Genomic DNA, 55,277 nt, shown 5'->3' on the forward strand with positions numbered 1-55,277 from the left:
CGTCACTGCCGGGGCGAGGAGTATGTGGTCGCGCTGGTGGACCTGACCTTGCCGGATGCGCCCCGTGGCGAAGCGGTCAACGAGCTGCTGGCTCGAGGTTTGCCGGTAGTGATCCTCACTGCCGACATCAGCGAGGATAAACGTGCCGCCTGGCTGGAAACCGGCGTGCTGGACTATGTGATGAAGGATTCGCGCCACTCGCTGCAATATGCCGTTAGTCTGGTGCACCGCCTCTATCTCAACCAGTCGATCGAAGTGCTGGTGGTCGACGACTCACGCACCTCCCGTCACCGCACCATGGCCCAGTTGCGCAAGCAGTTGTTGCAGGTGCATGAGGCCAGTCATGCCCGTGAAGCGATGGCGATGCTGGAGCAACACCCGGACATCCGGCTGGCACTGGTCGACTACTATATGCCGGATATCGATGGCATCAGTCTGGTGCGGATGCTGAGAGAGCGATACAGCAAGCAGCAGCTCGCGATTATCGGGATCTCGGTCTCGGACAAACGCGGTCTCTCTGCTCGCTACCTCAAGCAAGGCGCCAACGACTTTCTCAACCAGCCGTTCGAGCCGGAAGAGCTGCAGTGTCGGGTCAGCCACAATCTGGAAGCGCTCGAGCAGTTCAACAGCATTCAGGAGTCAGCCAATCGTGACTACCTGACCGGTCTCTACAACCGGCGCTACTGGTTCAACGAAGGGCAAAAATGGTTTGAAGAGCATCAGCGCCAGCAGACGCCTCTCGCACTCTGTGTGCTCGATGTGGATCACTTCAAGCAGGTCAACGATCACTGGGGCCATGCCATCGGCGATCAACTGCTTTGCCATCTGACCCGGCTACTGACCCAGTTCTTCCCCGATGCCATGATCGCCCGGTTTGGTGGAGAGGAGTTTGCCATGATGGTGCCTCACTGTACCGTCCCCGTGTTGATCAAGCGTCTTGAAGGGCTGCGTCAGCAGCTGCGCCAGCAACCCTTGTCACCGGAAACCCCGCTCTTTGTTCGCGCCAGTTACGGCGTGATCAGCGTCGGGCGGATATCCATGGACGAGGCGCTGAGCGTAGCGGATCGGCTGCTCTATCAGGCAAAGAACACCGGTCGCGACAAGATAGTCTCTCAAGAGATAACTATCTGAATCCTCAGGGCATCAGTCCCGTGTATTACCGCCCGACAGACTTTCCAGCAGGAGAGTCTGCGGGTTCCTTTCCCGCCACAGTCTCCCCATCACCATGACTATCGAAAGTCAGTAAGTCTTGTCGACCCGCACCCCATCATCGAAGTAGAGAATGCGCACCTTGTCTCCATTGGCAAAGACCATGGCGGGATCATAATCCTGGATCACGTTGATAAGGGCATTTTGCTCGTTGCGGATCAGCAGCTCCACCAACTTGTTTTCCACCACGGTTCCCCCGGACTGGTATTGTTGCGCAGCTGCAGCTCCCGCCAGCGCCCCGACGGCGGTGGCGATCTCACGACCATGACCGCCGCCAAACTGGTTGCCCAGCAGACCGCCCAACACGGCACCACCCAGCGTCTTCCAGCCAGAGTGCTCGGACTCCAGGATCTGGCGCTGGGTAATATTGCGCACCGTTTCGACCTGACCAAACACCACCTGATTGACGGGCCGCGCGGTATTGCGCTGGTAGACCTCCGCCCCGGCAGGCGCCGTGACAAAGCAGAGCAAGCTGGATACTATCAGGATAATGGCCTTCATCTATAAACCTCGTTGCCTTATGTCTCGCTATCTTACCCAACTGGATGATGAGCTTTGCTGGTTTCCCGACCCCAGCCATGCGCTGGAAGAGCCCAACGGCTTGCTGGCGATCGGCGGGGATCTCTCCCCTGCCAGATTGCTGGCAGCTTATCACAAGGGGATCTTCCCGTGGAATGAACCCCACCAGCCGACCCTGTGGTGGTCACCGGATCCCCGCGGAGTGATCCGCCCAGACCAACTCCATGTGGGACGGACACTGCAGAAGATTATCCGCCGTACCCCATTCGATATTTCCGTCAATCGCGCCTTTAATGAAGTCATTACCGCCTGCGCCGCCCCTCGTCGCACTGCCGATGGCACCTGGATCAGCCAACCCATGATCGAGGCCTACCAGCAGTTGCACCGGCTGGGTCATGCCCACTCTATCGAGATCTGGCAGGAGGGAGAGCTGCAAGCGGGGCTGTATGGCCTATCTATCGGCCGACTGTTTTGCGGTGAATCCATGTTCAGCCGGATTGATAACGGCGCCAAACTTGCCATGGTGGCACTCTGTCGCCACTTCGCCCGCCATCGCGGCGCTCTCATCGATTGCCAGATGCAGAACCCGTTTCTGGCGACCCTGGGTATCGAGGAGTGGCCAAGGGCCCGTTTTCTGGCCGAGCTGGCGCGCCTTGGCCATCAACCACTGTTGGCTTCCTGCTGGCAAGAGGGGGAGATCAGCCTATGACTGAAGAAGTGATCCTTAAAGTAGGGCTGACTCCCAAGCATCCCTGCAGTTATCTGGACCATGAACAGGAGCAGTTGCTGGTGCTGATGGATCACAATCTGCTCAACGCCAACGGTTACGAGCGATTGTTGACTGCCGGTTTTCGCCGCAGTGGCAACGACATCTATCGTCCCCACTGCCCGGCGTGCCATGCCTGCCAATCCCTTCGTATTCACAGCGAGCACTTTCGCCCAAGCCGCGGCCAGAAGCGGATCCGCCAACTCAACCGGGATATCGAGATCGTCCTCAGTTACGATGACAAGCCCGAGTATTACCTGCTCTACGAACGCTACATTCGTGAGCGCCACCACGATGGCAGCATGTACCCGCCCAACCGCAACCAGTATCGTGGTTTTCTCCATTGTGACTGGATGCCGCCGCTCTACCTGGAGATGCGCAAAGAGGGCCGTCTTATTGGCGTGGCTACCACAGACCTGCTCCCCCACTCCTTGAGCGCCATGTACACCTTCTTCGATCCGGACTATGCCGATCGCTCCCTGGGCACCTTTGCCATCCTCTGCCAGCTCGATCTGGCCAAGCGAACAGGGCGAAGCTGGCTCTATCTTGGCTATCTGGTAGAGGCGTGCCGCAAGATGAATTACAAACGCAATTACCTCCCTCATGAGCTGTTAATTCAGGGGGAATGGAAAAATATCGACACCAAGCCCGAGTAAACTTTACACATAGCCTTAAATCCGGCATGATCCAGCGGTTTTTTGTTGTGGCTTATCAAGAGGATTCAATGGCTAAAGAAGACAGTATTGAGATGCAGGGCACTATTCTCGAAACCCTGCCCAATACCATGTTCCGTGTGGAACTGGAGAATGGTCACGTGGTTATCGCTCATATTTCAGGCAAGATGCGCAAAAACTACATTCGTATCCTGACTGGAGACAAAGTAACGGTAGCACTGACTCCCTACGATCTCTCCAAGGGACGTATTGTTTTCCGCTCTCGCTAAGCCAGGAATTCAGCAAAAAACCCCAACCTTTCGGTTGGGGTTTTTTGTCGTTTTCTGATCGCTGACGCTTAGTGGGAAACAGCTTCAACATTGACCTGAAAATCAAAGCTGAGGCTGTCATTTACCAACTCAACCTTCACAATTCCCCCGTCAACCAGTGAACCGAACAGGATCTCGTTGGCCAGGGGTTTCTTGAGGTGCTCCTGGATCACCCGACCCATCGGTCTGGCGCCCATGGCTCTGTCATACCCCTTCTCCGCCAACCAGTGGCGGGCACGCTCGGACACCTCGAGAGAAACTCCCTTCGCATCCAGTTGAACCTGCAATTCGACAATGAACTTGTCGACTACCTGATGGATCACCGTCATATCCAGATGGTTGAACCAGATGGTGTGATCAAGCCGGTTACGGAACTCCGGACTGAAGGTCTTGTTGATCACCGCCATGGCATCGTGGCTCAAATCCTGTTGCTGGAAGCCAATCGATTTGCGTTGGGTCTCCTGCACACCGGCGTTGGTAGTCATGACCAAAATGACGTTACGGAAATCCGCCTTGCGCCCGTTGTTGTCGGTCAGGGTTCCGTTGTCCATCACCTGCAACAACAGGTTGAACACATCTGGGTGAGCCTTCTCAATCTCGTCGAGCAACACGACGGAATGAGGATGCTTGATCACCGCATCAGTCAGCAGACCACCCTGCTCAAAACCAACATAGCCGGGAGGCGCACCAATCAGACGTGAGACGGTGTGACGCTCCATGTACTCGGACATATCAAAGCGCAGCATCTCCACCCCCAGCGCCTTGCCCAACTGCTGGGTAACCTCGGTCTTGCCCACCCCGGTCGGGCCAGCGAAGAGGAAGCAACCTACCGGGCGACGCTCGTTACCCAAACCTGAACGAGAGAGGCGAATCGCATCGGTCAGCACCTCGATGGCTTTATCCTGACCAAAGACCACCATCTTCAGATTGCGCTCCAGGTTCTTCAGCACCTCTTTATCCGAGGAAGAAACAGATTTCTCCGGAATGCGGGCGATCTTGGCCACTATGGACTCAATCTCCTGCACATTGATAACTTTCTTGCGCTTGCTCGCAGGCAGCAACCGTTGACCAGCACCCGCCTCGTCGATCACGTCGATCGCCTTGTCGGGTAAGTGACGATCATTGATGTACTTGGCAGAGAGCTCGGCAGCTGCACGGATCGCCTTGGCGGTGTAGCGCACGCCGTGGTGGGCTTCATAGCGACTCTTGAGCCCCATCAGGATGCGCGTGGTGTCATCGATAGTCGGCTCGACAATATCGATCTTCTGGAAGCGACGGGCCAGCGCACGGTCTTTCTCGAAGATCTGGGCGTACTCCTGATAAGTGGTGGATCCCACACAGCGGAGCAAACCATTGGAGAGCAGCGGCTTGATCAGGTTGGCAGCATCCAGCTGACCACCGGATGCCGCACCGGCACCAATGATGGTATGGATCTCGTCGATAAAGAGGATGGCCCCTTCCTGACGCTCAATCTGCTTGAGCAGTACCTTGAGGCGCTTCTCGAAATCACCACGGTACTTGGTGCCCGCCAGCAGAGAGCCCATATCGAGCGAATAGATGGTACTGCCCGCAATCACCTCGGGCACATCGCCTTTAACGATACGGTAAGCCAACCCTTCGGCAATGGCGGTTTTACCCACGCCCGCTTCACCCACCAGCAGCGGGTTGTTCTTGCGACGACGGCAGAGCACCTGAATGGTACGGTTGAGCTCCTGATCACGGCCAATCAGCGGGTCGATGCGCCCTTCCAGCACCAGCTGGTTCAGGTTGGTTGCAAAGCTCTCGATCTGTGCGGCCGAGACATCATCATCAGACTCGGGATTGTTATTGCTGCCGAGATCCGGCTTGCTGTCCTTGCGCACCCCGTGGGAGAGGAAATTGACGACGTCGAGACGGCTGATCTCGGCTTTTTTCAGGAAATAGGCAGCTTGTGACTCCTGCTCACTGAAGATAGCGACCAGCACGTTGGCGCCGCTGACTTCGGTATTGCCGGAGGATTGCACATGGAAGACGGCACGCTGCAACACGCGCTGGAAGCCCAGTGTCGGCTGGGTTTCACGATCTTCATCGTCGCGCGGTATGAGCGGAGTAGTTTGGGTGATGAATGCGCGGATCTCCTTGCGCATCTGCTCGACATCGGCACCACAGGAGCTCAGCGCCTCATGAGCTGAACTGTTATCCAGAAGGGCTAACAACAGGTGCTCGACGGTCATGAATTCGTGGCGCTCGTCACGGGCCAGTTTGAAAGCCTCGTTCAGCGTCTTTTCTAGATCTTTATTCAACATAGGCACCTCCCCTAGTACAGCTACAATGTGGTGTCACACTCGCCATCAAGTCATCAGATTCAAGCCTTTTCCATAGTACAGAGCAGTGGATGTTCGTTGTTACGTGCATAGGTGTTGACTTGGACAACCTTGGTTTCGGCGATCTCTGCGGTAAACATGCCGCAGACACCCTTACCACTATAATGCACACTCAGCATGACCTGAGTCGCCTTGTCCAAATCCATACCAAAGAACTTTTGCAGCACCTCCACCACAAACTCCATGGGCGTGTAGTCATCGTTGTTCAACACAACCTTATACATGGGTGGCGGCTGCAGTTTTGTTTTCTCTGCTTCTGCAATCTCTTCATTAGCAAAGAGTTCTTTCTGCTTGCTCATAATCGCGCTTTGGTACCTCTAGATTACTACCGTCTAACACAAGGTTGTCAATAGACTTGTTAACCAGATCACATCAGCTGTTAACAACTTCTTGACTCGCTCAAAAGTTAGACTAGATTGGTTACTTGCTAATCTGTGCCCGTCTGCTATGGGCCCATGTCCCTAGTTATAAAGGGCTGGCGCAGGTTACTCAACGACTTCTGGGTAATCAATAAAAGGATGTAGAAGTATGGCAACCGGCACAGTTAAGTGGTTTAACAACGCAAAAGGATTTGGGTTTATCTGTCCGGAAGGGGGCGGTGAGGATATCTTCGCTCACTACTCCACGATTCAAATGGAGGGCTACAAGACCCTGAAAGCGGGTCAGGCTGTCAATTTTGAACTGCAACAGGGGCCGAAAGGAAATCACGCCTCTGTGATTGTGCCAAACGAAGCACAAAATATGTAAATAACACCCGTTGGATAAATAAAAAACCGGTTCCTCTCTGAGCAACCGGTTTTTTATTGTCAGATTTCTGGCGAATCCTGCCTCCTCACGGGATCACAGGGTTATCACCAGCCATGATCAGTCGTGATATTCGCTGCAGGCGATCAGGGTATTTTCCATCAAGCTGGCGACCGTCATCGGGCCCACGCCACCGGGTACCGGAGTAATGAAGGAGGCATGGCTGCGCGCCGTCTCAAACTCTACATCCCCGACCAGCGAGCCATCAGCCAAGCGATTGATGCCCACATCGATTACCAGTGCCCCCGGTTTGATCCACTCCCCAGGGATGAAGTTGGGCTTGCCGACTGCGACAACCAGCAGATCGGCACGGCGTACCTGCTCTTCCAGATCCCGCGTAAAACGGTGACAGGTCGTGGTTGTGCAGCCCGCCAGCAACAATTCGAGGGTCATGGGACGCCCCACTATGTTGGACGCTCCCACCACGACCGCATGCAGACCATGTGTCTTCACGCCGGTGGTCTCGATCAGTGTCATGATCCCTTTCGGAGTGCAGGGGCGCAGCGCCGGAATACGTTGGGCCAGACGACCGACGTTATACGGGTGAAATCCATCTACATCCTTGTCAGGCTGGATCCGCTCCAGCACCTGAGTGGTATCAAAGTGATCCGGCAACGGCAGCTGAACCAGAATGCCATCTACGTGGCTATCCGCATTCAACTGGTCGATCAGCGCCAGCAGCTCTTCCTGACTGGCAGTTGCACTCAGATCATAGGAGCGGGAGAGAAAACCCACCTCCTCGCACGCCCGACGTTTGCTGCCGACATAGACCTGAGAGGCGGGATCCGCCCCCACCAGAATGACTGCCAGCCCTGGAGCCCGTTTCCCTGCCGCCAACCGCTGTTGGACTTGCGCCGCGACCTGGCTGCGAATCGTTTGCGCAACCTGTTTTCCATCTATGATTTTGGCAGACATCGTTCTCCACTCACCATGTGTTCAACTGCCGCGCATTGTCGCATTTTTTTAGCCGGGATGTTAGCGGCAGACGCACGCCATACCTGTAGCGGGCAATAAGTAGGCACTTGAATTTACTGGGGGAAAAAGTCGTTGACGCTGGCCCTTACGCTTGGCTATGATGCCCGCCCGTTGCCCAGTACGACTCATGTCGATATGCTGGTCAGGGATTTTCGGTGATTAGCGCAGTCCGGTAGCGCATCTGGTTTGGGACCAGAGGGTCAAAGGTTCGAATCCTTTATCACCGACCATGTTCATCGACTCGTCCTTAAGACGTGTTGATACAAAGCGCCCTTAGCTCAGTTGGATAGAGCAACGGCCTTCTAAGCCGTGGGTCGCAGGTTCGAATCCTGCAGGGCGCGCCATTGATGTTCCCCAATCCTTCTGGATTGGCGAGCGTTGATGAAAATTTCAGTGGTGGCTGTAGCTCAGTTGGTAGAGTCCCGGATTGTGATTCCGGTTGTCGTGGGTTCGAGCCCCATCAGCCACCCCATTATTCTGTCGATAATCGCCGCAACGTGATGTCCATCGACTTGGTGCAGTGACCTTCTGGTCTGCTCCGCGAAAAACCGGCCTTGGCCGGTTTTTTGTTTTGTGCCAGGCAGCGCCTTGCCTTGTCTACAAGGCCATCATCCTCTAGATCGATAAACGCGGCTCCGTCCATGTGTCACGATTCGCGCCTCACCATCGATGACACAACCACGCTCCCCCGCACACCAGCCTGCCCGGTTCTTTTTCTGTATTTCCCAAGCGCCATTGATATGCTGATCGCTCTTCTTCTCTCCTGCTTTCCGTTGGAGCTTTTCTATGCAACGCATTCTTTTTGTCGAAGATGATCCCGAGATTGGCCAGCTCATCAGCAGTTGGCTCGGTCGCCACGATATGGACGTGCTCCTCGAGCCCAGAGGGGATATGGCGCTGGCCCGGGTCGAGACCGAACAGCCCGATCTGGTGCTGCTCGATATCATGTTGCCGGGGCAAGATGGCATGTCCCTCTGTCGGGATCTGCGGCCGCGCTTCGACGGCCCCATCGTAATGCTCACCTCGCTGGATAGCGACATGAACCAGATCCTGAGTCTGGAGCTGGGCGCCAACGACTACATCCTTAAAACCACCCCGCCCCCCGTGCTACTGGCCAGACTGAGGGTGCAGTTTCGCCAGCACCAACAAGCATCAACCCAACCGGCCGCCACCAGCAGCGTTCCCCAGCAGCTGCAATTTGGTCGGCTTCGGGTGGATGGCCCGGGGCGAGATGTGCGGCTCGATGGTGAGAGCATTGCCCTCTCGACCGCCGACTTTGACCTGCTGTGGGAGCTCGCCTGCCACGCGGGCCAAATCTTGAGTCGGGAAGCCCTCTTTCGCAGCTTGCGCGGCCGGGAGTACGACGGTCAGGATCGCAGCATGGATGTGGCCATCTCCCGCCTGCGCCGCAAACTGGGTGATAACCCCGACAACCCGACCCGGATCAAGACGGTGCGCCAGAAAGGCTACCTCTTCGTCCCCCACGCCTGGGAATAACCCTCTTTCGGGAGCACCGCCATGCGCCGTCTCTTTATCCAGTTCTATCTGTTGCTGATCGGCTGCTTCACCTTGGCCATCCTGCTGGTTGGTGTGGTCTATCAGGTGACCGCCGAACGGGCGGGTGATCGCTATCTCGAACGCATGATGCAGGGCTCTCTTGGCCTGTTGACCGGCGAGTTGGCAAGAACCCCGCCAGAGCGCTGGCCCGATCGACTGGCCGAGCAGAGCAGTCAGTTTACCCTCCCCCTCAAGATCGGCGAGCTGGTGCGCCAGCCCCTGACCAGCGAGGATCAGGCCTTTCTGGCTGCCGGCAACATTGTCATCGTCGAGGAGGATGACACCTTCCTGCAGCGCATCCCCGATACCGATCGGGTGCTGATTGTCGGCCCTGTACCCTACCTCTCCTACCTGCACGAGCTGCACTGGGTCGATGTGGGGCTGCTGCTGCTGATCGGCCTCTCTCTCGGCCTGCCCATCCTTCTGTGGTTGCGTCCCCACTGGCGCGGCTTGCAGCAGTTAGAGCAGACCGCACGTCGCGTGGGCGATGGGGATCTCTCCTGCCGAACCAATCTGCCACCGGGCAGCAGTCTGGCCCGGGTGGGACGCACCTTCGATCAAATGGCGACCCAATTGCAGGCCATGATTGCCAGCCGCAAACAACTGACCGATGCCATCGCCCACGAGTTGCGCACCCCGCTGGTCCGGTTGCGCTATCGGCTTGCCATGCTCGATCCTGCCCCTGCCGAGCAGGAGCAGCAGGCGCTGGAGCGAGATCTGGGAGCGCTGGACGCCCTGATCGAAGAGATGCTCACTTACGCCAAGCTGGATAGACCCGAGCTGCCGTTGCAACGGGACGAGCTGGAGCTCAGTCACTGGGCACAAGCGCATCTTGGCGACTGGCAGGCGCTGGCACCCGAGAAGAGGCTCACCCTCGATTTGCCGCCACGCCACATGCCCTGGTGCGGCGATCAGCGTCTGCTGACCCGCGCGGTGGAGAACCTGATCGGCAATGCCCTGCGCTACGCCGAGAGCGAGGTTACCCTCTCCATCTCGCGGCTGCAGGAGAACTATCTGCTGGAGGTTAGCGATGATGGGCCGGGGATCGATCCCGCGCTGGCGCCCCAGATCTTCGAGCCGTTCGTACGCCTTGATCAGAGCCGGGATCGTCGCACCGGCGGCACCGGGTTGGGGCTGGCCATCGTGCGCAGCATTGCCCGTCATCACAGGGGGGATGTGGCGCTGCTTGCCAGTGACCACGGCGCCCGCTTCTGCCTCACCCTGCCTGTACATTTGGATACAAACCGTCACCAACCGCTCACTGAAGGGCCGCTGCAACCGTCATAGGATGACTGTCATGGAGAACGCTCCATAACATCAACCCGAATAAGGAAATTGAACATGAAAAAGATCATTCCTCTGACCCTGGCAGCCGTCTTCGCCCTCACTTCCGGTTTCACCATGGCGGCCACCCCGACCAAGACAGCCACACCGCAGGCTACCCAGACCAAGGTGGTGAAAAAACACCATAAAGCCACCCACGCCAAGACCCCTGCCGTCAAAGTCGCGCCGAAAACCAAGTGATCCAACCGGTCACTGGATAGCACAGAGGGAGGCTGACGCCTCCCTTTCCATCTCTTCCCGAAATTTTCCTGACGAGCGCCTCCCTCGTCCAAACCGGATCCACGACCCGGCTCCCCCTTTGCGGGAAACGGTCAATGACCACAGGAACATGGCATGTGGCGTCATCTGCTTAAATGGCTCGGCCCCTTGTGCAGCTTGCTGCTGCTCGGCACCGCACAGACCGTGCTGTATCACCTGACTCAGGCATGGCACTGGCACGATATTCGTGTGGCCATCTGGTCCCAACCCCTGCCGCGACTGGCGGGCGCCCTGTTGCTGACCTTGCTCAGTTATGGTTACCTCTGCAGCTATGACATGCTGGCGCTCCATGCGCTGGGCAAGCGCCTTCCCTGGCAACAGGTCAGCATCACCTCCTTTATCGCCTACACCTTCTCCAATACCCTGGGATTTGCCCTGCTGACCGGCACCTCGGTACGCTATCGGCTCTACTCAGCTCTCGGTCTGGCGACCGGTGAGGTAGCCCGAGTGGTGCTGTTCTGCTCCATCACCTTTTTCCTCGGCCTGCTGGCGTGGGGAGGTGGCGCCCTACTGACCTGCGATGTATCACAGCTGCTGCCTGACTGGCCGCAGTGGGCAGATACCCTGCTCAGGCTGGCGGGCGTCATGGCTCTGCTGTTGGTGGCCAGCTACCTCTGCTGGCCCACACACCGTCTCTCCTGGCGGAAACACACCCTGACCCTGCCGGGCTTTCGGATACGTCTGTTGCAACTGTTGGTCGCGCTGGCCGACTGGATGGCCGCCGCCGCAGTGCTGTTTGTGCTGTTGCCTGCAGATAGCGTCCCCTACCCCGTGCTGCTCAGTGCCTTCGTGCTGGCCAGCTTCCTCGGGGTGCTGGCCCACGTGCCGGGCGGGATTGGGGTGTTCGAAGCGAGCATGAGCCTGTTGCTGGCTAACTATCTGCCAACCGACAAGCTGCTCGCCTCGCTGCTGCTCTATCGCTGCATCTATTACCTGCTTCCCTTTCTCTGTGCCCTGCTGCTCTTTACCAGTCAGGAGATGCTGCAACAAAAAGCGCGCTGGCAGCGGCTACAGGGGCTGATGAGCGCAGTACGCGAATTTCTGCCCGCCCTTATCAGCATGGGCACCTTCGCCGCCGGCAGCCTGCTGCTCTGCTCGGGGATGATCCCGACCATGCGCAGCCACATCGAAGTGTGGCTGCAGGTGTTACCGCTCCATCTGCTGGAGCTCTCCCACGTGCTCGGCAGCGTGAGCGGTATCCTCCTGATCCTGCTGGCGCGCAGCCTCTATCGCCGTCACGACGCCGCGTTTCGCATCACCCAGCTGCTGCTGGCTCTGGGTATCGCCTTCTCCCTGCTCAAGGGGGGCGACTGGGAGTCAGCCCTGCTGCTTGGCAGCTTCCTGCTCATCATGACACCCTGCCGCGCCCTCTTCTATCGCAAGGGGTCGCTGCTCTATCCCCAGTACACCCCGGGCTGGCTCATCTCGGTCGGCGCCGTGCTGCTGGGGGCGCTGTGGCTGCTGCTCTTCTCCTATCGTCAGGTGGAGTATGACCACGCCCTCTGGTTCCACTTCTCGCCCCATGGCGGGGCGGCCCGCGGCCTGCGCGCCATGGGGAGCGTGGTGGCCGTGCTGACCGTGGCCGGGGTCGCCCAGCTGCTTGCGCCGCTGCGCATGGTCGGTGAAAAGCCGGACAAGGAGACGCTTGCTCGCGCCCACGAGCTGGTGGTGCGCGAAGGGGGGAGCCACGGCTATCTGGCCCAGTTGCAGGACAAGTCCCTGCTGTTCCATCCCGCCGGCGACGCCTTCCTGATGTATGGCATCGAGGGCAGCAGCTGGATTGTGATGGGGGATCCTGTCGGTCGCCCCGAGCAGATCGAAGAGCTGCTCTGGCAATTTCGCGAGCGGTGCGACGAGCACGACGCCAACCCGGTCTTTTATCAGGTCTCGGCCCGCTATCTTCCGCTCTATCTGGAGCTGGGGCTGATCCCCTTCAAGCTCGGTGAAGAGGCGATGGTCGATCTGGCTACTTTCGATCTGGCGGGCAGCCGGCTGCGCAACCTGCGCCAGAGCCACGCCAAGGGCAAACGGGAAGGGTTGACCTTCGAGGTGGTCGAGGCAAGTGCCGTGGCCCCCCTGCTGCCCAGATTACAGACCGTCTCCGATACCTGGCTGCAGAGCAAGATGGGCAAGGAGAAGGGCTTCTCGGTCGGCCGCTTCGAGCCTGACTACCTGACCTTGAGCCCGGCTGCACTGGTGTGGAATGAGGGGCAGATCGTCGGCTTTGCCAACCTCTGGGTGAGCGACAACAAGGAGATGCTCTCCATCGATCTGATGCGCTACAGCCTGGATACCGGCACCGCTCCCATCATGGATTTTCTCTTTGTCGAGCTGCTGCTGTGGGGCAAGGCGCAAGGGTACGCCAGCTTCAATCTGGGGATGGCCCCCATGTCCGGCTTCAACGATCACCCGCTCGGCAGCTACTGGGCCCGCCTTGGCAATACCCTGTTCGTCCGTGGTAGCCGTTTTTACAACTTCCAGGGGCTCAGACGCTACAAGGAGAAATTTTCGCCCCGCTGGGAACCCCGCTACCTGCTCTGCAGCAGCAAGCTGGTACTGCCCAGAACCCTGACTCACCTGATCACCCTGATTAGCCGCGGCCCGCTGGGGCTGATCAAGAAATAGGAGCATGGCCAATGAGAGCCTTGATATTGCTGTTACTCAGTCTCGTACTGCCCGTTTCATCTTTTGCGGCGCACGCCGCCCCGGTCAAGGATGACCTGAGCCTGATTGAGCTGCCGGTCAAGCAGCCATCCGACGCCCCCATGGTGATCTTTCTCAGCGGCGATGGTGGCTGGGCGGCCCTCGACAAGGGGCTGAGCGCCCAGTTTCAGCTGAACGGCATGCCGGTCGTGGGCTGGAGCTCCCTGACCTACTACTGGAAGAAGAAAACCCCGGAGCAGGTGACCGCCGATCTGGAGCGGATCCTCGATGATTACCAGACTCGCTGGCAGCGCCCCCGCTGGCTGCTGGTCGGCTTCTCGTTTGGTGCCGAGATTGTCCCCTTCGTCATCAACCGGTTGCCGGAGCACTATCGTCAGGGGCTGGTCGGGGCCGTGATGCTCTCCCCCTCCACCAGCTCGGATTTCGAGATCCACGTCAGCGACATGCTGACCCACAAGGCGCGGAGCTACCCGACCGAGCCGCAGGTGAAGACCATCCGCGACCTGCCGATGCTCTGCCTGCAAGGAGCCGATGACGATGACGACGACCGCCTCTGCCCCCGTCTCAACCAACCCAACGTCACCAGCATCACCCTGCCGGGAGGACATCATTTTGACGATAACTACCCCCAGCTCTATCAGGCCATCACCAAGCATCTGAACCTGCCCCCGGATCCGCTGACAGTGGAGCATTAACCGGTATCACCACGGAATGCCTTTTAAGTAACGAGCAGGGCAAATCAGCGAGCAATGAAAAGGGCCTCTCTTGCGAGAGGCCCTTGTACTGAATTGGGCGGAAACTTTAAAAGGATCGACCAATGGATTGGCCGTGGCGTCAAGGTCACCGAGACATTTCACTGCGATTGCCCAAGCGGCTCAACCAGATGCTGGGCTATCAACAATGAGGATTTGCAGTCCTATGCCGGCAACCACTCGGGATTGCGCCATAAAACAAAAGCCCTGATGTTTCCATCAGGGCTTTGCAATTTGGCGGTGAGGGAGGGATTCGAACCCTCGATACGTTGCCGTATACACACTTTCCAGGCGTGCTCCTTCAGCCACTCGGACACCTCACCAAATTTTGGTCTGTGGTTTAACGTGTTCAGCCAACACGGTGCTCGCTACGCTGTTGCGCTGGAACGGGGCGTAATTTAGGGGAAAGCCCCGCCCGCGTCAACGGCTTTTTTCACCTGGCGAACCGTTCGAACACTTAATGCACAGATTCCGGTGCAACCTGAATTTCCGGCAGGTTGAGGAAGCCGGAACGTTCGCATTCGGCAACCAATTCGTGGGTGGCGGCGATGGTGCTTTGCACGAACAGCAGGAACTGCTCGACGCTGAGTCCGGCCTTGGTAAAGACGGTGTGGCCGACCACCAGCCGCGGCAGGTTGTCATCGATGATATCGAGGAACACCTTGAGGGAGGGGTACTGCATATTGAGTCGGCCCAGTTCGGCAACCAGCGGCAGCATTGCGGAGGGGCGCACTTCCAGCTCGGAGGAGAACAGCAGGCCTTCCTCTTCCACGAAGATCCGGCTCTCCTGAATACCATCGACCGACTGCAAAGAGACAATGTGGATACCGTGACACTGGTCGCAGACATAGTGCTCGATACGAGCCTGTTGCAACCAACGCATTATCATTTCGGAGCTGGGGATATTCATCATTTCCACGACAAGATTGGGATCAAGGGGCGCAGTCTAAACCAATTTGCTATCAACAAAAAGCACGCCAACCCGATAACCCTGCGGGTCGCTTCTTTTTGGCAAGCGCTATGCATATACTCAGCCAAATCCACGATGACGCTTGCCCCACAGGGGGCCCCATGACTATCCAAGAAAAGTATCGCCTTCATCTGAAATCACTCTCGGATGAGCTACTCACCCTGCAAAAACCCATCCGCATTCTGGATGCCATCAAATGGCCACGCCATCTGCAGGATCGCTTTCTGGCAAGCGGTGGCAGAGCGCTGCCCGCTATCGACAGGCACTTCTATGATGCCCTCCCCCTCGGCTTCGATCCGCGCAACAAGTATCTGGAGCTCAAGGAGCTGCGGGACAGGATCCGCAGAAAGTTGGGGCCAGAGGACGATCTTGGCCGGATCCTGCAAGAGACGGTCGACCAGTACATGGTGGTGATCGAGATGCTGCGCCAGCGCGGCCAACCCGATTTTCAGCGTTACAGCCAGCTGCTTTATGGCTCTGCCAGCGATCACCTGCGTGGGGATCGCAAGACTCTCAAGGAGCTGGGCGCCCGCCTGTGCGATATATTCTCCCTGCCCGGCGCGCGCCATCTGGTGCGCCCCTACCCCAAGGAGTACGAAGGAGAGGCCGCGGTCGCCAAACTACAGGGCAAGCTGTCGAGCTACTTCAGTGACGGCACTGTGCAGGTGAAGCTGAGCGATGGGATTGTCTCCGATGCCGCTGCCGGTAGCGACTACATCAAGCTCAACTCCCACGCCCGTTTCTCCGAGCTGGACTTGCAGGTGCTGGAGGTACACGAGGGGTGGGTCCATGTCGGCACCACCCTCAACGGTCGCCAGCAGCCCTATGCCACTTGGCTGAGCGCCGGTTCACCGCGGATCACCGCCTGTCAGGAGGGGCTGGCCGTCCTGATAGAGACCCTCACCTTCAGCTCCTTTCCGGATCGGGCCAAGCGTGTATCTCCGATCGGGTGATGGCCATCGACATGGCCGAGCGTGGCGCCGATTTTATCGAGGTGTTTCAGCACTTCGTGCAGCAGGGCACCAGCGAGCACGACGCCTACAAGATCACCCAGCGGGTCTTTCGTGGCGGCATGGTGGGCGGCGGCGCCTGCTTTACCAAGGATCTCTCCTACGTGCGTGGCTATGTGGAGACGGTCAACTTTATCCGCAGCGCCGTGCTGGAAGGGGTGCCCGAGATCCTGCCGATGCTGTTTGTCGGCAAGGTGACACTGGATGACATTCCGGTGCTCTATCAGCACTATCTGGAGGGGCTGATTGCCGCCCCCCGCTATTTGCCGCCGATGTTTCGCGATCTCACCGGCCTCTATGTCTGGTTCGGTTTTGCCTCCGGCATGTCACTGGTCGATATCGGCCGGGTACAGCACCATTTTCGCCAGCTGTTTCAACGCCTGCCGGTGGCCGACCCCATCATTGCGCCGGTGGATATCGAGATCGACTGAACCACAGCGATACAAGTTGGGGAAAATAAAAAGGGCGCCAGATTGGCGCCCTTCTCGACGATTCAATTATCGCAGCCGACTTACTTGTAGGCCCGACCTTCGAGATAGTGTTTGCGACAGAGTGACACATAGCGATCGTTGCCGCCGATCTCCACCTGTTCGCCATCACGCATCACCTGCCCCGCTTCGTTGACCCGGGAGTTCATGTGAGCCTTGTTGCCACACCAGCAGATGCTCTTCAGCTCTTCAAACTTGTCGGCCAGACAGAGCAGATGGTAGGAACCGGGGAACAGCTCGCCGCGAAAATCGGTCTTGAGGCCATAGGCCATCACCGGAATATCCTGCTCATCGACGATGCGGGCCAGCTGGTAGACCTGCTCACGGGTCAGGAACTGGGCCTCGTCCACGATAAAGACATCGATATGTTTCTTCGCATGGCGCTCTTTCACCATTTCAAACAGATCGCAGCTGTCGCTGAACACGTCCACCTTCAGTTCAAGGCCAACCCGGGCACTGATCACCCCTACCCCGAAACGATCATCAATGGCTGGCGTCATCGCCAGAGGATGCATGCCCCGCTCCAGATAGTTGAAGTGCGCCTGAATGAGCTGGGTGGATTTGCCTGAATTCATGGTGGCAAATTTGTAGTGCAGTGAAGCCATGATACTGTTCCGAAACTGAATTTATGGGGCGCATGCTAACCAAAGCCCCTGACAAAACCAAGGGGCCCGCGGGCCCCTTGCTCTATAAATGTTATGCGGCTGCCAGCACTGGCCGCGCTTTGGCCTTTTTCAGGTGATAGCTGGTAAAGAGCACGAACCAGAGGGCACTGACACTGAAACCGGCCAGGCTGGAGTGCATCAAGCCCATCGCCAGGTAACCGATGGCCGCGCCGAAGGCGATGGCCAGTGCATAGGGCAGCTGGGTCATCACGTGATCGATGTGATGACAGCCGGCACCGGTGGCAGAGAGGATGCTGGTGCTGGAGATGGGTGAGCTGTGATCCCCGAACACCGAGCCAGCCAGTACCGCCGCCAGCATCGGCAGCATCAGGCTGATGTCACTGGCGGCGGCCATGTCACCGGCCAGCGGCAGCATGATGCCGAAGGTACCCCAGCTGGTACCGGTGGCAAACGCCATGGCACAGGAGAGGATAAAGACCACAGCAGGCAGCACTTCGATCGGCAGGTTGCCGTTAGCCAGCGAAGCCAGGTACTTGCCGGTCTCCACGTCGCGCACCACGGCACCTATGGTCCAGGCAAACAGCAGGATGTTGATGGCTGGCAGCATGGCCATGACGCCCTGCGGAGCGGCCTTGATCCAGTTCTTGGCACCCAGCTTCAGGCGCATCGCCAGACCGATGGAGACCACCAGACTGCACAGGGCACCGTAGACCAGCGAAGAGCCGACGTTGGTATTTTCGAACGAACCGAGCACGCTGAACGGCAGCCCTTTCTCGCTCAGCACCGCAGCACCGGAATCAATCATGAAATAGATGGTGGCGGCGGTCAGGGTCAGGATCGGCAGTACCATGTCGATCATGCCGCCGTTGCTCTCCTCCGGGCTCTCCATATCCAGACCGATGGGGCGGCCCTTGGACTCATCCCACAGCTTGCCTTCCAGCGCCCACGCTTCGTGTTGACGCATCGGGCCGATGTCGAGTTGGAATGCAATCACCACCAGCACCATGATCAGGGTGAAGACGGCGTAGAGGTTCATCGGGATCATCTCGACAAACGCCGCGATGGGGCTCTGCTCGGTCAGACCGTGGGCCGCCATGATGCCGCCCACCAGGGCGATGATATAGGCGCCCCAGGAGGAGATGGGCATCAGCACGCAGACCGGCGCCGCGGTGGAGTCCAGCAGATAGGCCAGTTTGGCACGGGAGATCTGGAAGCGGTCGGTCACCGGACGGCAGATGGCCCCCACCGACAGACTGTGGAAGAAGTCATCGATAAAGAAAGCAAACACCATCATACCGGTCAGCGCTTTGGCGCCCTTGCGGGTCTTGGCACGACGCTCGGCCCACTCGGCAAAGGCACGGGTCGCCCCTGAGACACTCATCAGGCTGATGAGGCCACCCAGCAGCAGCATAAACAGGATCATGTTGACGTTGTCACGATTGAGTGCGCCATCGACCCAGAAGATCTTGAGCACGGTATTCAACATGTAATGCAGGGATTCGAGGGGCGAAAACTGATTGAGCAGCAGACTGCCGGTAACGATGCCCACACCAAGGGACAACAGCACGCGGCGGGTCAGGATCGCCAACGCGACAGCCAACAGGGGGGGAAGAACAGACCAACCGGAGTCGGCGAAATGACTAATGTCCATGATCTCTTTGCACCTAAAGATTACAGGTGGAGATCTACCGAGAGGATCTAAAGAAACAAAACCTATGGGGAGGTCATACTCCTCAGCCCCTTCAGGTAGCGCTCCATAGTGGATGACTATGGCAGTCCTGCACCTATTAGATGCAGAACCAGCAGCCCGGTATGATGGCCTGGCCACTTCGGCGCTGACTCCTTTCCTTGTGCATCACAGGCATCACCCTCCGCACAAATACTCATAGGCAGCGCGCCTCTACTTAAAGGTATTCGCCGCACATTTTATCGAGATGGCAGCTTATAGCAAGTTTTTTGATTAAATAGTCATGATAAACAGATCAAGGTCGGAAAATGGTAGTCAAATGATGCAACAACGCCAGCTTTGACGCTATTTTCACCTACTGCGGTTTCATTGGCATCCAATCACCAAGCCTATTGCTGGCCATATTAAATATCTGTATTGATGTTCCCCACGGATATAATATTTAACCCGGCTTGACTTATTTAAATCGCCAAGCAAGAATCAGCTAGAACATAATATTTTTCTCTGACTCGACGTGGTAACTCCTATGAATGAATTTTTAAAGGTACTGCTTAATATCCGCAGTCTGCGTGCGACCTGCCGCGAACTTTCTCTGGAACAACTGGAAGAGGCACTGGAAAAACTCTCTGCGATCGTTGCTGAGCGTCAGCAGGATGAAGCTGCCGAGCGTCAGGCCCGTGAAGAGCATCTGCGGAAAATTAACGAATATAGCGAAATGCTGAAAGCCGCCGGTATTGACCCGGCAGAATTGGTAAGCGCTGTCGCTACCAACCCCGGCAAATCAGAAAAAGCCAAGCGGGCGCCACGTCCGGCCAAATATCGCTATCAGGATAATGGCGTAGAGAAAACCTGGACCGGCCAGGGCCGTATGCCTTCGGCTATTGCCAGCGCAGTGGCAGCAGGCAAATCACTGGAAGACTTTGCTATCTGATCTCAATCTCGTTGCTAATAAAAAACCTCGCCAAGGCGAGGTTTTTTATTGCCGCTTAAATGTGACATATCAGATAGCCGATTGCGGGCGATCTGCTGCCTTGACCCACAGCACTTCACGATCCCCTGCTACGCAGATGAGATAGCGGGCAACGGTAAAGAACCAGTCACTCATCCGGTTCAGATAGGGCAGCACCTCGGGATTGACCCGCTCTTCCCGGCTCAATGTCAGCAGCAAGCGCTCGCAATGACGCACCAGAGTACGCACCACATGCGCTTGCGCCGCGGCACGGGAACCACCGGGCAATATAAATTGGCGCAGCGGCGGCAATGGCTCACTATAACGATCTATCTGCTGTTCAAGGCGAGTGGTCCAGGCGGCATTAACTTGCCAAATTGATTCATTCTGGGCGTCGCTGGAGAATGCCAACTCCCCCCCAGATCAAACAACTCCTGTTGCAACAGCTGTAAATCAGCCAATAAACCGATCTCTTGCGACGGCACGTCACAAATCAGCAAGCCAATATGGGAGTTAAGCTCATCGATATAACCGTAGGTCTCGACCCGCAAATGATCCTTGGGCAATGGGATACCATCGGCCAGCCGGGTCATGCCCTTGTCGCCCTGCCTTGTATATATTCTCATACCGACATCCTGTTAATAATGGGAATAATCATGGATTCGAGTCCATTGAGTTTGATTTCGTAAGCCAACACCAGCGTCTGGCCCAATTTACCCGCAGGAAAACCGCTGCGCGCCATCCACACCAGATAGGGCTCGGGAATATCGATGATACGCCGCCCCTGATATTTACCGTAAGGCATCTTGTTGGTCAGAGTCAGCAGCACCTGTTCGTCGGATAGCCAATCCATATTAATCGATATCCAGATATTTATGAGTCTGGATTGAGAGTCGCCAGTTACGCGCAATACAGGTATCCATCGCCAATTGGGTGGCCCGTGGTTTCTGGCTGATCGGCTGCAAGGCAATGACCACATCAGGGCGCAGGGTAGCGGTAGCGAGCAGCGTATCCAGCTCTTCAATATGGTGCTCGGTGGCCACCGGATGCTTGATCTCGTTGGCCCGCTCCAGCGCCGAGACCAGCACAGGCAGCCCCCCTTTCATGCCAATTTTGGGGGAGACGGTCACCCAGGTCTGCTCATGGGTCTTGATCTCGCTGGTGCCACTGGTTTCAATCTGCACCTGATAGCCCGCCGCCAGCAGGGCTGACGAGAGTTCGTGCAGATCGTAGAGGCAGGGCTCGCCACCGGTGATCACCACATGGCGCGCCTGATAACCCAGGTCGGTAAAGCTCTTGATAATCTGCGCGGTGCTAAGTTGGCTCCAACAATCGGATTCGTTGGAGCGATCCAGCACCGCCGCCTTGCCCACTTCACGAGCCGGATCAACAACCCAGGTATGACGGGTATCGCACCAGGGGCAGCCCACCGGGCAACCCTGCAGGCGAACAAAGATGGCGGGCAGGCCGGTAAAGATGCCCTCCCCCTGGATGGTCTGGAAAATCTCGTTGATTGGGTAGTGCATCTCGATCACGGCTTGTTGCAAAAGTCGCGAATTATACCCCAAGCCACGGCAAGACGCAGGCTCACTCTGCGCTTTTCTCGCCCAGCCCGGTTTTCTCAAACAGTCTGGCCATGATGCCCGCCTTGTCGGCCAGATAGTTGTTCAGGCCGCGACGGCGCAGTTCACACGCAGGACACGTGCCGCAACCGTCACCGGCAATGCCGTTGTAGCAGGTCAGGGTCTGCTGGCGCACCGTGTCGAGGTGACCATAGTGATCAGCCAGTGCCCAGGTCTCGGCCTTGTCGAGCCACATCAGGGGAGTTTCAAAACGGATCCCGCGATCCAGCCCCAGCGACACCGCCTGATTGAGGGCCTTGACGAACTCGTCACGGCAATCGGGATAGCCGGAGAAGTCGGTCTCGCATACACCGGTGATCACCGCTTCGGCGCCCACCTGATAGGCATAGATAGAGGCCAGGGTCAGGAACAGGATATTGCGGCCCGGCACGAAGGTGTTGGGCAGCCCGTTATCCTGCAGCTCGCAGCTGACAGGAATGTCGTCACGGGTCAGGGCAGAGACCGCCAGCTCATTGAGCAGCGTTACATCCATCACCTTGTGGGCGGCAATCCCCAATGCACTGCCCAGGCGGCGCGCGGTGTCGATCTCTTCCCGATGGCGCTGGCCATAGTCAAAGGTGATGGCGTGCACTTCATCATACCGGGCCAATGCCTGCACCAGACAAGTAGTGCTGTCCTGACCACCGCTGAAAACCACGACTGCTTTTTTCATCTTGATAACTCCTTCAAATGTCACGCGCGGCGGCCTTCGGCAAAGTCCTGCCACTGGGTATTCAACCGATTGAACAGGGTCAGCAAGGGCGCATAGCGCTCCGGCCTCCCCTCCCACCGGGACAAGAGGTGATAGCCCGCCTCTATGGTAGAGAGGGCATCGGGAAAGGGTTTCTTTCGAATGGCATATTGACCGGCAATGGCACCAATGCCGATGCGGGGCAAGCGGGCCAGTGCCGGGTTGCTCTGCAACATGCGATAGGCTTTGCGCCAGGTGCCGTCAAGCAAGATAAAGGCGACTGATGCGGAGCCAGAGGATTCACTCTCCCACTGCTGGCGAAGATCGGTCAGCGAAATGGCATCCTCATCCGGCCAGAGCAAATAATAACGACGGGATTGGTCAGCCAGCAGCACATTGAGCCACTCATCGCGGGAAAAGTCCTCCCCCACATGGATCTCGCACTGTTGCAAAGAGGCCACCAGCAGCGCCGCAGTCCCCTTGGGATGTGCCACCTCGTTGGGGTGCTGCAAGATGTAGAGGGGCGTGTGATTGTCAACCGGCACAATATAATCGCACAGGCAGGCTTTGAGGGCTCGGGTGCAACGTGTACAGTATCGACTGTTCTTGTCGTTGGACTGTTTCATGTTGTCAGACAAATCTGGATTGCTCTGGGTTATCACGCTCTCTCTCACCAGCTTGCTACTCTTCTTTACCGTTCCCAATCTTCAGCTCTCCTTCGATCGGCCCTTGATCGCCGGGGGCGAAGGGTGGCGGATCATAACAGGCAATCTGGCTCATACCAATCTGTGGCACCTGCTGCTCAATCTGGGCGGCCTCGCCATCCTCTATAGCCTGTTTCGCGACTATCTGGGTGGGGCTCGCCTGCCGCTGCTGATGTTGCTGCTCTGGCTGGCAGTGGGCTTGGGGATCTGGTGGTGGTGCCCGCAGACCCAGTGGTACATGGGACTATCCGGCTCGCTGCATGGTCTGTTTGTCTGGGGGGCAATGCAGGATATCCGCCACGGACGCCTCACGTCGGGCTGGCTACTGTTGGCAGGGATGGGGCTCAAGCTGGCGATGGACTTCTACAACGCGGGAGAGAGTCCGATCTCCACCCTGATCAATGCCAGGGTACACATCGGCTCTCATCTTATCGGGGCCGGTGCAGGCCTGTTGCTCGGCCTGCACCGCGTATCACTGAGTGAGCCTGTTACGCACCAACCAGCTCGGCATTGATGCTGGCCAGCATGGCGGCCGGATCGGCAGCCTGCGTAATGGGGCGACCGATAACCAGATAATCGGACCCCGCCTCGACCGCCGCTTTCGGTGTCATCACCCGGCGCTGATCCCCGGCTGCTGAACCGGTCGGGCGAATACCCGGGGTCACCAGCTTGAAATCGGCGCCCAACAAGGCTTTCAGCTCATGGGCCTCGTTGGCGGAGCAGACCACCCCATCCAGACCGGATGCTTTGGTCAAGGTAGCTAGTCGGATCACCTGCTCGGCAGGGCTCACATCCAGACCAAGAGGGATCATGTCGGACTGCTCCATGCTGGTCAGCACGGTCACGCCGATAAGCAGGGGGGCCTTGTCGCCATAAGGCAGTAGCGCCTCTTTGGCGGCACGCATCATCCGCTCACCACCACTGGCATGCACGTTTACCATCCAGACACCGAGCTCGGCACTGGCTGCCACGGCTTTGGCAACAGTATTGGGAATATCGTGAAACTTCAGATCCAGAAAGACATCGAATCCCTTGGCCACCAGCTGACGTACAAACTGCGGGCCAAACAGGGTAAACATCTCCTTGCCTACCTTGAGACGGCACTGGGCCGGAGAGATACGTTCAACGAACGCTAAGGCATCTGCCTCGTGCTGATAATCCAGCGCTACCAGTACTTTGGGATCTTGCATCTCACATCCTATTGCTTGTTATTCACCGTCCAGACCGCGGATCGGCTTGATGGAACCCCACTGGCGACAAGACGGGCACTGCCAGAACAACGAGTGAGTGGCAAAGCCGCACTGCCGACACTTGTGGGTTGACTTGATTTTTATCTGCTCGCCGACCAGCTGTTGCAGAAGCTCGAGGCTCTCCTTGGCAGGCCCCTCCTCCGCACTGGCCAGTTGAAAACCCACCAACTGGTAAAAACCTTTCATCGAGGGATGACGACGCAGCTGACGCAGCACCAGCGAACGGGCCTGACTCAGGCCATCACGCTCTTCAACCAGCTTGGCAAGGGCCAGGGTCACGCTGACACCGGCGTGATCTTCCACTGCCTTCTCAAGCAGCGGGATCAACGCAGGCGTGCGCCCCAACTGCTGATAGCACTCGAGCAATTTGGGCATCGCCTCGGAGGCAAAGTCGATATCCTGCTCGAACACCCGCAGCAGCTCCTTGCTGGCCTGCTCATACTCCCCCTCTGCCATGGCGAGCTCAGCGAGGCGCAAACTGGCCCGGGCACATGCCGGATTGATACTGAGCGCCCGTTTGAGCTTGGCCAGCCCCTCCCCTTTATTGCCCTCACGCAGCGCGATCTCGGCTTGCTCGCAATAGAAATGGGAGATGGGGTCGGCCAGCTTCTTGCCCTGGAATTTTTGCAGACGAACCGCCACATCGATGGCCTTATCCCAGTCCCGCAACTGCTGATGGATAATCAACAACTGTGCCAGCGCCGTCTCTTCATAGTCGCTGTCATCACACAGCTCATTCCAGAGCGCTTCCGCTCGGTCCAGCAGACCAGCAGCCAAAAAGTCGCGCGCAAGCTCCTGCAGGGCAAGCTGTCGCTGCTCCCGGGTCAGCTGGCGGGTTACCAGGTTCTGGTGGATCTTGATGGCACGATCGACCTCCCCACGCTGGCGAAACAGGTTGCCGAGGGAGAGGTGTGTTTCGATGGTTTCACTGTCCACCTCAAGCAGCTGGATAAAGAGATCCACCGCCTTGTCGGATTCATCGGACAGCAAATAGTTGAGGCCCGCCACATACTGGCGGGAAAACTGGTTACTCTGTTTTTGGGTGTCCTGGCGAACACTCCTGCGACCCATGTACCAACCATAACCGGCGGCGATGGGCAACAGCAGGAAAAGCAGTTCAAGCATTGAGGAACATTATTCCTTACCCGGTGACCGGGCCAGCTCCAACTCGCGGGATTGACGACGCATGGTGCGGTTGAGGGTGCGGTTTTGCATTTTCAGGCGCAGGAACAGCAGGCCGAATACCAGCCAGCCCAGCAAAAAACCGCCAGCGAAGAAGAAGCCCAACAGCATGGCAAGCGAAAACTCACCCTGAGCGATCAGGTAATTGAACTGAACCAGCTGGCCATTTTGTGAGCCCAGCGCCAGGGTCAGAACAAACACCAGCACCAGCGGAATGAGGGCCAAAATACGCTTCATAAGAGCTCCCTGTCAGTATCTAATGAGAGGCTGATTATCCTTAAAATAGCAGGCAGACTCTAGAGTGAATGGGAAAAGAGTTTAAGAAACAAGACGATTGGCACAGGAATCGGTGCCAAAAAGAAAAAAGGCATACCCGAGGTATGCCCATTTCTGCATTATTCAATGATGTTGACGCGCTCGCGCAACTCTTTACCTGGTTTGAAGTGCGGGACATATTTCCCGGTCAGTTCAACCTTGTCCCCAGTCTTGGGGTTGCGGCCCACACGGGGCGCACGATAGTGCAGTGAAAAACTGCCAAATCCGCGGATTTCAATCCGGTCGCCGTTTTGCAAGGTCGACGCCATCTGCTCAAGGATCTCCTTGATGGCGGCTTCGACATCCTTGGCCGGCATATGCATGCGGCTGGCTGCCAGTTGTTCGATGAGATCTGATTTGGTCATAACGTTAAATCTCCTTCCCCGATCACATGCAATATTCATTTTGCCAGGATAAAAAAGGGCGGCGCAATGCCGCCCTTTTCTTGCATCAAGGATTACTCACCCTTGGCGGCTTTGAACGCTTCCATCATAGCATTGCTGAACACAACTTCTTCTTGCTGGTTCAGGTTATCGATAGCAACACGCTCATCAGCCTCGTCCTTAGCACGGACAGACAGGCTTACGGTGCGGTTCTTACGATCAACGCCCATGAATTTAGCTTCAACTTCGTCACCAACAGACAGCACCAGAGTGGCGTCTTCTACACGGTCACGAGCAGCGTCGGAGGCACGCAGGTAGCCTTCTACGCCATCAGCCAGTTCGATAACGGCACCTTTGGCATCAACCTCGGTAACCTTACCCTTCACGATAGCACCTTTCTTGTTGTCAGCCAGGTACTTGTTGAACGGGTCTTCTTCGATCTGCTTGACACCCAGGGAGATGCGCTCACGCTCCGGATCCACTTGCAGAACAACGGCTTCGATCTCGTCGCCTTTCTTGAATTCACGCACGGCTTCTTCGCCCTGGTTGTTCCAGGAGATGTCAGACAGGTGAACCAGGCCGTCGATGCCGCCATCCAGACCGATGAAGATACCGAAGTCAGTGATGGACTTGATCTTGCCGGAAACACGGTCGCCTTTGGCGTGAGTTTCGGCAAACAGCTGCCACGGGTTGGATTTGCACTGCTTCAGACCCAGAGAGATACGACGACGCTCTTCGTCGATGTCCAGAACCATCACGTCAACCACGTCGCCAACGTTAACAACTTTGGACGGGTGGATGTTCTTGTTGGTCCAATCCATCTCGGATACGTGTACCAGGCCTTCAACGCCTTCTTCGATTTCAACGAAGCAGCCGTAGTCGGTCAGGTTGGTCACGCGGCCAGACAGACGGGTGGTCTCCGGGTAACGCTTGGCGATAGCAACCCAGGGATCTTCGCCCAGCTGCTTCAGACCCAGGGATACACGAGTACGCTCGCGGTCGAACTTCAGAACCTTGACAGCGATCTCGTCGCCAACGTTGACGATTTCGGAAGGATGCTTAACGCGCTTCCACGCCATGTCGGTGATGTGCAGCAGGCCGTCAACACCGCCCAGATCTACGAATGCACCGTAGTCGGTCAGGTTCTTGACGATACCCTTAACTTCTTGACCTTCTTGCAGGTTAGCCAGCAGGCTTTCGCGCTCGGAGGTGTTCTCGGTCTCGATCACGGCACGACGGGAAACAACAACGTTGTTGCGCTTCTGGTCCAGCTTGATGACTTTGAACTCGAGTTCTTTGTTTTCCAGGTGAGCGGTGTCACGGATCGGACGCACGTCAACCAGAGAACCCGGCAGGAAGGCACGGATGCCGTTCAGTTCAACGGTGAAACCACCCTTGACCTTGCCGTTGATGATACCGATAACGGTAGCTTGCTCTTCGTAAGCCTTCTCAAGCTGCAGCCAGGCTTCGTGGCGCTTGGCTTTTTCGCGGGACAGCTTGGTTTCGCCGAAACCATCTTCGATAGAGTCCAGAGCCACATCAACGGTGTCGCCGACGTTGATTTCCAGCTCGCCCATGGCGTTCTTGAATTCTTCAGCCGGGATAGCGGACTCGGATTTCAGACCGGCGTCAACCAGTACGAAACCGTTCTCGATAGCAACGACAGTACCCTTGACGATGGAACCTTGACGGGTTTCAACGGCGTTCAGGGACTCTTCAAAGAGTTGAGCAAAAGATTCGATCATTGTTTATGTCACAAATGAAACATCCACTTGCAATCCGGCACAAGCGGGGCTGTTTTAAATAATCTGCGCCATCCTTGGTGCAGACGACCGGATGTCAGCTTGCGCTGGCATCACCAAGTTGTTGCTCTGCATAGGCGAGTACTGTTGCCAGCACTTCATCTATGGTCATGGCGGTAGAGTCTACCACCAGAGCATCTTCTGCCGGTTTCAGGGGTGCAGTGGCGCGATTTCTGTCGCGATCGTCACGTTCCCGAATCTCGGTTAAAAGACGCTCAAAGTTAACATCAAAGCCCTTATCTTGCAACTGCTTATAGCGACGCTGGGCCCGCTCTTCGGCACTGGCGTCGAGGAAAATCTTCACCTCGGCCTCGGGGAAAACAACTGTGCCCATGTCACGACCATCGGCAATCAGACCCGGGGCCTGACGAAATGCACGCTGACGGCGCAGCAAGGCTTCGCGCACCCGGGGGAAGGCGGCGATTTTACTGGCAGCATTACCCACTTCTTCGGTGCGGATGGTGCGGGAGACATCTTCCCCTTCCAGGATCACCTTGACCAGATCGCCCTCAACCTGAAATTGCACATCCAGATTGGCGGCCAGCGGCACCAGTGAGGCTTCACTGTCCAGCTCTACATCGTGATGCAGGGCGGCCAGGGACAACACCCGATAGATGGCGCCCGAGTCCAGCAAGTGCCAACCCAGCTTCTCAGCAAGCAGCTGACACAAGGTGCCTTTACCTGCACCACTGGGGCCATCAATTGTCATTACGGGGGCCATCTGAGGCATAACTTCTCTCCTGCACTGTGTTGCTCCCATCCCGAAGGGGTGGGTTAATGGGCGCCGATTATACCCGAATGTGGTGAGCCTGGCAGTCATCAATCCGCACAAAGGGCCAAAACCCCGCCGGACAGCTGTGCTTGTATCTCATTTGGAGATTTCATTAAGCAATGCAGGGACTTGTTCTTATGGTCGTTCCTGACAAGGCGCGCTAAACTGGCCCCCTTTTTTGAGCCGTTAGTAGTAAGGAGCAACCTATGAGCAGCGTTACCCTCGTGGCCAAATCAAAATTGCCAACCCCTTGGGGCACCTTCACGCTGGTAGGTTTTCAGGAAACCGGCACAGGCAAAGATCACGCCGCACTGGTGATGGGCGACATTACCGGTGAAGAGCCCGTGCTGGGCCGGATCCACTCAGAGTGCCTGACCGGCGACGCCCTATTCAGCCTCCGTTGTGACTGCGGTTTCCAGTTGCAGGCGGCCATGGAGAATATCGCCAAAGCCGGTCGTGGCGTGTTGCTGTATGTGCGTCAAGAGGGTCGTGGCATCGGCTTGCTCAACAAGATCCGCGCCTATCACCTGCAGGATCAGGGTGCCGATACCGTGGAGGCCAACGTGGCCCTTGGTTTTGCCGCCGACATGCGCGATTACACCATCTGCGCCGATATGCTCAAGCAGCTTGAAGTCCAGTCTCTCAAACTGATGACCAACAACCCGCGCAAGATGAAAGCCATGGAATCCTTCGGTATTCCGGTGGCCGAACGGGTACCGTTGCAGGAAGGGCGCAACCCCCACAACGAGTTCTATCTGTCGACCAAGGCCAACAAGCTGGATCATATGCTGAAGAAGTGAGCCTGCATTGACGAATGACAGATAGTCAAACGCCTCCCATTGGGAGGCGTTTTTCTTGGGATGACCACACATCAACCCAAGCTATCTAAGTGGCACGGTCAAATTGGCCAGCAGAGCTTCAAGCTCTTCGCCAGTGCGGGCAGCACAGTATTGTTCGACCCGCTCGCGGGTCAATTGCGGCGCGAGACGTTCAATCAGATCGTAGAGATAGCCGCATAAAAATGCCCCTCTGCGCAACCCGATAGCGGCCACACAGCCTGGTAGCCAGGGCGCCGTTTTGAGCACCAGATCGCCATCGCGCTGGGGCTCCCAGGCAAAAGTTGCCATCACCCCGATGCCCATCCCTTGTCTGACATAGGTCTTGAGCACATCGCTGTCGCTCGCACAGCAGGCGATCCGGCTCTCGGCATGAGCGCAATCAGTGCCATGAGCGGCAGAGAGCGCCCTTCCATCGGTCACCAATGCAAACTCCACCAGCTCAGCCGGAGTCAGCGATGTTGCTTTGGCCAACGGATGATCCTTGGGTAGCACCAAGCCCCGTTGCCACTGAAAAGAGGGGAGCACAAGCAGATCGCTCCCCTCCTCCGGTTCATCCGCCAGCAGCAGATCGGCCGCGTCATCATGCACGGCTGCGCGGCACTGCGCAGCACTCCCTTGCATCACAGTTACGGCAACTTTGGGAAAGCGGGCCATGAACCCCTTGAGGATGGCGGGCAGAATATAACGGGCTTGCAGATGAGTGGCGGCAATGGTGAGGGTTCCCTGCTCCGGATGCACATGCTGCCTGGCCATGACCTTGATGGTGGCGACCTTGTCCAGCACCTCCGCGGCCACTTTGATCACATCACGACCTATGGGAGTGATCTGGGTCAGGTGTTTACCGCTGCGCTCGAAGATCTGGATCCCCAGCTCATCCTCCAGCATCCGCACCTGTTTGCTGATCCCGGGCTGGGAGGTAAAGAGGCTCTCGGCGGTGGCCGACAGATTCAGCCTGTGGTTCGCCACCTCGACGATATAGCGCAATTGCTGCAATTTCATGGTGTAGCCCTCAAGCGAACCCACCGTTAATAGTAACAAACTTTCAGCAATGGCCCGCCGCCATCAGGCCGGGCGCTCCTTGAGTAGAAAATCACGCAAGGCACGGTTGGCCATGGATAGCGGATCGCCACGCCGCCACGCCACACAGAGGTCGAGGTAGATGGGCGGGTCGAAGGGCACGCCACTCAGATCCGGCTCCTCTTCCAGCACCATCCGCAAGAAGGTGGTCACCGCAAAACCTTGCCGCACCACCGCCTTGAGCAGAGGGATAAGATTGCTCTCGAAGGCGATATCGGGTTCAACGCCCAGGCTCTGGGCTAGCGCCTCCATATGCTCCCGGTGGTAAAAACCACGGCGAAACAGCGCCAGCTCCTGAGCAAAGAACTGCGAGAGGGTGACGGCCGGTTCGCCGCGCAAGGGGTGATCGTCCCCCACCACCATCAACATCTCTTCGCTCAGCAGATGTGCCCCCTCGATGGCGGGGGGAAGATCACTGGTGATGAGAATGGCCAGATCGAGGGAGCCATCCACCATCCGGCTGAGCAGCTCACGGGTGCCGGCCTCTTCGACCCGGATCTTGAGGCCGGGATAGCGATGCTTGAAGGCCATCAGTCGAGGGGGAAAATAGTAGGAGCCCATCATATAGGGGATCCCGATCCGCACCTCCCCCCGCTCCAACCCCTTGAGCTCGGCCATCTCGGCCTCGGCCTGATGCATCTGCAGCAACAAGCGCTCGGCATGGCGACAGAGCACCTCTCCCTCCGGGGTGAGCCGTACCGCCCGGTCCTGTCGATCAAACAGCCGCAATTCGAGCTGCTGCTCCAGCTTGGCAATGGCCATGCTGATGGCCGGTTGTGCCACATGCAGGCTGTTGGCTGCCTTGGTAAATGAGCCGGCATCCCTGACCGCCAGCAGATAGGTGAGCTGTTTCAGATCCATGTATCAATTAATCTTATGAGATGGATAACTTAAATATATTATATTTATAACCGCAAGGACTCTACCCTGACCAAAAGTAGTCAGGACAATACGCAATGATTGAAATTGGAAGTCGCGAGTGGATACGTGCAACCCTGGCCCTCAGCATGGGCTCTTTTCTGGTATTTCTGAACCTCTACCAGACCCATCCCCTGTTACCCCTGATTGCCGAGGTCTTCTCGGTCAACTCCCTCTCGGCCAACTGGACCCTGGCAGGATGCACTGCTGGCCTCGCCGCCTCCCTGCTGATCTGCGCCAGACTGGCGGATCGCCATGGCCGTCGGCAGGTCATGCTGGGTACCCTCACCCTGGCGATCCTGCTCTCACTGTTGATCCCGCTGGTTGAGCAGTTTGGCTCCCTGCTGCTGCTGCGTATCCTGCAGGGCGCGCTGCTGGCCGGGTTACCAGCCACTGCGATTGCCTATATGGGGGAAGAGTTCAGCAAACGGGCGCTCCTCTCGGCGGTGGGGGTCTATATTGCCGCCAACTCCCTCGGTGGCATTGCCGGTCGGGTGGTCGGCGGTCTGTTGGCGGGCTGGTTTGGCGACTGGCAGCATACCTTTCTGGGGATCGGAGTGATCAGCCTGTTACTGCTGCCGCTGGTCTTCTGGCTGCTGCCCCACCAAACCCGCTTTGTGGCGAGCGCCCCCGTTCGCGGTCAATTTGCCCGCGCCTTGCAGCAACACTTGACCAATCCCTTGCTGGTAGGGGCTTACCTTATAGGCGGGCTCAACTTTATGGTGTTTCTGAACCAGTTCAGTTATCTCACCTTCCTGCTGGCCAAGCCCCCTTTCTCCCTGCCCACCCAGTGGCTCGGCATGCTATTTCTCACCTATCTCTCGGGAACGGTGGCTTCCTCCCTGAGCGGTCGCTTTGCCAACCGCTGGGGGGCACAACGCATGCTGCTGGTCGGGATCGCCCTGATGGCCCTCGGCAGTCTGTGGCTACTGCAAGCTAGCCTGCTCGGGATCCTGAGTGGCTTGCTGATCTCCAGCTTCGGCTTTTTCCTGGCACACGCCTGCGCCAGTGCCTGGGTCGGTCATCATGTCGAACACAACCGCGCCCTCGCCTCCTCTCTCTATCTGGTAGCCTACTATCTGGGAGCCAGTCTGGGGGGACTTTACCTGCACCCGTTCTGGGAGCTGGGCGAGCTGGGCGGTCTGGTCATGGGAATTGAACTGGTCCTCATCTTGACGGCGGGCTTGAGCCTCTGGCTCGGCCGTCTCAAGCAGCGAAGCCAATCGCCACTGCCCGCCCAGCAACCCCACCGACACGGGTAACAGGCTCAGCGCAAACAGGGTCACCCACGAGCAGATGGCGATCCGCAACCCAGCGCCACCAGATAACAAAAGGGGTCACACCGGTGACCCCTTTTGCTGCGTTATTCAAGAGCCTGTCAGGCTCGCACCGCATTTAGAGCAGGATCACTCCTGATTGAAATAATCCGCAGGCACCGCGACCACAGCACCGGTCGCCACCTCTTCGGCGATCACCTCAGCCAGCGAGCGCAGATGAAACTTGATCTGTCCGGAGGGCAACATCAGGCCAATATCGGGGTTGCGGGTATCCTGCATGTTGCCAGTTTTGAATGGCAGCTCGGGATAGCGCGCTACCAGATCTTGCAGTGAAGTGACCACCAGCTCGATATGTTCCAGCCCCGCCTGATGGGCGCGACCCGGTTTCGGTGCAGCCAGCTCGATACAGGGTACCTGTACCTCACCAGCCAACAGCGGCTGATGCAACTGATAAGTGGCGATGGGACGTCCGCCAATCATCCCCTCCACCAGCAAGGTACCTGCCTCAGCCAGCACAGCACATAGCGCGCGGTACTCCTGCAGGGTAGCCGCCCGATAACAGAGGTGATCGACCGTTGGCCGGGAAATTGTGACGCCAGTGGCGGACAGTTCGGCCAACAGCTGAGAAACAAATGGGGCCATTGGCCCCAGTGTGGAATCGAGTGGATGGGACATGCTTACCATTTCTTCTTGGGTTGAAACAGGACATCGAGCTCGTCGGCTTCCTTGTCCTTGATGTTTTGCAGATCCTGCGCGCTATTTTGCTGCTGCAGCTCTTCAAGCTCCTTGAGCCCCTGACGCATATCTTCTTCACGGGCCAGCAGATAGGGATCCTTGTCGCCCACGCTCGCCATGGCAGAGAGTCCCTTGGTATAGAGCTGGCGGCAAGTACCATATTGGCCCTGAATGCGGGCATCCATCGCCCGCTTGACCAGATTGGAGATGTTGATCTTGAGCTGCATCAGCTCGAGGCGGCGCTCTTCCTGGGCAAACCCCTGAGGGTCAATCTTGCCCTTGTTGTGCTCGACCCGCAGCACAGCCCGCATCTTCTTGACCAGCTGCAGCATCTGGATCGCCTGACGATCGGACTCCGGGGTCTTGAACTGCCCCTCATCCTGCACGCTGTAGTTCTCCTGTACATTCTTGATTTGGGTCTGCACATCAACGATGCGCTGCTTGATTTGATTATTCGGCATCACCTGGGCGATGGCGCGATAGGCATCGAGGATCCGGTGCTGCAACAGCAACACCATGTTCTTGGAGAAAGGCACCAGATTGACGTTCAGCAACACCTCTTCGGTCTCGTCAGCCACCGTCTTGTGTCTGGCAACGGCGTGACGCTTGTCCGCCTCAGCCTTCTGCTTATATTGCTGCACCACGTTATAGGCGATAACCAAAAACAGGAGTGCGCCAATAGACAGCAATACCAAAGTTAAAATCATAGGATGTCCAAACCCCTGTTCCTATCCAATTGCGTGATCCTACAACAGCTTACCCACTTAAGGTAGCCTGCAGATCCCCCCTTGCCCACGATTTGTCACCAAGCTGTGCCCCCGGTCTCAGGGAGAGATTGCAGGATCAGGGGATGATGACCATGACGGTCACCTCCTCATAGTATCGCCCATCAGCGCCATTACTTGAGGTTAAAGCCCCGTGATTGCAGGAAGCCCAACATGAAAGGACGGGACTCCTTGCCCAGAATGGCGCGGATCTGGCCACTCCAGGTCTGCTGTTTGTTGTTGCTGCTGCGGGCCTGATAGTAGTCCGCGATCTGCTGATCGTATTGAGCCAGTAGGTCACGATCCAGCTCGTGCTGGTAGCGATCCTGATGCACCACCAACCCCCTGGGCAGACGGGGTTTCTGCTCCGGCTGCTGGGCAGGATGACCGAGGCAGAGGCCAAACAGCGGGATCACCTGATGGGGCAAGCCCAGCAGCTCGCTCACCTCGGCGGGATGGTTGCGAATGCCGCCGATATAGACCCCGCCCAGCCCCAGCGACTGCGCCGCCAGCAAGGCGTTTTGCGCCATCAGGGCGCCGTCGATGGCTCCGATCAGCAACTGCTCCGCATAGCCGGTCTGGGCCTCTGGCACGATCTGGGTGTGGCGGTGGTAATCGGCGCAGAACACCAGAAACTCGGCCGCCTGCACCACATAGGGTTGATTGCCCGCCAGCATGGCCAACTGCTGACGCGCCTCGGGTTAGCAGACTCGCACAATACTGGTCACCTGCAAAAAGCTCGAGGTCGAGGCGGACTGGGCGGCGGCGAGAATGGCATCCAGCTGCTGCGGGGCGATCGGCTCGGCAGTGAACTGACGAATGGAGCGATGGGAAAGGATAAGATCGATGGTCTGATTCATGGCACCTCCAAAATGAGGTAACACCATAGCGAAAAAAACGAGGGAGCCCAAGGCTCCCTCGCACACCCAGCTTAAGGGGCCGGATAGACGTAAGGGGCTTGCAACCCGAGCGGGAAGCCGAGCGCCCAGTAGAGCAGCAGGAAAATCGTCCAGCTCACCAGGAAGGCAAGCGAGTACGGCAGCATCATGGAGACCAGGGTACCGATCCCGGTGCTCTTCACATACTGCTGGCAATAGACCACCACCAGCGGGAAGAAGACCATCAGCGGGGTGATGATATTGGAAGCAGAATCCCCAACCCGATAGGCCGCCTGGGTCAGCTCGGGGGAGATCCCCACCGCCATCAACATGGGTACCAGGATCGGGCTGATCAGCGCCCACTTGGCGGAGGCCGAGCCGACTACCAGATTGACGGTGGCGGTGAGCAGGATCATCCCGACGATGGTCACCTCACCGGGCAGCGCCAGCGCATGGAGCACTTCGGCACCGGAGAGGGCCAGCAGGGTGCCCAGATTGGAGTCACCAAACGCCTTGATAAAGAGCGCGCAGAAGAAGGCCATCACCATGTAGGAGCCCATCTTGTTCATGGTGGCCGACATGGCATCGATCACATCCTTGCCACTCTTGAAGCTGCCTGCGACAAAGCCGTAGACAATCCCGGGCAGGATAAAGAGCAGGAAGATGAGCGGCACTATGGACTTCATCACTGGCGCGGCGAAGGTGGTCAGAGAGCCATCAGCAGCACGCAGCGGTGAGTCGCTCGGGGAGAGCGCCAGCGCCAGCAGCACGATAGCCGCCAGCATGGCAAACCCGGCCCAGTTGAAAGCCCGGCTCTCTTGCGCGCTGTAGCGCCCCATCTCGTCGGCACTCTCCAGATCCTCGTTGAGCGCCACGTGCTTGAGGCGCGGCTCCACCACCTTTTCGGTGATGAACCAGCCGACGCAGATGATCAGCAACGAAGAGGCACCGGTAAAGATGATGTTGCACAGGGTGTTGACCATGTAGTCAGGATCGAGCAACTGAGCGGCGGACTGGGTAAAACCCTGCAGCAGCGCATCCCCGCCGGAGGGCAGGAAGTTGGCGGCAAAACCGCCGGAAACGCCGGCAAAGGCAGCTGAGATCCCCGCCAGCGGATGGCGTCCGGCAGCGTGGAAGATGATGCCACCGATGGGGATCACCAGCACATAACCCGCATCTGCGGCGGTGTGGCTGACGATCGCCACCAGGATCAGCATGGGAGTGAGAAAACGGGCAGGCGTCACTTTCAGCAACTTTTTCAGACCGGTATTGATAAAACCGGACTGCTCGGCCACCCCGACCCCGAGCATGGCCACCAGCACGATCCCGAGCGGGGCAAAGCCGGTAAAGGTGGTCACCATGGTGGAGAGAAACTCGGCCAGACCGGCACCGGTCAGCAGGTTGTTGACCACTACCGCCTCCCCGGTACGGGGGTTGACCAGATCAAACTGGAATTGTGACAACACCCAGGAGCCGACCCAGACGATCAGCAAGGCGTAGAGGAACAGCATGGCGGGGTCGGGTAATTTGTTCCCGGCTTTCTCGACGCCATTGAGGAAACGGTTCAGCCAACCTTTGGGAGGGCTGGCCGGACGGTCATTGACAGCAGCATGACTCATTATTGCGATACTCCTTTCCCTAGAAACGAGGTCGCATGCTAGCAACTCCAGCCAATCCGTCTCATGACCGATCGCAAAAGAATGATTAATTTTGATTAAATATTACGGAATAAAATCCCAAGTTGGGGTCTAACGCACACTTGTTACTCTGCCATTACGGCATCTAGCAGTGGATAACGCCCAACCTGGCACTCCACCACAAAGCCGCTCGCCTCGACTTGCGCCACAGTCAGCGGCTTGCTGAACAGATATCCCTGGAACACATGGCACCCCTGGGTCTGCAGGGCGGCCAGCTCGTGAGGCTCCTCCACCCCTTCCGCCATGATCCCCAATCCCAGATTGGTGGCCATGGCTGCAGTCGCCCGTATCACCGGCAAGTTGAGGCCGACCACGAAGGAGCGATCCAGCTTGATGTTGTTGATCGGCAACCGGTTGAGATAGGCCAGAGAGGAGTAGCCGGTACCGAAATCATCAATGGCAATCTTGATCCCCTGCTCGCTCAAATCGTCGAGAATGCCGAGGCACCCCTTCATATCGAGCATCAGCACGGTTTCGGTCAGCTCCAGCGTCAACAGGGAGGCATCCACCCCGTGCAGCTCCAGCTGCTGGCGAACTTGCCCGGGCAGCGCCGACGAGAGCTGGAAACCGGAGAGGTTGACGGAGACCGGCACTCGCTGATGGAAGCGCTTCTGCCAGCTGGCTACCTGTGCCAGCGCGGTAGAGAGCACCCAGCTGCCGATCTCGCGGATCAGCCCCATCTCTTCGGCCAGCGGGATAAATTCCACCGGCGACACATGGCCGAGCACCGGGTTGTACCATCGCAGCAGTGCCTCGTAACCGATCAGACGCCGTTTGGCGGCATCGACCTGCGGCTGGTAACAGAGGCTCAGCTCCTGACGGCCGATGGCCTTGGCCAGAAACTGTTTGAGATTGAGCTTGCGCTGCAGGGTCTGCTGCATGCTGGGGGTGAAACGCTGCCAGCGCAGCCGCCCCATCTGCTTTGCCTGATACATGGCCATATCGGCACGGGTGATAAGGTTGTCCCCGTCATCCGCATCATCGGGATAAATGGCGATACCGATACTGCCACCGATGGTCACCTCCGGCAGCCCGCTCAGTTGCAGCGGCTTGGTCATCTGGGAGAGCATCTGATCGGCCACCTCTTGCGCCCGATCCCCCTGATTGCCCAGCGGCACCAGTGCGGTGAATTCATCGCCACCGAGGCGAGCCAGCTCCACATCCCGCGGGCAAATCTGTTTGAGGCGACCGGCGACCCGCTCCAGCAGGCGATCTCCCGCCTTGTGGCCGTAGTTGTCGTTGACCAGCTTGAAGTTGTCCAGATCCATGAACACCAGCGCGAAACGCTCCCCCAGCCCGCAATAGGCCTCAAGGGATTTCATCAAGCCATACCGATTGAGCAGGCCGGTCAGGGAGTCGTGCCAGGCGAGGTGGCGATGCTCCAGCTCTTCGAGTTTGCGATCGGTAATATCCCGCATGGTGAGCAGAATGCGAGCACCCTGCTGGATATAGCGGAACTGATACTGGAACCAGCGCATCCCCTTGAGGGTGCGGCACTCCCCCTCGGTCACCACCTCATCGAGACGGGAGAGCTTCTGGTAGAAGCTGTCATCATTGCCGGAGAAAACCTGGGAGAGCTTGGCGATCTGGTGGCCAAAACACATTTCGAAGTGATAGTTGCCACTCTCGAACACACCATGGCTATCGAACAGGCAGGCAAGGGTATCGCCGGTTGCCAGCGAGGACTCCTGATAGAGGGTATCGGAGTCGAGCACCGCTTCGGTCATCATCATCAGCCGGCCAGCCAGTTGAATACCGGAGAGGCGCAGATAGATCTGCTTCTTGACACCCTTTGGGGAGAGGGTCCACCACTCGTTGTAACTGCGCCCCTGCTGAAAATCACCCAGATAGCGCTGCAGCAGCAGATCGATGGCGGTTGCCATATCGGCAGAGAAGTCGCGGGAGCAGAGTTCGTCGAGAGACGTCGCCTCCCACACGGAGAGCGCGGCGCTGTTTGCCCAGAAAATATGGTGATGCTCGATGTCATAAACCCAGATCGGGGTATGCAGAACATCCATCGTCTTCAGTAACCGTTCGTCAAGCGTATTCATCTGGTCAAGGTCATTCATGCTGGATGGTCACTGGTTAACCGGAAAACAGATCTGGCAAACCGCTAGCTGCAGAATGCAAGGTGCAAATACCTCTCGGCCATTATCCCTTTTCACATAGCCAAGAGCGGACAAAACTATTTCAGATATCAACAACAGGGCAGCCTGTACGGCAATACTACAAAGGACTCAGCCAAGGACCCTGTTAATCCAGGCAAATCATATAGTCGATTTTTAACTTTTTTCCCCAGTAAAAACAAGCACTAAGAGCTATCCACTCGAGACCTTGAAAGAGCAATTGCATATTTGCTGCGACAAATTTGTTATTAACATTTAAATCAATGGTGGAAATAGTCATCACTCTCTGTCACAAAGCTTCCATTAATTAACCAAGCGGATGGATAAACAGCCAAAAAAACGCCAAAACGGACAAAAATAGTTCACTAAGGCGGAATTGATATACCCCAAATTCATTTTTCAACAGGCAATGAGCAAAACCCGAATATATGATCTGCATCACATTGGTTGTAGATGGCAAACCACCCCGGCTGAGTACGCAGAGCAACCCGGCGTCCTTCCATCAGGTTGCAATATCGGCCTTCGCCTGCGGTTATAGCGGAACAAATCAGGGTATATGGCAAACATCACTGCCGCAGTACCATTTGGCATCGTGCCGGAATAATCACCAGCTCGGGGAAGCTGAGATGACGGGCGGGTGGAGAACTGGTATCAACAGAAATCGAATCCAGATCAATTAAACGCTGAATTACCCTTGCCAACCCGGAACGCTCTTTTTATGGTTGCCCCCTTGTTACACCCAGAACAGCGTTTATGAAGCACATCGAAGAGTTCTACCTGTTCGTCAAGGTGGTGCAAGAGGGAGGATTCTCCCACGCTGCAGCCGCACTGGGCATGCCAACAGGCACCATCAGTCGACGCATTTCCCAGCTGGAAGAGCAACTAGGTTGCTCCCTGCTACATCGCTCTACCCGCAAGCTCCGCCTTACCGATGATGGCCTCAGATACTACGAACGTCTCTGCACGCCACTCGCACAAATCGAGCAGGCCACCAGCGAGATCCAGGGTCAAGAGGCCGATATCACCGGGCTTATCCGGATAGCTGCGCCGATCGCGCTCTCCAACACCATCCTCATCGATATGCTGGCCGAATTCGGACTGCACTATCCCGAGGTACAGTTCGATATCACCCAGACCAATGATCACCAGCACCTGTTCGACAATGATCGGGATCTGGTGTTCTTCAACGGTGAGCTGCCCCAGTCGCTGCCCAATGCGATCTGTCTCGGCCATATCGAGTACGGCCTGTTTGCCTCACCACTCTATTTGACCAAGAAGGGCACTCCCTCCCATCCCAACCAGCTGGAAGAGCATGATCTCATCTACTGCTGGCCTCACCAGCACTGGCAGCTGACCGACAAGGATGGCCAGAGCGTCTGCATCAAACGCAGCGCCAAACTGACCGTCAACCAGACCCAGGCCGCGGTACGCGCAGCCCGGCGTCATCTGGGGATCGTCAACGCCCCGCTGCACTATCTGAGCAGCTTCCTCCATGACGAGCAACTGGTGCCGGTACTGACCGACTGGCAAACCGGCAATCGCCCCTTCTACATGTTGTGTTGCCAGCACCAGTTCGCTCCGTTGCGTGTTAAGATGTTCGTTGAATTTGTTGAAAAATACTCAGCACGCTATCGCAATCGGCAGTGGGACAACCAATTTTCACAAGGTGATAGCCTCACCCATTGCATCTGACCGTTAGCGGGCCACACTTATAGCATCCCTTGCCAACAGAGCCTGCCTAACGCCATGAATGTATTGATATGTGATGACTCCGGGTTCGCCCGCAAACAGCTGGCGCGGGCGCTCCCGGCCGACTGGAAAGTCGATTTGCACTACGCAGCCAATGGTCTCGAAGGGATCGAACAGGTGCTGATGGGTCATGGCGATCTCATCTTCCTCGATCTGACCATGCCGGAAATGGACGGTTACGGCGTGCTGGAGACCCTCCAACGGGAGGGTTTGCGCAACAAGGTGATCGTGGTCTCCGGGGATATCCAGCCAGAGGCCTATCAACGGGTCATGGGGCTGGGTGCGCTCGATTTCATCAAGAAACCCGCGGCCCCCGAGACCCTGCTAGCCCTGCTCAAAAAGCATGGTTTCTGGAGTGCCGCCCCGAGCGGTCAACCAAGCGCCCCCGAGCAGCTGACAAGCGGTGTAGTAGCCGATGCAGGCGTCAAGATCACCCCCGAAATCCGCGATGTCTATCAGGAGCTGGCCAACGTCTCCATGGGTCAGGCAGCCGACTTGCTGGCTCGTCTGCTCAACGCCTTCGTGGTACTGCCTATCCCCAACGTCAACGTGCTGGAGGTCTCCGAGCTGCACATGGCCCTCTCGGCGGCTGCGGATTCGGATACCCTCTCCGCCGTCTGTCAGGGGTTTATCGGAGCGGGGATCGCCGGTGAAGCGTTGATCCTGTTCCATGACTCCAGCTTCAAAGATTTGGCCAAGCTGATGAACCATCAGGGGACGCTGGATCGCACCGCCGAACTGGAGCTGCTGATGGATACCGCCAACGTGCTGATCGGCGCCTTCCTGCGCGGCTACGCCAACCAGCTCGACACCCCCTTCAGTCAGGGGCACCCGGTGGTGCTCGGCCAGCACAGACCCATCAACGAGCTGATCAACACTAACAAGAGTCGCTGGCGCCGCACGCTCGCCATCGAGATCAACTACCGGATCCAGGATTACGCGGTGCAGTGTGATCTGCTGCTGCTGTTTACCGAAGATTCCATCGCCACCATGAACAACAAAATCATGCACATGCTCTAGGAGTGACTATGGAAATCCGTGAATTTCATTGGTTGATGAACATAGTCCAGAACCTGGACGTAGGCCTGGTAGTGCTCGACAAGGAGTACAAGGTACAGGTGTGGAACGGCTTTATGGAGAGCCACAGCGGCCGACTGGCCAGTGACGTGCGCGATGGCGTACTGTTCGAGCTCTTCCCCGATGTGGACAGAGCCTGGTTCGAGCGCAAGGCCAACATGGTCTTCAAGCTCAACAACCGCGCCTTCAGTACCTGGGAGCAGAAGCCCTATCTGCTGCGTTTCTCCAACTACCGCCCCATTACCGGCTCGGCCCCCCACATGTTCCAGAACCTGACGCTGGTACCACTGGCCGATTTCGGCGGTCAGGTGACCCACATCGCGGTGATGATCTACGATGCCACCGATGAGGCCATGCTGATGAGCGGCCAGCGGCAAGCTTGAGCTTGCAACAAATAACAGAGGGCGCCGCGGCGCCCTCTGTTATTTCGGTATGAACAGGTCTTGGTATAACCTCTACCTCACCAGCCGTCTCAACGCGCTCCGAGATACTCGGTGAAGGCGTCGATCACCTCTTCAATATCGTCATCGTTGATTTGCAGATGGGTCACCAGCCGCAGCTCGCCGTAACCGGAGAAGAGGATCCCCCTCTCCTTCATAAAGGCCAGCAGAGGGGCCGATTCCCCCTCATGCAGCCGCAGGAACACCATGTTGCTCTGCACGAGCGAGAGGTCGAGCTCGATGCCCGGCAGTGCAGCCAACCCTTCGGCCAGCCGTTTGGCACGGCGGTGATCATCGGCCAGGCGGGTCACATGCTGCTCGAGGGCAAACAGACCGGCTTGCGCCAGAATGCCCGCCTGGCGCATGCCACCCCCCAGCATCTTGCGTAGGCGGCGCGCACGGGCGATGAAATCGTGGCTGCCCACCAGCAGCGAGCCCACCGGTGCGCCCAACCCCTTGGAGAGACAAATCGAGATGCTGTCAAACGGCGCGGCGATCACCGCGGCCGCTGTCTCGCTGGCCACGGCGGCGTTAAAGAGCCGGGCGCCATCGAGATGAAGCCTCAAGCCGCGCTCGGCAACGAATGCCCCCATCTCCTGCAGATAGGAGAGCGGCAGCACCTTGCCGTTGTGGGTGTTCTCAAGGCAGATCAGGCGAGTCTGGACGAAGTGGGCATCATCAGGGGCCAGCGCAGCCTTGATATCATCGAATGCAAGCGTGCCATCACGCTGCATCGGCAAGGGTTGCAGGGCTACGGAGCCCAGCACTGCACTCCCCTGCGCTTCATAGCGATAGATGTGAGCGGCGTTGCCGAGGATGGCCCCCTCACCGCGCTGACAGTGGCTCATCACCGCCAACAGATTGGACATGGTGCCGGACGGCACAAACAGCGCCGCCTGTTTGCCCAGCAATCTGGCCCCAAAGGCCTCCAGCGCGTTGACGCCCGGATCTTCACCATAGACATCGTCACCGACTTCGGCGTGGAGCATGGCTTGACGCATGGCGTCAGTAGGCTGGGTGACGGTGTCACTTCGTAAATCGATATAGCGCATGAGATCCCTCCTGAAACAGGAGAGTGACGTTAGCCATGCGCCCCTCGCTTGGCAAGGGGCGCATGAGCAGAATGTGAAGCCAATAGACGTCCATAGAACCCGCAGGCGGGATTTACCAAGGCAGCGGCTGACCGTTGAGATCCAGTAGCTGACCCGATTGGGTCAACGATAACCCCTTGATGAGATTGATCAGTTTCACCGCCACCTCGGCAGGCTCCTGCAATTGCTCCGCAGGCAACTCGCTCAGAAAGGGGGTATTCATCGGGGAGTCCATCAAGCCGGGCGCAACGGCCACCACCCCTGCTTGCGGGAAACGCTGCGTCCACTCAAGGGCCAGGGTTTTCACCCCCATGTCGAGGGCCGCCTTGCTCATCCGGTAGCTGTAACGCCCCCCCTCCAGATTGGAGGTGATGGAGCCCGCCAGATCAGAGATGGCACAGAGCCACAGCGGATGGTCATTGCCCATCAACCGACTGAAACGGGCAGCCAGCGCCAGCGTTGGCCAGGCATTGGCAAGCAGGCTGTCGCACAGCCACTTGGGGTGCACCTCTTCGACCCGCCGCTCTGGCATAAAGCTGACATCGTGCAACAGGCCGATGGTGTTGATCACCACAGTGGGAAGAGGATCGGTGTCGTAGAGGGTAAACAGGGCGTCGAACGAGATGGCGTCCACCTCTTGCAGCGGGAAGAAAGCCCCCATCTCGATCCCTTTTGGATAGGTGCGCCCGGCCAGAAGGAAGGACTCCCCCCTTGCCATCAGCTCTCTTGCCAGCGCCGAGCCCAGCGCACCACTTCCGAGGATCAAGTAGCTCATCGCCCATTCCATGGAGAGTTATCTTGCTTAGAGCGTATCAGAATAATCAACCGGCCGTGACACGACCAAAGGGTAATATGCCCCTCATCACGCTTCCCCCAGATGGCGACCAAACTCCCGCGCCAGCGCCAAGTCGAGAAAACCGTCCGCTTTCTTGTGGGTGCGCAAAAACTGGTAATAGGCGAGCAGGGTGACCAGTGCCTCCTCATCGGGCAGCCCCACCCCGGGTTGCTGCTCGCCCAGCAGTAGTTGCGCCGCTGCCAGCGCCTCCCTGTCTACCACTTCCGCCTGACGGTAGAGATAACCGCATCCGGTCGCCAGCCACTCCAGCGAGCAGTTGGCCCCCATGGCGATCTGGTTGGCCCGCGCCAAGCCAGGCTCGGCCCCCTTCAAATATTTGCGGATCAGCGCTTCACTGAGCCCCACCTTGCGGGCAAACGCGCTCACGCTCATCTCCCCGATCAGGCTCTGCAAGCGCTCGGCAAATCCTTCCATCCAACTCTCTCTCCTACTCTGCGATCAGAACCAAAGTTCGAATCATGCCACTGCCCATTATTGCTTTGCCAGCCACATGAAGCCAAGATGCCCGCAGTCATCTATGTTGCACATCGTTTTCGCATCGTGTTTTTCAAGGAGTCAACCATGTCTGTATCCCGTGTCGCCCTGCATCCGCAAGGCCCCACCTTCTCTCGCCTCATCATGGGTTACTGGCGCCTGATGGAGTGGCAACTCTCCCCAGCCGCCCTGCTCGACCTGATGAAATATCATCTGGATCTGGGGGTCACCACCATCGATCACGCCGATATCTATGGCGGCTACCAGTGCGAAGAGGCCTTTGGTCACGCCCTGCGTCTCGAACCTTCCCTGCGCAGCCGGATGGAGATCGTCAGCAAGTGCGGCATCGCCCTCACCGCCAAGCCGGAGCATGCCCTCAACCACTACAACACCGGCAAGGGCCATATCATCGCCAGCGCAGAGGCCTCGCTGCGCAAGCTCGGTACCGACCATCTGGACCTGCTGCTGATCCACCGCCCGGATCCCCTGATGAACGCAGATGAAGTGGCCGACGCCTTTATCACCCTGAAGCAGGCGGGCAAGATCAAGCACGCCGGGGTATCCAACTTCACCGCCCGTCAGTTCGAGCTGCTGCAATCGCGCCTCCCCTTCCCGCTGGTCACCAACCAGCTGGAGATCTCGCCGCTTCATCAGGAAGGGACCCTCGATGGTACTCTGGATCAGTGCCAGCAGCTTGGCATCAAGCCGATGGCCTGGTCATGTCTCGGCGGCGGCCGACTGTTCAGCGATGACACCTATGCCCCGCTGCGTGCCGAACTGGAGCAGATCCGTCAGGAAGTGGGTGCCCAGACTATCGAGCAGGTGGTCTACGCCTGGGTAATGATGCTGCCAAGCCAGCCGCTGCCATTGATTGGCTCCGGCAAACGGGAGCGGATTGCTGCCGCCGTGGCCGCCGAATCCATCGCCCTCAATCGCCAGCAGTGGTTCCGCATCCGCAAGGCGGCGCTCGGTTACGACGTCCCCTGATAACAGCAAAACGTCCAGAAACAAAAGCGGCATGGGGGAAACCCATGCCGTTTTTTTATTGCCGAGGTACCTTAGCGGTGGCGCTGTTGCGGGCGACCACGGGGAGCATCTGTCTTCGGTTTGGCCTGGTTGACGGTGATTGTACGGCCACCGACTTCTGTGCCATGCAGACCAGCGATGGCCTTCTCGGCATCACCATTGACCGGCATTTCAATAAAACCAAACCCCTTTGACTGGCCGGTATCGCGGTCGATGATGATATCAACCTTGTCGACCTGTCCAAACTGGCTGAACAGGGTTTTCAGTTCGTCGGCCGTCATCCGGTACGACAGATTTCCTACGTAAATCTTCATGCCATCCACTCTCGATTCAAGGTGCCTTCTCTATGCAATTCCCAGCATAACGGTAAGGGCACAACCCCTATGCCGGACCTGCCATGGCTTCATGCCGTGGCCTTCTCCACACTGTCGTCAAGTGATTGATCTCTTGGGTTAACAGTGCAGACAAGATCAATTCGAGTCACTGGCAGTATCTGAGCTTTGCCGGGAATTGTCGAGAAAATAGTCGACTCAGGCCGATTGCAGATCTGACAACCGTTGCGCCAACATCCGGCGACCGTGCCAGGCCCGTTTAAAGCCGAAGCGATAGACCGACGGGCTCACCAGATGGAGCTCCCCCGCCTTGAGATCCAGCAAGGCCATGGCCGCCGCCAGCTCCTCTTCACTCAGTTGCAGATCGAGGCTGAAGTCGAGCCACTGGCCGTCGTGACCCACTCGCCGCTCCCGCTCGAGCGCCACCAGCTGGCTGCGGGGCAGTGCCAGCGCCTCATCCTTGTTGCCATTGAGCAGATAGATATGCTGTTCATCCCACCCCAGCTCCGCCAGTCGCCAGGGCTGCCAGCTGCGGGGCAGCGACACCATGATCCCGGTGATGCCACCAAAGACCACGCCCACCCAGCTGAGCAGCGCCATGGCGCCCCAACCATCCCACAAGGAGGCCGCCACCACGCCCCAACTCACCAGCAACAGCAGAAAAATGACGCAGCGATAGCGCACCGCTGGCGGCATCAACAGCTGCACCTGGGAACCGGCAAGCAAGGATGTAATACGCATGAAAAGCTCCTGTCATCACGAAATGGCGCCATTGTGAATAGGCATTAGGATGCTGACAAGGGGGTTTTCTTTGTCATCCCCCTATAAAATCAATACCATGGCGTAAATGATTCTCAGTGGAACCCGCTTCTTGACCAGCTCGCAACCCTGTGTGCGCTTTTGTGGCGTTGACAAATTCTATGGCGATTTTCAGGCTCTTCATCACATCGATCTCACCATTGAACGGGGAGAGAAGTGGGTTATCTGTGGCCCGTCAGGCTCGGGAAAATCGACTCTGATCCGCACCATCAACGGGCTGGAGGGGATCGACGACGGCCAGCTGTTCCTGTTTGGCGAGCCGGTGACCCCTTCCTACCTGCGCCGCCTGCAAGGTCGGGTTGGCATGGTGTTTCAGCAGTTCAACCTCTTCCCCCATATGACGGTGCTGGAAAACCTGATGGTGGCGCCGGTGCATACCCTGGGGTTGCGCCCTCAGGAGGCCAAAGCCCGGGCGCTCGGGCTGCTCGAGCGGGTGCGCATTCAGGCACAGGCCGACAAGTACCCCCACCAGCTCTCCGGCGGCCAGCAGCAGCGGGTCGCCATCGCCCGCTCCCTCTGCATGCAACCCGAGCTGATGCTGTTTGACGAGCCCACCTCCGCCCTCGACCCCGAGATGATCCGCGAAGTGCTCGATGTGATCCGCGAGCTGGCTGACGAGGGGATGACCCTGATCTGCGTTACCCACGAGATGGGCTTTGCCCGTCAGGTGGCGGATCGGGTGCTCTTTATGGATGAAGGGAAGATTATCGAGTCTGCCCCGCCCGCCCAGCTGTTCAACGCCCCCCGGCACCCGCGCACCCGGGCCTTCCTCGAACAGGTGCTCAGCTATCATGGCTAGGCTCAATCGTCCCCGCCTGCTTGGCTGGTTGTCAGGCACTGTGATGCTCTCTGTCTTGCTCGGCTGGGCGCTCTATAGCGGCGCTCGCCAGATGGGCTATGAGTGGCAGTGGCCGCGGGTGTTGCCCTTTCTCGGCGAGTGGGATGAGGGAACCTTTTATGCCGGCCCCTTGCTAAACGGCCTGCTGGTCACTTTGCAGGTGGCGCTGCTCAGCCTGTTGGGCACTCTGGCGGTCGGGGTGTGCGTGGTCAGCCTGCGGCTGCTCCCCTCCCGGCTCGGCCCATGGCTCGCCATCGCTTATCTGGCGCTGGTGCGCACCACGCCCCAGCTGGTGCAGCTCTATATTCTCTATTTCTTGCTGGGCCCCATGCTGGGATTGGCCCCCCTTGCCTGCGCCGTGTTGAGCCTCTCCCTCTATCAGGGCGCTTTCACCGCCGAAGTGCTGCGTGCAGGCGTACAGGCCATTCCCAAAGGACAGTGGGAGGCAGCCCAGTCGCTTGGCTTGTCACGGGCCATCACCCTGCGCAAGGTGATCCTGCCCCAGCTGGTGCGCATCACCTTGCCGCCGCTCACCAACGAGCTGGTCTCCCTTATCAAACATTCGGCGCTGGTGAGTGTGATCGCCATCTTCGATCTGACCAACGAAGGGCGTACTCTGGTTGCCGATACGTTTCTGACCTTTGAGGTGTGGTTTACCGTAGCTGCCCTCTATTTGCTGTTAACCCTGACGCTGTCAGCCTGTTCGCGGGCACTGGCCCGTCACCTGAATCCGGATCAACAAGGACGCTAACCATGAATCTGCCATTCAAGACCACCCTGTCGGGCGCAGCCCTGCTGCTGGCAAGCCTGCTCACTCCGGCACTGGCAGAAACTGCCCCCTCCGACACCCAGGCGCAGATCGAGCAGAGCGGTACCCTGCGGGTCGGCATGTCCACCTTCGCCCCCTGGGCGATGCGCGACAAGCAGGGGGCCCTGATCGGTTTCGAGATTGACGTGGCCCATCGCCTCGCCACAGATAACGGCTGGCAGGTAGAGTTCGTGCCTACCGCCTGGGATGGCATCATCCCCTCCCTGTTGGCGAAAAAGTATGACGTCATCATCGGCGGCCTCACCATCACCCCCGAGCGGGAGAAGAGCGTGCGCTTCACCCAGGCCTACTCCCATTCGGGGGTGCAGCTGGCCGCCTCCAGCACCCTGGCCAAAGAGAAGAAAACCGTGGCGGACTTCAACCAGCGCGGGGTGATCCTGGCGGTACGTCGTGGCGCCTCACCGGTACAGGTGGCAAAAGAACACTTCCCCAAGGCCACCCTGCGCCAGTTTGATGACGAGTCACAGGTATTTCAGGAGGTGCTGAACGGCCGCGCCCACGGCGCCCTCTCCTCTTCCCCGAAACCCGAGCAAGAGGCGCTGCGCCACCCGGATGCCCTCTTTATGCCGTTTGCCAAACCGCTGGCAGAAGGGAGTGAAGGGTTTGCCCTGCGCAAGGGGGATGACGCCCTGGCTGAGCAGTTCAACGAGTGGATCGCCGCACGTCAGGCCGATGGCTGGCTCAAGGCGCGCCATGACTACTGGTTCAAGTCGCTGGCGTGGGAAGCGCAGGTCGCCAATCCCTGATGCTGATGGCCCTCAAACAGACCATCCGGCGCATCGTCCGGAAGCCATGTCGGAACATCAACTGGCTGGATGGGGCGATCGCCCTGATCCTGCTGCTGGCTGGCCTCTGGCTGGCCAGCCGCCTGCACATCGGGGTGGCCTATCAGTGGCGCTGGCATGAAGCCTTCGACCTGCTGTTCACCCCCGGCCCTCACGGCGAGTTGCCCTACTTTTTCAGCGGTCTGCTCACCACCTTGCGCATCGCCCTGCTCGGCATGGTACTGGCGCTGCTGCTCGGCACTGCGCTGGGGGTAGCCGCCTTCAGCCGCCGACCCTGGCTGGTGATGCCCGCGACCCTGTTTATCCAGCTGATCCGCAATCTGCCGCCGCTGGTCTTTATCTTCATCTTCTACTTCTTTATCGCCAACCAGCTGCTGCCTTCGAGCGGCCTCTCCCGCTGGCTCGGCACCGTATCACTCTCCCCGTGGCAAGAGGCGCTGTTTGGCCCACCTGCCCGCTGGGAGAACCTCATCTCAGGCACCCTCTGCGTTGGCATGATCAGCGCAGCCTTCGTCGCCGAGATCGTCCGCGCCGGGCTGGCCGCCATCCCCCGTGGCCAGTGGGAGGCGGCGCAGAGCCTCGGGCTCTCTCCCTGGGTGCGGCTGCGCCATGTGATCCTGCCGCAGGCCATGCTGCTGATGCTCCCCCCCCTCACCGGCCAGCTCATTGCGCTGGTGAAGGATACCGCCATCGTTTCCCTTATCTCGGTGCAGGAGCTCACCTTCGTCGGCACCGAGATGGCCAACTCCAGCGGACTGGTCTACGAGATCTGGCTGCTGGTGGCCGCGGCCTATTTATTTATATGTTTGAGTCTGTTCGTATTGCTGAGCCGACTCGAAGCAAGACAAGGAGCACGCACATGCTGACGTCCCTGTTGCTGGCGACTGTATTGCAAGCGGAAGCCATCGGTGGTTATGCCGCCGGTTGCCTGAAAAACGGCGTATCCCTGCCCCTCGAAGGGCCGGGTTATCAGGTGATCCGCACCAAGCGGCTGCGCTACTACGGCCACCCCGACCTTATCCACTACCTGCAAGCGCTGGCCAACCAGACCCGCATGGCCGGGCTGCCGGATCTCTACATCGCTGATCTGGCGATGGCCCGTGGCGGCCCCTTTACCTCCGGCCATCGCAGCCATCAGACCGGACTTGATGCCGATATCTGGTTTCGCATGGCCAACCGCCCCATCAGCAAATGGGAGCAGGATGCCCCCAAGGAGTGGGCGCTGATCGACGAACCCAGCTACAAGATGATACCGGGCCGCTTTGGCCCCCAGCAGCTCACCCTGCTGCGGCTGGCGGCCAGCAAACCCGAGGTGGCCCGCATCTTCGTCAATCCGGTGATCAAATCCGCGGTCTGCCAACAGGCTGGTAACGAACCCTGGGTCGCCAAGCTGCGCCCCTGGGTGGGCCACTTCAGCCACTTCCACGTGCGGCTGCGCTGCCCGGTGGGCAGCCCCGATTGTGAACCTCAGGCCCCCATTCCGCCCGGCAATGGCTGTGGGGAAGAGCTGGCATCCTGGCTCAAAGACAAGCCCCAGCTGCCCAAGGTCTCCGGCATCAACAAGCGACCTGAACTACCTGCTCGTTGTGGCAACTGACCCCAAGCTGGTATGGTGGTGCACGCTTGGTCGTACACCATCCATGGCGCACTATCGACTCGAAATACCAAAGGAGAACAACAAGATGGCCACATCACTCTGGCGCAGAATCACGCAGAGCCTGTTGACCCTGACCCTGCTGCTCGGCCTGACCGGCTGCGGCATGAACAACATTCCGACCCTGGATGAGCAGGTCAAGGCGAGCTGGGGACAGGTTGAGAACCAGTATCAGCGCCGTGCCGACCTCATTCCCAATCTGGTCGCCACCGTCAAGGGCTACGCCAGCCATGAGCAGGAGACCCTAAAGGCGGTCACCGATGCCCGTGCCCGGGTCGGCAGCGTGCAGGTGAGCGATCCTGCCCAGCTCAAGGAGTTTGAAGCGGCGCAGAACCAGCTCTCCAGCGCCCTCTCCCGCCTGATGGTGGTGGTAGAGCGCTACCCCGAGCTGAAAGCGGATCAGCAGTTCCTTGCCCTGCAGGCCCAACTGGAAGGAACCGAGAACCGCATCTCGGTGGCACGCCGCGACTATATCGAGGCGGTGCGCCAGTTCAATACCGAGATCCGCACTTTCCCCGGCGTTATCTGGTCCAAGCTGCTCTACTCGGATCTGGAAGCCAAACCCAGTTTCAGTGCCAAACCCGGTGCCGATGAGGCGCCCAAGGTCAGCTTCCAATGAAGATGATGCTGCGCTGGTTTCTTCCCTGTCTGCTGCTCTGGGCCACTGCCCTGCAAGCGGCACCCGACTTCCCGACGCTGAGCGGACGGGTGGTGGATGAAGCCAGTCTGATGTCCCGCAAACAGGCCCATCAACTGACCCAGCAACTGGCGGCCTTTGAAAAACGCAGCGGCATCCAGCTGGTGGTGGTCTCTGTCGACAGCCTCGATGGGGAGACTATCGAGGAGTACGGCTACCAGCTCGGTCGCCACTGGGGGATCGGCCAGAAAGGCAAAAACAATGGCGTGCTGTTGCTGATCGCCCAGGATGAGCGCAAGGTGCGGATCGATGTAGGCTATGGATTGGAAGGCGCCCTGCCCGACGCCATCGCAGCCAACATCATCCATGGCCGCATCCTGCCCGCCTTCAAGCGCGGCGATATGGTGGCCGGGATCATGGCGGGCAGCCAGAGCATCATGAAGGCACTCGCCGGAGAATATCAGCCGGTCGAGCAGCCAAAGAGTGACAACGGTGGCGGCCCCTGGCTGTTTATTCTGGTGGTGATTGCGATGATCGTACTCCACAACCTGCGCGGGGGGGGTGGCGGTGGGCCGGGAGGACGACGTCGGTCGGCCTACATGGCCGGTGGATTGGGTGCCGGCTCCTTTGGTGGTCGCTCCGGCGGCGGATTCAGCGGTGGCGGCGGCAGTTTTGGCGGCGGCGGAGCCTCCGGTGGCTGGTAACAGGAGTAAAGAGACAAATCATGATTTCTAAACAGTTCTTCCACACGCTTCAGGCAAAGGTGCGCGAAGCGGAGCTAGAGACTGATGCTGAACTGGTCACCGTGCTGGCCCCGGCCAGCGATGGCTATCGCTACATTCCCACCCTCTGGGCGGCGCTGCTGGCGATGCTCACCCCGCTGCTGGTGTTCCAGCTCGGCTTCTGGCTAGGCTGGTACGAAATCCTGCTGGTGCAGTGGTCAGTCTGGCTGCTGCTGAGCCTGCTGTTCCACTGGACCCCCATCAAGATGCGGCTCATCCCGAAGAAGGTTCGTCAGCACCGGGCGGCCCTGATGGCCCGCCTGCAATTTGTCGAGCAGGGGCTGCACCGCACCCGCGACCGGCTTGGGGTGCTGATCTTCGTCTCTGCCGCCGAGCACTATGTAGAAATACTGGTGGATGACGGCATCGCCCAGCATATCGACAACGGCCAGTGGCAGGAGATCATCGACGACTTCGTGGCGCGAGTGCGCAACAAGGAGATCGAACAGGGTTTTCTGGAGTGCGTGGAGCGCGTTAGCGCCATTCTGACCGACGCCTTCCCGGCCACCCGGGATCAAAACGAGTTGCCGGACAGTCTGATCATCCTCGACAAGCCCTGATCCGGTTTAAAAAACCGGCATTCTGCGCAAGGGTTAGGCATTCGGAAAAGATTATGAAAAATAAGGGGAAAAGAGGTTGACCCACACAGCCCTTTCCCCTAAATTACGCCCCGTTCCAGCGCAACAGCGCAGCGAACGAAAATTTGGTGAGGTGTCCGAGTGGCTGAAGGAGCACGCCTGGAAAGTGTGTATACGGCAACGTATCGAGGGTTCGAATCCCTCCCTCACCGCCAAATCTAAAAAAACCGACCTCAGGGTCGGTTTTTTGCTTTCCGGCAAACACCTATGTCGACAAGTGAGCCAGAGCCACGCAGTGGCAGATCATCCACTCTCTCATCCCCCGGTTTGCAAAGCCCTGATGGAACATCACAGCTTTTCATATTGCCAGCACCCGCCCCCTAGCTTGCTTTTGTGATTGCCCCACCCGACAAGCGTTCCTTCCTGTCACAACAGGAACAACAGGAACAACAGGAACAACAGGAACAACAGGAACAACAGGAACAACAGGAACAACAGGAACAACAAGATGATTGCAATGCCATCTTATGGTCGCAACACGCCTTCTTTTATGGACGTTACCCAGCGCCCATTATTGCTCATCGATTGGATATCATTTTGAAAAACTGATACTTAAGTAGCTACACTAGCCATTATCAATATTCAGGGACGTAGAAAAAATGAGCTTGATAGGCCTTGTCTTTGCACTGATCTGCATTCTTGGCGGAAATATCATAGAAGGCGGCCATCCCAGTGCGCTGCTCGATTTGCCCGCATTTCTTATTGTGATCGGCGGCACCATAGGTGCCGCGTTGACCCAGTTCCCCTTCTCTGTTGTCGGTAAAACCGCCAAACGTTTCAAGTGGCTGCTCTCCCCACTCAAGCTGGACATGCTGGAGCAAGCCCAGTTGCTGGAGACCCTGGCAGGCAACGCCCGTCGCAGCGGCATGCTGGCGCTGGAAGGGATGATCGAGGAGATCAAGGATCCCTTCCTGAAGAAAGGGGTGCAGATGATGGTTGATGGTTACGAGAAAGGGAAAATCCACGAGGTGCTGGAGAACGAGATCGAATTTGAGCAAGAAGATCTCGAACAGACGGTCAAATTCTATGAAGCCATGGGCGGCTACTGCCCGACCATGGGGATCGTAGGCGCGGTGTTTGGCCTGATCCACGCCATGGGTCTGCTGGATGCGCCCGACAAGCTGGGTGGCGCTATCGCGGTGGCTTTTATCGCCACCATCTACGGGGTTGCCGCCGCCAACCTGATCTTCTTGCCATTCGGTAACCGCTACAAGGCATTTGCCCACCAGATCCGCCACTACAAGGAGATGACCCTGACCGGCATTCTCTGCATCGTGGATGGCGAATCCCAGGCGCGCCTGCAAGTATCCCTCGAACCGTTTATGGGAGGCCATGGTGGCAAAAAAGAAAAAAGCTGAAGCACCGGAGAACCACGAACGCTGGCTGGTCTCCTATGCCGACTTCATGACCCTGCTGTTCGCCCTGTTTGTGGTGCTCTACTCCTTTGCCATGGCCAAGCAGTCCGAAACCCGGGTGCTTATCCAGGGCTTTATCGAGTCGCTGGGTAAAATCGGCCTCATCTCCCCGCCTGCCGGCTCACCCTTGATGCAGGGGGGCACAGGGATTCTCGAGCCAGAATCAAAAACTACGCCGAGCAGCCCGAAAGAAGAGACTGTGCTGGAGAAAGATGCCCCCATGGCGGCATCGGACCCCTTCAACGAGACCATAGGTGCCTCGGAAAAACCGAGCGCCACCGAAGCCTGGCCCCACAAGACCAAGGAGCAGGAGTGGGTGCAGGTGACCAAGCAGAAGCTTGAGCAACAGCTCAAGGCCCAGATTGAATCGAAGGATCTCGAGGTCGAGCAGCTTGGCAGTCAGCTGGTGATCCGCATCGGCGAGAAGGCGCTGTTTCCCGCCGATTCGGCGTTCCTGCAGCCCCAGTTCATCCCGCTGGTCAACAAGATCGCCGGCATTTTGGCCAACATCCCGGGGCAGGTAGTGGTCACCGGTCATACCGACAACTCCCAAGCGCCGGTGGAGCTCTATCGCAACAACTGGGAGCTCTCGGTGCTGCGGGCCTCTTCCATCGTGCAGACCATGCTGACCAACCCCCAGCTGGATGCCAGACGAGTCATCGCTCAGGGGGTTGCCGACACCCAACCCCGCTTTGCCAATGACACCCCCGAACATCGCCAGGCGAATCGCCGGGTCGATATCACCCTCTCTCAAGGCAAGGCAGCAGAAGAGTCGCTGCAACTGCTCAAGCCCTAATCCCACCGCTCCCGCTTCGCGCGGGAGCCTCTTTTTTAAAAACAAATAACTCAATAATATCAACACCATAAGATCTTAATGATA

General features: G+C 58.1%; 57 protein-coding genes, 5 tRNA genes, 3 pseudogenes and 1 riboswitch (1 of these 66 running past the window's edge). Of the genes and pseudogenes, 34 read left to right on the plus strand and 31 right to left on the minus strand.

Features of this window, described 5'->3' with window-relative positions:
• On the plus strand, positions 1-1,131 hold the 3' portion of the coding sequence (locus tag ACTG2S_RS13420) for a diguanylate cyclase (RefSeq protein WP_019445529.1). Its footprint begins 117 nt before the window's first position; only the last 1,131 of its 1,248 coding nucleotides appear in the window; the start codon falls outside the window, past its left edge; its stop codon occupies positions 1,129-1,131.
• Positions 1,132-1,239: 108 nt separating this feature from the next.
• Here ACTG2S_RS13420 and ACTG2S_RS13425 read toward each other — a convergent pair whose 3' ends face one another.
• Complete coding sequence (locus ACTG2S_RS13425; RefSeq protein ID WP_005337104.1) at positions 1,240-1,710, minus strand: glycine zipper 2TM domain-containing protein; 471 nt, start codon at positions 1,708-1,710, stop codon at positions 1,240-1,242.
• 19 nt (positions 1,711-1,729) lie between these two features.
• Here ACTG2S_RS13425 and aat point away from each other — a divergent pair, with 19 nt between their 5' ends.
• The 3 genes from aat (at position 1,730) to infA (ending at position 3,437) form a co-directional block, all read left to right on the plus strand.
• Positions 1,730-2,437, plus strand: a complete 708-nt coding sequence (aat, locus tag ACTG2S_RS13430) for a leucyl/phenylalanyl-tRNA--protein transferase (protein ID WP_019445527.1) — start codon at positions 1,730-1,732, stop codon at positions 2,435-2,437.
• Positions 2,434-3,150 carry an arginyltransferase gene (locus ACTG2S_RS13435; RefSeq protein WP_123173239.1) on the plus strand — a complete coding sequence of 239 codons (717 nt, stop codon included), beginning with the start codon at positions 2,434-2,436 and terminating at the stop codon, positions 3,148-3,150. The genes aat and ACTG2S_RS13435 overlap by 4 nt, the downstream gene beginning before the upstream one ends.
• 68 nt (positions 3,151-3,218) lie before the next feature.
• On the plus strand, positions 3,219-3,437 hold the full coding sequence (gene infA, locus ACTG2S_RS13440) for a translation initiation factor IF-1 (protein ID WP_005300033.1): 219 nt from the start codon (positions 3,219-3,221) through the stop codon (positions 3,435-3,437).
• A 68-nt stretch (positions 3,438-3,505) separates the two neighbouring features.
• On the opposite strand, the gene clpA is transcribed toward infA, so the two are convergent.
• On the minus strand, positions 3,506-5,761 hold the full coding sequence (gene clpA, locus ACTG2S_RS13445; protein ID WP_005337110.1) for an ATP-dependent Clp protease ATP-binding subunit ClpA: 2,256 nt from the start codon (positions 5,759-5,761) through the stop codon (positions 3,506-3,508).
• Positions 5,762-5,820: 59 nt separating this feature from the next.
• Positions 5,821-6,138: an ATP-dependent Clp protease adapter ClpS gene (gene clpS / locus ACTG2S_RS13450; RefSeq protein ID WP_005337111.1), complete on the minus strand. Its 318-nt coding sequence runs from the start codon at positions 6,136-6,138 to the stop codon at positions 5,821-5,823.
• 229 nt (positions 6,139-6,367) lie between these two features.
• Between clpS and cspD the strand changes: the two genes are divergently transcribed.
• A complete protein-coding gene (cspD, locus tag ACTG2S_RS13455; RefSeq protein ID WP_005300025.1) occupies positions 6,368-6,586 on the plus strand; it encodes a cold shock-like protein CspD in 219 nt (72 codons plus the stop codon).
• 117 nt (positions 6,587-6,703) lie between these two features.
• Here cspD and folD read toward each other — a convergent pair whose 3' ends face one another.
• Positions 6,704-7,558, minus strand: coding sequence for a bifunctional methylenetetrahydrofolate dehydrogenase/methenyltetrahydrofolate cyclohydrolase FolD (gene folD, locus ACTG2S_RS13460; protein ID WP_005337113.1), 855 nt, complete (start codon positions 7,556-7,558; stop codon positions 6,704-6,706).
• Between the two features lie 213 nt (positions 7,559-7,771).
• Here folD and ACTG2S_RS13465 point away from each other — a divergent pair.
• The 8 genes from ACTG2S_RS13465 (at position 7,772) to ACTG2S_RS13500 (ending at position 14,136) form a co-directional block, all read left to right on the plus strand.
• A tRNA-Pro gene (locus tag ACTG2S_RS13465) sits at positions 7,772-7,848 on the plus strand.
• A gap of 37 nt (positions 7,849-7,885) precedes the next feature.
• Positions 7,886-7,962 (plus strand) — tRNA-Arg (locus ACTG2S_RS13470).
• A gap of 52 nt (positions 7,963-8,014) precedes the next feature.
• Positions 8,015-8,090: transfer RNA gene (locus ACTG2S_RS13475), tRNA-His, on the plus strand.
• Positions 8,091-8,404: 314 nt separating this feature from the next.
• Positions 8,405-9,115 (plus strand): two-component system response regulator RstA, encoded by a 711-nt coding sequence (gene rstA, locus ACTG2S_RS13480; RefSeq protein ID WP_376892201.1) that lies wholly within the window; start codon positions 8,405-8,407, stop codon positions 9,113-9,115.
• A gap of 21 nt (positions 9,116-9,136) precedes the next feature.
• Positions 9,137-10,462, plus strand: coding sequence for a two-component system sensor histidine kinase RstB (gene rstB / locus ACTG2S_RS13485; protein ID WP_376892199.1), 1,326 nt, complete (start codon positions 9,137-9,139; stop codon positions 10,460-10,462).
• A gap of 54 nt (positions 10,463-10,516) precedes the next feature.
• Entirely contained in the window at positions 10,517-10,699 is a 183-nt protein-coding gene (locus ACTG2S_RS13490; protein WP_005337116.1) for a hypothetical protein, read from the plus strand.
• 153 nt (positions 10,700-10,852) lie between these two features.
• Complete coding sequence (gene mprF / locus ACTG2S_RS13495; protein ID WP_439982631.1) at positions 10,853-13,402, plus strand: bifunctional lysylphosphatidylglycerol flippase/synthetase MprF; 2,550 nt, start codon at positions 10,853-10,855, stop codon at positions 13,400-13,402.
• Positions 13,403-13,413: 11 nt separating this feature from the next.
• Positions 13,414-14,136 (plus strand): AcvB/VirJ family lysyl-phosphatidylglycerol hydrolase, encoded by a 723-nt coding sequence (locus ACTG2S_RS13500; protein WP_376892197.1) that lies wholly within the window; start codon positions 13,414-13,416, stop codon positions 14,134-14,136.
• A gap of 292 nt (positions 14,137-14,428) precedes the next feature.
• Here the strand turns inward: ACTG2S_RS13500 and ACTG2S_RS13505 are convergent.
• Positions 14,429-14,516 (minus strand) — tRNA-Ser (locus tag ACTG2S_RS13505).
• Positions 14,517-14,650: 134 nt separating this feature from the next.
• The gene (locus ACTG2S_RS13510) at positions 14,651-15,106 is read right to left on the minus strand and encodes a YbjN domain-containing protein (RefSeq protein WP_005337119.1); all 456 of its coding nucleotides are present in this window, start codon (positions 15,104-15,106) and stop codon (positions 14,651-14,653) included.
• Positions 15,107-15,264: 158 nt separating this feature from the next.
• On the opposite strand from ACTG2S_RS13510, the pseudogene ACTG2S_RS13515 reads away from it, so the two are divergent.
• A pseudogene (locus tag ACTG2S_RS13515) lies at positions 15,265-16,604 on the plus strand (flavohemoglobin expression-modulating QEGLA motif protein).
• Between the two features lie 80 nt (positions 16,605-16,684).
• Here the strand turns inward: ACTG2S_RS13515 and ACTG2S_RS13520 are convergent.
• Positions 16,685-17,266 carry a thymidine kinase gene (locus ACTG2S_RS13520; protein ID WP_005337121.1) on the minus strand — a complete coding sequence of 194 codons (582 nt, stop codon included), beginning with the start codon at positions 17,264-17,266 and terminating at the stop codon, positions 16,685-16,687.
• Between the two features lie 91 nt (positions 17,267-17,357).
• Complete coding sequence (locus ACTG2S_RS13525) at positions 17,358-18,938, minus strand: Na+/H+ antiporter NhaC family protein (protein WP_274161825.1); 1,581 nt, start codon at positions 18,936-18,938, stop codon at positions 17,358-17,360.
• Between the two features lie 88 nt (positions 18,939-19,026).
• Positions 19,027-19,198, minus strand: a riboswitch (Lysine riboswitch).
• Between the two features lie 302 nt (positions 19,199-19,500).
• On the opposite strand from ACTG2S_RS13525, the gene ACTG2S_RS13530 reads away from it, so the two are divergent.
• Complete coding sequence (locus ACTG2S_RS13530; RefSeq protein ID WP_005337123.1) at positions 19,501-19,905, plus strand: H-NS family histone-like protein; 405 nt, start codon at positions 19,501-19,503, stop codon at positions 19,903-19,905.
• Between the two features lie 69 nt (positions 19,906-19,974).
• Here ACTG2S_RS13530 and ACTG2S_RS13535 read toward each other — a convergent pair.
• The 5 genes and pseudogenes from ACTG2S_RS13535 to ACTG2S_RS13555 all read right to left on the minus strand — a co-directional run bounded on the left by ACTG2S_RS13535 (position 19,975) and on the right by ACTG2S_RS13555 (position 22,862).
• Positions 19,975-20,549: pseudogene (locus tag ACTG2S_RS13535) on the minus strand (cob(I)yrinic acid a,c-diamide adenosyltransferase).
• Positions 20,546-20,776, minus strand: a complete 231-nt coding sequence (locus tag ACTG2S_RS13540) for a DUF3820 family protein (protein ID WP_274161824.1) — start codon at positions 20,774-20,776, stop codon at positions 20,546-20,548. The pseudogene ACTG2S_RS13535 and the gene ACTG2S_RS13540 overlap by 4 nt, the downstream one beginning before the upstream one ends.
• Position 20,777: 1 nt before the next feature.
• Complete coding sequence (gene queE / locus ACTG2S_RS13545; RefSeq protein WP_019444695.1) at positions 20,778-21,449, minus strand: 7-carboxy-7-deazaguanine synthase QueE; 672 nt, start codon at positions 21,447-21,449, stop codon at positions 20,778-20,780.
• 61 nt (positions 21,450-21,510) lie between these two features.
• On the minus strand, positions 21,511-22,218 hold the full coding sequence (gene queC / locus ACTG2S_RS13550) for a 7-cyano-7-deazaguanine synthase QueC (protein ID WP_005337128.1): 708 nt from the start codon (positions 22,216-22,218) through the stop codon (positions 21,511-21,513).
• Positions 22,219-22,238: 20 nt separating this feature from the next.
• Positions 22,239-22,862, minus strand: coding sequence for a tRNA-uridine aminocarboxypropyltransferase (locus ACTG2S_RS13555; protein ID WP_236396892.1), 624 nt, complete (start codon positions 22,860-22,862; stop codon positions 22,239-22,241).
• Between ACTG2S_RS13555 and rrtA the strand changes: the two genes are divergently transcribed.
• Positions 22,861-23,454 carry a rhombosortase gene (gene rrtA / locus ACTG2S_RS13560; protein ID WP_236396890.1) on the plus strand — a complete coding sequence of 198 codons (594 nt, stop codon included), beginning with the start codon at positions 22,861-22,863 and terminating at the stop codon, positions 23,452-23,454. The genes ACTG2S_RS13555 and rrtA overlap by 2 nt on opposite strands.
• Here the strand turns inward: rrtA and pyrF are convergent.
• The 6 genes from pyrF to cmk form a co-directional block, all read right to left on the minus strand.
• Positions 23,429-24,130, minus strand: a complete 702-nt coding sequence (pyrF, locus tag ACTG2S_RS13565; protein WP_021231398.1) for an orotidine-5'-phosphate decarboxylase — start codon at positions 24,128-24,130, stop codon at positions 23,429-23,431. The two genes, rrtA and pyrF, sit on opposite strands and share 26 nt — an antisense overlap.
• Positions 24,131-24,148: 18 nt before the next feature.
• Positions 24,149-25,315, minus strand: a complete 1,167-nt coding sequence (gene lapB, locus ACTG2S_RS13570) for a lipopolysaccharide assembly protein LapB (RefSeq protein WP_005346478.1) — start codon at positions 25,313-25,315, stop codon at positions 24,149-24,151.
• Between the two features lie 9 nt (positions 25,316-25,324).
• Complete coding sequence (locus ACTG2S_RS13575; RefSeq protein ID WP_005337143.1) at positions 25,325-25,609, minus strand: LapA family protein; 285 nt, start codon at positions 25,607-25,609, stop codon at positions 25,325-25,327.
• 158 nt (positions 25,610-25,767) lie between these two features.
• Complete coding sequence (gene ihfB / locus ACTG2S_RS13580; RefSeq protein ID WP_005299934.1) at positions 25,768-26,052, minus strand: integration host factor subunit beta; 285 nt, start codon at positions 26,050-26,052, stop codon at positions 25,768-25,770.
• A 92-nt stretch (positions 26,053-26,144) separates the two neighbouring features.
• A complete protein-coding gene (gene rpsA, locus ACTG2S_RS13585; protein ID WP_005337148.1) occupies positions 26,145-27,815 on the minus strand; it encodes a 30S ribosomal protein S1 in 1,671 nt (556 codons plus the stop codon).
• Between the two features lie 94 nt (positions 27,816-27,909).
• Positions 27,910-28,602 carry a (d)CMP kinase gene (cmk, locus tag ACTG2S_RS13590; RefSeq protein ID WP_019444698.1) on the minus strand — a complete coding sequence of 231 codons (693 nt, stop codon included), beginning with the start codon at positions 28,600-28,602 and terminating at the stop codon, positions 27,910-27,912.
• A gap of 248 nt (positions 28,603-28,850) precedes the next feature.
• Here cmk and ribA point away from each other — a divergent pair, with 248 nt between their 5' ends.
• Positions 28,851-29,444, plus strand: a complete 594-nt coding sequence (gene ribA, locus ACTG2S_RS13595; RefSeq protein ID WP_274161822.1) for a GTP cyclohydrolase II — start codon at positions 28,851-28,853, stop codon at positions 29,442-29,444.
• Positions 29,445-29,525: 81 nt separating this feature from the next.
• On the opposite strand, the gene ACTG2S_RS13600 is transcribed toward ribA, so the two are convergent.
• A complete protein-coding gene (locus ACTG2S_RS13600) occupies positions 29,526-30,482 on the minus strand; it encodes a LysR substrate-binding domain-containing protein (RefSeq protein WP_439982633.1) in 957 nt (318 codons plus the stop codon).
• A gap of 63 nt (positions 30,483-30,545) precedes the next feature.
• Positions 30,546-31,421: a LysR family transcriptional regulator gene (locus tag ACTG2S_RS13605; protein WP_005337156.1), complete on the minus strand. Its 876-nt coding sequence runs from the start codon at positions 31,419-31,421 to the stop codon at positions 30,546-30,548.
• A gap of 95 nt (positions 31,422-31,516) precedes the next feature.
• Here ACTG2S_RS13605 and ACTG2S_RS13610 point away from each other — a divergent pair, with 95 nt between their 5' ends.
• Complete coding sequence (locus ACTG2S_RS13610) at positions 31,517-32,740, plus strand: MFS transporter (protein ID WP_279498387.1); 1,224 nt, start codon at positions 31,517-31,519, stop codon at positions 32,738-32,740.
• Between the two features lie 144 nt (positions 32,741-32,884).
• Here ACTG2S_RS13610 and ACTG2S_RS13615 read toward each other — a convergent pair whose 3' ends face one another.
• The 5 genes and pseudogenes from ACTG2S_RS13615 to ACTG2S_RS13635 all read right to left on the minus strand — a co-directional run bounded on the left by ACTG2S_RS13615 (position 32,885) and on the right by ACTG2S_RS13635 (position 38,847).
• Positions 32,885-33,439, minus strand: a complete 555-nt coding sequence (locus ACTG2S_RS13615; RefSeq protein ID WP_279498388.1) for a VOC family protein — start codon at positions 33,437-33,439, stop codon at positions 32,885-32,887.
• Complete coding sequence (locus ACTG2S_RS13620) at positions 33,433-34,197, minus strand: hypothetical protein (RefSeq protein WP_005337161.1); 765 nt, start codon at positions 34,195-34,197, stop codon at positions 33,433-33,435. Before ACTG2S_RS13620 ends, ACTG2S_RS13615 begins: the two co-directional genes overlap by 7 nt.
• A gap of 191 nt (positions 34,198-34,388) precedes the next feature.
• A pseudogene (nfsA, locus tag ACTG2S_RS13625) lies at positions 34,389-35,114 on the minus strand (oxygen-insensitive NADPH nitroreductase).
• 71 nt (positions 35,115-35,185) lie between these two features.
• Positions 35,186-36,751 (minus strand): AbgT family transporter, encoded by a 1,566-nt coding sequence (locus tag ACTG2S_RS13630; protein ID WP_439982635.1) that lies wholly within the window; start codon positions 36,749-36,751, stop codon positions 35,186-35,188.
• Positions 36,752-36,894: 143 nt separating this feature from the next.
• Positions 36,895-38,847, minus strand: coding sequence for a putative bifunctional diguanylate cyclase/phosphodiesterase (locus ACTG2S_RS13635; protein ID WP_013723827.1), 1,953 nt, complete (start codon positions 38,845-38,847; stop codon positions 36,895-36,897).
• A gap of 861 nt (positions 38,848-39,708) precedes the next feature.
• Between ACTG2S_RS13635 and ACTG2S_RS13640 the strand changes: the two genes are divergently transcribed.
• From ACTG2S_RS13640 to ACTG2S_RS13650, 3 genes are read left to right on the plus strand one after another with little or no spacing between them, the layout of a single operon-like run.
• The gene (locus ACTG2S_RS13640; RefSeq protein WP_005337171.1) at positions 39,709-40,647 is read left to right on the plus strand and encodes a LysR family transcriptional regulator; all 939 of its coding nucleotides are present in this window, start codon (positions 39,709-39,711) and stop codon (positions 40,645-40,647) included.
• Positions 40,648-40,701: 54 nt separating this feature from the next.
• Positions 40,702-41,724: a response regulator gene (locus tag ACTG2S_RS13645; RefSeq protein ID WP_019444706.1), complete on the plus strand. Its 1,023-nt coding sequence runs from the start codon at positions 40,702-40,704 to the stop codon at positions 41,722-41,724.
• Between the two features lie 8 nt (positions 41,725-41,732).
• Entirely contained in the window at positions 41,733-42,164 is a 432-nt protein-coding gene (locus ACTG2S_RS13650) for a PAS domain-containing protein (protein ID WP_005337175.1), read from the plus strand.
• Between the two features lie 89 nt (positions 42,165-42,253).
• Here ACTG2S_RS13650 and ltaE read toward each other — a convergent pair whose 3' ends face one another.
• The 3 genes from ltaE to ACTG2S_RS13665 form a co-directional block, all read right to left on the minus strand.
• Positions 42,254-43,273: a low-specificity L-threonine aldolase gene (gene ltaE, locus ACTG2S_RS13655; protein ID WP_274161167.1), complete on the minus strand. Its 1,020-nt coding sequence runs from the start codon at positions 43,271-43,273 to the stop codon at positions 42,254-42,256.
• A gap of 112 nt (positions 43,274-43,385) precedes the next feature.
• Complete coding sequence (locus ACTG2S_RS13660; RefSeq protein WP_274161168.1) at positions 43,386-44,087, minus strand: short-chain dehydrogenase; 702 nt, start codon at positions 44,085-44,087, stop codon at positions 43,386-43,388.
• Positions 44,088-44,174: 87 nt separating this feature from the next.
• A complete protein-coding gene (locus ACTG2S_RS13665) occupies positions 44,175-44,582 on the minus strand; it encodes a helix-turn-helix domain-containing protein (protein WP_005351138.1) in 408 nt (135 codons plus the stop codon).
• Between the two features lie 147 nt (positions 44,583-44,729).
• Here ACTG2S_RS13665 and ACTG2S_RS13670 point away from each other — a divergent pair, with 147 nt between their 5' ends.
• Complete coding sequence (locus ACTG2S_RS13670) at positions 44,730-45,629, plus strand: aldo/keto reductase (protein ID WP_274161169.1); 900 nt, start codon at positions 44,730-44,732, stop codon at positions 45,627-45,629.
• Between the two features lie 71 nt (positions 45,630-45,700).
• Here the strand turns inward: ACTG2S_RS13670 and ACTG2S_RS13675 are convergent, their stop codons facing one another.
• The gene (locus ACTG2S_RS13675; protein ID WP_005337180.1) at positions 45,701-45,982 is read right to left on the minus strand and encodes an RNA recognition motif domain-containing protein; all 282 of its coding nucleotides are present in this window, start codon (positions 45,980-45,982) and stop codon (positions 45,701-45,703) included.
• A gap of 216 nt (positions 45,983-46,198) precedes the next feature.
• Positions 46,199-46,741 (minus strand): hypothetical protein, encoded by a 543-nt coding sequence (locus tag ACTG2S_RS13680; protein WP_274161170.1) that lies wholly within the window; start codon positions 46,739-46,741, stop codon positions 46,199-46,201.
• Between the two features lie 106 nt (positions 46,742-46,847).
• Here ACTG2S_RS13680 and ACTG2S_RS13685 point away from each other — a divergent pair, with 106 nt between their 5' ends.
• The 12 genes from ACTG2S_RS13685 (at position 46,848) to ACTG2S_RS13740 (ending at position 55,193) form a co-directional block, all read left to right on the plus strand.
• On the plus strand, positions 46,848-47,618 hold the full coding sequence (locus tag ACTG2S_RS13685; protein WP_075115892.1) for an amino acid ABC transporter ATP-binding protein: 771 nt from the start codon (positions 46,848-46,850) through the stop codon (positions 47,616-47,618).
• Positions 47,611-48,408, plus strand: coding sequence for an amino acid ABC transporter permease (locus ACTG2S_RS13690; protein ID WP_069527972.1), 798 nt, complete (start codon positions 47,611-47,613; stop codon positions 48,406-48,408). Before ACTG2S_RS13685 ends, ACTG2S_RS13690 begins: the two co-directional genes overlap by 8 nt.
• Positions 48,409-48,410: 2 nt before the next feature.
• A complete protein-coding gene (locus ACTG2S_RS13695) occupies positions 48,411-49,232 on the plus strand; it encodes a transporter substrate-binding domain-containing protein (RefSeq protein ID WP_439982639.1) in 822 nt (273 codons plus the stop codon).
• Positions 49,232-50,137: an amino acid ABC transporter permease gene (locus ACTG2S_RS13700; RefSeq protein ID WP_101529945.1), complete on the plus strand. Its 906-nt coding sequence runs from the start codon at positions 49,232-49,234 to the stop codon at positions 50,135-50,137. Before ACTG2S_RS13695 ends, ACTG2S_RS13700 begins: the two co-directional genes overlap by 1 nt.
• Positions 50,131-50,868, plus strand: a complete 738-nt coding sequence (mepA, locus tag ACTG2S_RS13705) for a penicillin-insensitive murein endopeptidase (RefSeq protein ID WP_274161172.1) — start codon at positions 50,131-50,133, stop codon at positions 50,866-50,868. Before ACTG2S_RS13700 ends, mepA begins: the two co-directional genes overlap by 7 nt.
• 85 nt (positions 50,869-50,953) lie before the next feature.
• Complete coding sequence (locus ACTG2S_RS13710; protein ID WP_270803725.1) at positions 50,954-51,544, plus strand: LemA family protein; 591 nt, start codon at positions 50,954-50,956, stop codon at positions 51,542-51,544.
• A complete protein-coding gene (locus ACTG2S_RS13715) occupies positions 51,541-52,266 on the plus strand; it encodes a TPM domain-containing protein (protein WP_274161173.1) in 726 nt (241 codons plus the stop codon). Before ACTG2S_RS13710 ends, ACTG2S_RS13715 begins: the two co-directional genes overlap by 4 nt.
• Before the next feature lie 20 nt (positions 52,267-52,286).
• Complete coding sequence (locus ACTG2S_RS13720) at positions 52,287-52,904, plus strand: TPM domain-containing protein (RefSeq protein WP_005337196.1); 618 nt, start codon at positions 52,287-52,289, stop codon at positions 52,902-52,904.
• Positions 52,905-53,049: 145 nt separating this feature from the next.
• Positions 53,050-53,137: transfer RNA gene (locus ACTG2S_RS13725), tRNA-Ser, on the plus strand.
• A 178-nt stretch (positions 53,138-53,315) separates the two neighbouring features.
• Positions 53,316-53,531, plus strand: coding sequence for a hypothetical protein (locus tag ACTG2S_RS13730; protein ID WP_439982640.1), 216 nt, complete (start codon positions 53,316-53,318; stop codon positions 53,529-53,531).
• Between the two features lie 50 nt (positions 53,532-53,581).
• Positions 53,582-54,340: a flagellar motor protein gene (locus ACTG2S_RS13735; protein ID WP_421279883.1), complete on the plus strand. Its 759-nt coding sequence runs from the start codon at positions 53,582-53,584 to the stop codon at positions 54,338-54,340.
• Complete coding sequence (locus tag ACTG2S_RS13740; protein WP_162519562.1) at positions 54,315-55,193, plus strand: flagellar motor protein MotB; 879 nt, start codon at positions 54,315-54,317, stop codon at positions 55,191-55,193. The genes ACTG2S_RS13735 and ACTG2S_RS13740 overlap by 26 nt, the downstream gene beginning before the upstream one ends.
• Positions 55,194-55,277 lie beyond the last annotated feature (84 nt).

This window comes from Aeromonas sp. 82P, assembly GCF_051919365.1.
Taxonomy (GTDB): domain Bacteria; phylum Pseudomonadota; class Gammaproteobacteria; order Enterobacterales; family Aeromonadaceae; genus Aeromonas; species Aeromonas veronii.

Coding starts and splice junctions, on each gene's coding strand:
- ACTG2S_RS13425 (WP_005337104.1), bottom strand. CDS start 1,710: ATGAAGGCCATTATCCTGATAGTATCCAGCTTGCTCTGCTTTGTCACG.
- aat (WP_019445527.1), top strand. CDS start 1,730: ATGTCTCGCTATCTTACCCAACTGGATGATGAGCTTTGCTGGTTTCCC.
- ACTG2S_RS13435 (WP_123173239.1), top strand. CDS start 2,434: ATGACTGAAGAAGTGATCCTTAAAGTAGGGCTGACTCCCAAGCATCCC.
- infA (WP_005300033.1), top strand. CDS start 3,219: ATGGCTAAAGAAGACAGTATTGAGATGCAGGGCACTATTCTCGAAACC.
- clpA (WP_005337110.1), bottom strand. CDS start 5,761: ATGTTGAATAAAGATCTAGAAAAGACGCTGAACGAGGCTTTCAAACTG.
- clpS (WP_005337111.1), bottom strand. CDS start 6,138: ATGAGCAAGCAGAAAGAACTCTTTGCTAATGAAGAGATTGCAGAAGCA.
- cspD (WP_005300025.1), top strand. CDS start 6,368: ATGGCAACCGGCACAGTTAAGTGGTTTAACAACGCAAAAGGATTTGGG.
- folD (WP_005337113.1), bottom strand. CDS start 7,558: ATGTCTGCCAAAATCATAGATGGAAAACAGGTTGCGCAAACGATTCGC.
- rstA (WP_376892201.1), top strand. CDS start 8,405: ATGCAACGCATTCTTTTTGTCGAAGATGATCCCGAGATTGGCCAGCTC.
- rstB (WP_376892199.1), top strand. CDS start 9,137: ATGCGCCGTCTCTTTATCCAGTTCTATCTGTTGCTGATCGGCTGCTTC.
- ACTG2S_RS13490 (WP_005337116.1), top strand. CDS start 10,517: ATGAAAAAGATCATTCCTCTGACCCTGGCAGCCGTCTTCGCCCTCACT.
- mprF (WP_439982631.1), top strand. CDS start 10,853: ATGTGGCGTCATCTGCTTAAATGGCTCGGCCCCTTGTGCAGCTTGCTG.
- ACTG2S_RS13500 (WP_376892197.1), top strand. CDS start 13,414: ATGAGAGCCTTGATATTGCTGTTACTCAGTCTCGTACTGCCCGTTTCA.
- ACTG2S_RS13510 (WP_005337119.1), bottom strand. CDS start 15,106: ATGATGAATATCCCCAGCTCCGAAATGATAATGCGTTGGTTGCAACAG.
- ACTG2S_RS13520 (WP_005337121.1), bottom strand. CDS start 17,266: ATGGCTTCACTGCACTACAAATTTGCCACCATGAATTCAGGCAAATCC.
- ACTG2S_RS13525 (WP_274161825.1), bottom strand. CDS start 18,938: ATGGACATTAGTCATTTCGCCGACTCCGGTTGGTCTGTTCTTCCCCCC.
- ACTG2S_RS13530 (WP_005337123.1), top strand. CDS start 19,501: ATGAATGAATTTTTAAAGGTACTGCTTAATATCCGCAGTCTGCGTGCG.
- ACTG2S_RS13540 (WP_274161824.1), bottom strand. CDS start 20,776: ATGGATTGGCTATCCGACGAACAGGTGCTGCTGACTCTGACCAACAAG.
- queE (WP_019444695.1), bottom strand. CDS start 21,449: ATGCACTACCCAATCAACGAGATTTTCCAGACCATCCAGGGGGAGGGC.
- queC (WP_005337128.1), bottom strand. CDS start 22,218: ATGAAAAAAGCAGTCGTGGTTTTCAGCGGTGGTCAGGACAGCACTACT.
- rrtA (WP_236396890.1), top strand. CDS start 22,861: ATGTTGTCAGACAAATCTGGATTGCTCTGGGTTATCACGCTCTCTCTC.
- ACTG2S_RS13555 (WP_236396892.1), bottom strand. CDS start 22,862: ATGAAACAGTCCAACGACAAGAACAGTCGATACTGTACACGTTGCACC.
- pyrF (WP_021231398.1), bottom strand. CDS start 24,130: ATGCAAGATCCCAAAGTACTGGTAGCGCTGGATTATCAGCACGAGGCA.
- lapB (WP_005346478.1), bottom strand. CDS start 25,315: ATGCTTGAACTGCTTTTCCTGCTGTTGCCCATCGCCGCCGGTTATGGT.
- ACTG2S_RS13575 (WP_005337143.1), bottom strand. CDS start 25,609: ATGAAGCGTATTTTGGCCCTCATTCCGCTGGTGCTGGTGTTTGTTCTG.
- ihfB (WP_005299934.1), bottom strand. CDS start 26,052: ATGACCAAATCAGATCTCATCGAACAACTGGCAGCCAGCCGCATGCAT.
- rpsA (WP_005337148.1), bottom strand. CDS start 27,815: ATGATCGAATCTTTTGCTCAACTCTTTGAAGAGTCCCTGAACGCCGTT.
- cmk (WP_019444698.1), bottom strand. CDS start 28,602: ATGCCTCAGATGGCCCCCGTAATGACAATTGATGGCCCCAGTGGTGCA.
- ribA (WP_274161822.1), top strand. CDS start 28,851: ATGAGCAGCGTTACCCTCGTGGCCAAATCAAAATTGCCAACCCCTTGG.
- ACTG2S_RS13600 (WP_439982633.1), bottom strand. CDS start 30,482: ATGAAATTGCAGCAATTGCGCTATATCGTCGAGGTGGCGAACCACAGG.
- ACTG2S_RS13605 (WP_005337156.1), bottom strand. CDS start 31,421: ATGGATCTGAAACAGCTCACCTATCTGCTGGCGGTCAGGGATGCCGGC.
- ACTG2S_RS13610 (WP_279498387.1), top strand. CDS start 31,517: ATGATTGAAATTGGAAGTCGCGAGTGGATACGTGCAACCCTGGCCCTC.
- ACTG2S_RS13615 (WP_279498388.1), bottom strand. CDS start 33,439: ATGGTAAGCATGTCCCATCCACTCGATTCCACACTGGGGCCAATGGCC.
- ACTG2S_RS13620 (WP_005337161.1), bottom strand. CDS start 34,197: ATGATTTTAACTTTGGTATTGCTGTCTATTGGCGCACTCCTGTTTTTG.
- ACTG2S_RS13630 (WP_439982635.1), bottom strand. CDS start 36,751: ATGAGTCATGCTGCTGTCAATGACCGTCCGGCCAGCCCTCCCAAAGGT.
- ACTG2S_RS13635 (WP_013723827.1), bottom strand. CDS start 38,847: ATGGATGTTCTGCATACCCCGATCTGGGTTTATGACATCGAGCATCAC.
- ACTG2S_RS13640 (WP_005337171.1), top strand. CDS start 39,709: ATGAAGCACATCGAAGAGTTCTACCTGTTCGTCAAGGTGGTGCAAGAG.
- ACTG2S_RS13645 (WP_019444706.1), top strand. CDS start 40,702: ATGAATGTATTGATATGTGATGACTCCGGGTTCGCCCGCAAACAGCTG.
- ACTG2S_RS13650 (WP_005337175.1), top strand. CDS start 41,733: ATGGAAATCCGTGAATTTCATTGGTTGATGAACATAGTCCAGAACCTG.
- ltaE (WP_274161167.1), bottom strand. CDS start 43,273: ATGCGCTATATCGATTTACGAAGTGACACCGTCACCCAGCCTACTGAC.
- ACTG2S_RS13660 (WP_274161168.1), bottom strand. CDS start 44,087: ATGAGCTACTTGATCCTCGGAAGTGGTGCGCTGGGCTCGGCGCTGGCA.
- ACTG2S_RS13665 (WP_005351138.1), bottom strand. CDS start 44,582: ATGGAAGGATTTGCCGAGCGCTTGCAGAGCCTGATCGGGGAGATGAGC.
- ACTG2S_RS13670 (WP_274161169.1), top strand. CDS start 44,730: ATGTCTGTATCCCGTGTCGCCCTGCATCCGCAAGGCCCCACCTTCTCT.
- ACTG2S_RS13675 (WP_005337180.1), bottom strand. CDS start 45,982: ATGAAGATTTACGTAGGAAATCTGTCGTACCGGATGACGGCCGACGAA.
- ACTG2S_RS13680 (WP_274161170.1), bottom strand. CDS start 46,741: ATGCGTATTACATCCTTGCTTGCCGGTTCCCAGGTGCAGCTGTTGATG.
- ACTG2S_RS13685 (WP_075115892.1), top strand. CDS start 46,848: ATGATTCTCAGTGGAACCCGCTTCTTGACCAGCTCGCAACCCTGTGTG.
- ACTG2S_RS13690 (WP_069527972.1), top strand. CDS start 47,611: ATGGCTAGGCTCAATCGTCCCCGCCTGCTTGGCTGGTTGTCAGGCACT.
- ACTG2S_RS13695 (WP_439982639.1), top strand. CDS start 48,411: ATGAATCTGCCATTCAAGACCACCCTGTCGGGCGCAGCCCTGCTGCTG.
- ACTG2S_RS13700 (WP_101529945.1), top strand. CDS start 49,232: ATGCTGATGGCCCTCAAACAGACCATCCGGCGCATCGTCCGGAAGCCA.
- mepA (WP_274161172.1), top strand. CDS start 50,131: ATGCTGACGTCCCTGTTGCTGGCGACTGTATTGCAAGCGGAAGCCATC.
- ACTG2S_RS13710 (WP_270803725.1), top strand. CDS start 50,954: ATGGCCACATCACTCTGGCGCAGAATCACGCAGAGCCTGTTGACCCTG.
- ACTG2S_RS13715 (WP_274161173.1), top strand. CDS start 51,541: ATGAAGATGATGCTGCGCTGGTTTCTTCCCTGTCTGCTGCTCTGGGCC.
- ACTG2S_RS13720 (WP_005337196.1), top strand. CDS start 52,287: ATGATTTCTAAACAGTTCTTCCACACGCTTCAGGCAAAGGTGCGCGAA.
- ACTG2S_RS13735 (WP_421279883.1), top strand. CDS start 53,582: ATGAGCTTGATAGGCCTTGTCTTTGCACTGATCTGCATTCTTGGCGGA.
- ACTG2S_RS13740 (WP_162519562.1), top strand. CDS start 54,315: ATGGTGGCAAAAAAGAAAAAAGCTGAAGCACCGGAGAACCACGAACGC.